The sequence below is a fragment of the Catenibacterium sp. co_0103 genome (assembly GCF_004168205.1).
Taxonomy (GTDB): Bacteria; Bacillota_I; Bacilli_A; order Erysipelotrichales; family Coprobacillaceae; genus Catenibacterium; species Catenibacterium mitsuoka_A.
Window position 1 is genome coordinate 1 of sequence record NZ_RCYB01000001.1, and the last position, 57,671, is coordinate 57,671.

Below are 57,671 nucleotides of genomic sequence, written 5' to 3' on the forward strand. Positions count from 1 at the left end.
TTTAGAAGCAGCACCGTTGCAGAGATGAGCCCTTTTGCGAATACTCTTACCAACTGGAAAAAAGAGATCATCAACAGCTTCATAATTGTGGATGACAAGGCAAACAGAAAGATGAACACTGCCATCGTTGAAAACAGAAACAAGTCCATCAAGCTCCTCAAGCATGCCTCAAACGGCTATCTGAACTGGGAGAGATTTCGCAATCGTATCCTTTATACATTAAATGAGGATACAACCTTCTATTACACAAGTATCAGAAAGGATGGTAAATAATATGAGTAAGGTGTTTAAGCTTATTGTTGATGAGAGTAATGAACCAGTAATACTTGAGGAAGATGAAGTTTTAGAGGATATTCTTATTCGTCTGGAGTCTATGTCTCACCGAATTGATGATATTCAGTATTCCCTAATAAAAAATAACGATGAAGACTCATCGTTAGATTTAGATATTTCTGAAATAGACTTCTAGACTATAAAGAAATAAGGGGTGAGATTCACCCCTTACTGCGTAATAATTAAAATTTAGGAAACCCCTAGTTATTTTAAATTACCAAAAAAAGAAGGTTATTTTTAACCTTCTTATCTTCTACCTGCTCCTGCATAGTGTGCAGAATAATATCCACTATTTAATGAAGAAACAACTACACCTGTCTTAGAGTTTGCAGCATGGATGAACTGTCCGCCACCAATATAGATACCTACATGAGAAATACCTGATTTATAAGTTCCAGCGAAGAATACTAAGTCACCAGCTGTTAAGCCATCCTTAGATACTCTTGAAGTTCCACTATACTGAGCTGCTGCAGTTCTAGGTAATGATTTACCATTCTGACTATATACCCAAGAAGTGAATCCTGAACAGTCAAATACTGTTGGTCCAGAAGCACCCATACGATATGCACAGCCGAGTCTTGAACGTGCTGTTCCAACGATACCACCTTGTGCAGCGCCTCCGCCAAGACCACCAAAGTTATAGCTTACGCCTTTGTTGCTCTTGTAGTTCTTGTTGTTAGTTTTTACTTGTACTACTGGTGCAGCAGATACATTGATCTTTGCACTTGTTTCAGATCTATTACCAGCATTATCAGTAACTCTGTAATAAACACGATAAGCGCCAGCTTTGTTTGTATTAACAGTTCCAGTAATTTCTACTTTACCTGTTACATCACCATCTAAGTTATCGATAGCTGATGCTAAGTTTGATTTAGGATCAAATGAAGTACCATACTTCACATCTACATTATCGCTTTTTAATGTAATTGCTGGTCCAGCCATATCTGCAACTTTTACTTCATAATCATTTGAAGTCTGGTTTCCAGAACTATCTGTTGCAGTTACCTTGATTGGCTGTGAATCAGTTAGATTTCTAGTATCTACATTACCTTCTACATTAACTGTAGGGTTCACATCATAGTTATCCTTAATATCAACATAATTGTGAATATCGAAACCATCACCATAGTTAACAGTGATATTACCATTCTTTAAATTCATTTCTGGCGCAATTGTATCACCAACATTGAATGTAAAGTCTTTTTCTGCTTTATTACCTGTGTTATCTTCAACAGTTGCATGGATTACCTGTTCACCTAAAACAGATGTATCTAAGCCACGATCGAAAGTAATGAAATCAGAAACATCACCATCTACATTATCAGTTGCTTTGATGTACTGTTTTAAATCATTGTTGCCATTTGCTTCAACATCGATTACATAACCATCATTATTTACTGATTCTAATGCAGGTGCTTCTGTATCAACAACTTTAACTTCAACTTCTTTAGTTGTTTCGTTGTTGAATGCATCCTTTACAGTAACATTAACTTTATAAGTTCCAATCTGATCCTTCTGATAAGAAGTATCATTAATTTCAGTTTTAATAACACTTACTGTATCTCTATTATCTGATACAGTGAAATCACTTGCTTTTAATTCTGTTCCGAATGGTACTTCAAGCTTATTTGAATGAACAATAGGTGCTGTTCTATCAGCTGCTGCATAACCTACTAATGCAAATGCTGAAATAGCGACTACTGGAATAAACATTGTCTTCTGAGTTTTAATACGATCTAGCATGAAATCTACAACTTCTTTAGTTTTCTTATCCATGTAATCCACTCCCTTTCTTTACGACAATGACTATTATATCACTCTGTACAAAAAAATAAAGAACTTTCTTAAGAAATTTTTAAGAAATATAAAAAATAGTTGAATATATCAACTCTTTTTTGATTAAGAATTATTTAATAATGTTGTAAGAATTATGGTATTAAGCACGTTTTTCTTTAAATGTTAAGGATAATGCTAAAGCGGTTACAATTAATACGGATAAAAACAAATAGAATGGTGTCATTGTAGAGAAGCTATCAATCAGTTTTCCACCAATTAACTGTACGACTGCAGCTCCAATTCCTCTACCTACTGTTGCCTGTAAGCCAAAAGCTGTAGAGACATACTTATCTTCTACAATTTCCATGATTAATCTTACTGTAATCATAGTAAAGAGAATAGTAGATAGGCCTTTGAATACAAATACTGCCACAATTAAATTTGGATTAGGTAATGTTGCATACCAAACAAAGTTGACTATAGACATGGCACATGCAAAGAGCATGATATGTTTATATGAGAACTTCTTAATAATAAAGTCAGTTGCAAGTATTGCAGGTACTTCAAATAATGTCGCAAATAACTGGTATGTACCTACCATGGATGCTGTTCCACCTACTGATTTAATAAATACTGAGATATAAGTGAAATTAGCTGTACAAGCGCCCCAGAAGAAGAAAGAGATTAATAGGAATATAATGTACTGCTTATTCTTAAAGAGGCTCTTATAGGCTTCTTTTGAGCTATATTCTACTTTTATTTCAGTCTGCACTTCTTCTGGATCATTGACTCTTAGAATACAGATAAGAACTGTTATTGTACCAAAGAGGAAAATAACAAAGATAGAAATAGGTGCAATCACATCATAAACTAAACCACATAACTGAGCACTAATGGCATAACCAACAGAACCCCATAATCTGATCTTACCAAAGTCATAAGGTGAAGAAACACCAATTCTGTCCGTTAATGGTGTCACTGCATTAAATAAGGCAAGAATAGTCGCACTAGTAATTAATAGAATAATTAGCTGATGTGAGAACATAAAGATAACATTCATTACTACTGTAATAAATAATGCTACTAAAGATACCTTTCTAGGTGAACGGAAGCGGTCTGCCAATGTTCCTAGATAAGGCTGAGCAAAGATTGAAAATAGTGGTGCTGATGAAGTAATGAGTGATATCTGTTGAGCATTAAAATGAATATCACTTAAATATAAAGCAAGCATTGCATTGTAACAGGCAAATGCAAAATAAAAGAAAAATGATGTACCAGCATGATACATATAGCTGTTCTTTTTCATGTTGTTCCCTCCAACGTTCCATTATAACTATATATTTAAAAAAATCTTCAATTTTTCATATAATGTAAGGGAATTGTAAAAAAGTCTAACTCAGTGAGTTAGGCTCGTTTATCAAAATCATGTCCTGGATCGAATGCTAACACATAGAATACACTGCCACAGTCCACTCCAAATAAGACAAACTTCTCTTTATTATATCACACTTAAGAGAACCATTATCTCCTGTCCAGAATGCGGCAGTAGAATGAATATTAAGGACTATAGAAAATGTAAAGTCATGCATAACATGATAAGAGGCAAGAACACTTTTCTAATACTTAAAAAGAGAAGATTAGTATGTCCTCAATGTAATAAGGTAGTGACAGAGGAAAACACTTCTACAGAGAAAAGTCATAGCAGATTATCTCAAACCTCAGAAATGAAAATCATGAATTAAAATCCGATCGGATTATTACAAAATCGTTCATGTTCTTTAGTGCTGGTATTGTGTTAAAGAGCAAGTTAATAATCTTACTTCTACTTTCATATTCAATCTTAAACACTTTATCTAAACGCTTCTTCAAATAATGACAAATAAAATTTTCAGCCGATAATTTAGGATAATGGTAACTGACTACTCCCACGGGCAAGCCCGTGGGGTTCTGATTGCCAAGTGTAGCTTGTAATCGTACATCATTTTCAGACTTTGGAGTTACAAGTGTAAATCTATTTGAATCAGAACTTTCACTACCAAGCAGTCCAGCGACCACATTAACGGTAAATTTCTACTTTCGCAAGGAAGTATAGTCAATCTCCCTGAATATGTTTTACGCTATCTTAATTCCGCTATTTAATACCTTGATCTCGTTAACCTTAATCCATTCGATTAGAGCTTTTTTTTGCTGTAACACTTATCAAATTCAGAAATACATTTGTTTTTATCTGTATCTTGGGTTCTGTAATCGTAACAGTATAATAGGAATGATGAATACCAGTCTCTTTGTGCCTCAGTACCATCTTGCAGCTTATACATTCGGTCAGATAGTCTCTTTTTAACACAGTCATCAACAGTATGGTCATATTGACTTGCTCTGTAATCATTAGATACTTCAATATATATATACCACCTGATATCTTGAATTTCTGTTCTACAGCAGCTTGAAACCCAGAAGGACATCTGTTCTTCATAGACCTGCCAAAACGTTTTTTCTTATTAAACTTACCCTTATGCTTAACTCAAGTAAAAATTATGTGGCTTTCATCCCATAGGCAAGCCTATGGGTTTTTCGCTACTAATTTATAACATCCTTTGTAATTTCCTCTTCTATTATTCTTTATATATACTAATCACATAACCGTCTCAATTTCTAGTTATATTTCCAATAATTGAACTATGTCTCTTCGAATATCCTTAACCTCTTAACAATCTCCTCCGGCTCTGGCAACATTGCTTTCATCGCTTCCGGTAACGTATTTCTTAACTGATATGTAGCCACACCTATCGGAGCATTAATATTCTTCAACGCATACTCTACATAAGTTTTATCCTTACTCTTGCAAATAATAATTCCGATTGACGGATTCTCATCTGGCAATTTGAGCTGCTCGTCCAACGTTGTCAAATACAACTGCATCTTTCCGGCATATTCTGCTTCAAATTCACCTATTTTCAACTCTATGGCTATCAGACTTCTCAACCTTCTATGAAAAAGTAATAAATCAATATACAAATCTCTGCTTCCTGCCATCAGATGATATTGATTTCCGATGAATGTATAATCTCCACCCATTTCTATCAAAAACGCTCTTATGTTATTTACCAATTGCATTTCTAATTCGTGTTCAGCGTATTCAGGTGACAATTCCGCAAAATCAAATATATATTCATCTTTTACCGCAAGCTTAGCCTGTACACTTTGCTCTACCGAAAGCGTTAAATCAAAATTCGTCTGATTCAACAAATATTTCTCATAGGTCTGTGCTTCGATAAAATTAGTTAAGATGCGTTTTGTCCATCCATATCTTTTCACCATCTGAATGTAAAATTCCCTTTGCAAAACATCCTTACACTTTTCCATAATAATGATGTTATTGCTCCAGCTAATTTCTCGCACCAATGGTGCGAGTTTTTCAGAATCACGGTAAGTTAAATAAAAATTACGCATTCGCCACAGATTGGCTGCTGAATATCCCTTTGCTCCGGGAAACTTTTTTTGCAATTCTGTTGAGAGTACTTGAACAATTGATTTTCCCCAATCATTTTCTTCCTGCTGTCTATAAATTTCTTCTCCAATTTCCCAATACAAATTTACAGTTTCTGAATTGATTGATTTCAGAACCTGATACTGCTTTTTATGGATCAAATCTTTTCAATCATCCATAAGTGGTTCATATCCCACAATTTCATTCTTTCCCATGCACTTCTCCATTTCTCGCACCATTGGTGCGAGTTTTATAATTCAACCAGCTTGATATCCTGTTTTTCTATTTCTTCACAAATCTCATGATTTCATACACCTCACTTTATACTCTACTTATTTATACTGCATAAAGCGGTTATTTTCTAATTCAATATATAAAAAAACTGGTACACGAGGTACCAGTTATGCCTTTCTTTTTGCAGCTTCTTGTCTATTCTTTTGTGCTTTAATAACTTTCTGTCTTGAGAATTCTTCTCTGTCCTTTTCATCCAAGGCTTCTGTAATCATCTTTACAGTCGCTTCAAAACGAGGGATAGAGATGTTCTGTAATGCGTTAGCACGCTTTTGTGTCTTACGAATATTATTCGCTAAACGATATACAGAGTTTTCTACTTCTGCAAGCTTTACTGTCATTTCTTTTACATGATAGAAACAGATATAAGCATAATCTACCTTAGAGTTCGCACGTTCAAAACCATAACCAACTCTTAATGGTGTTTTCTCATATTCAATCTTAGGTAATTCTACACCCATAACTGAACGATACTTGACACTAATACCTTCATCAATAGGTACACCTTCTACAACATCAGAAATAATACCTAAAGATTCATTTGCTTCACGTAATGCTGCATAAGCACGATCATAAGAATCAGTGATGTCATCACGGATTTCTTTTACATCATCAAGTAATGACATCATTTCTTTAATTAAGACATTTCTTTTCTTATCGAGCAGGTCATAACCAAGTCTAGCAAGTTCAAGAGACTTCTTGGTTGCCATCAAATTCCCTTTAGTAGGGACAACCTGATTAGCCATTAGTTACAGCGTCTTTCAATTCTTTGATGACTACATCTTCGTGTAAATTAAATTCTTTGACTGCTTTTTCATGATCATAGAATTTATCTACAACAGCATTATCAATACGGTCCAATGTATTCTTTGGAAGAACTGATAATAGTAACCATCCAAGGTCTAGGGTTTCTTCGATAGATCTATTTGTATCGAATCCCTGATTAAGGAAGTGCTGCTCGAAAAGACGACCAAATTCCATATATTTCTTATCAGCTTCTGATAATTCATCTTCACCGATAACTGATGTTAATGACTTAACATCCTGTACATGGGCATAACATGCAAATAACTGGTTGGCAACATCCTGGTGGTCAGCTCTTGTAAAGCCTTCACCGATACCATCCTTCATAAGTCTTGAAAGTGATGGAAGAACACCAACTGGTGGATAAATACCAGTCGCATTTAATTCAGGATCAAGAGTAATCTGTCCTTCTGTGATGTAACCAGTTAAGTCAGGAACTGGGTGTGTAATATCGTTGTTAGGCATTGTAAGGATTGGAATCTGTGTAACAGAACCCTTAGCGCCCTTTGCAATACCAGCTCTTTCATATAATGAAGCAAGGTCAGAATAAAGATAACCTGGATAACCTTTACGACCTGGGATTTCACCTTTACTTGAAGAGAATTCACGTAATGCTTCACAATAAGAAGTAACATCAGTATAGATTACAAGAACATGCATATCATGTTCAAATGCTAGATATTCAGCAGCAGTTAATGCACAACGAGGTGTTAAGATACGTTCGATGATTGGGTCATTAGATAAGTTCATGAACATAACTACTCTCTGCATAACCCCTGCTTCTTCAAATGATCTTCTGAAGTAGTTAGCTACGTCATTAGTAACACCCATTGCAGCAAAGACAACAGCGAAGCCTTGTCCTGCTTCATCGGCAATTTTAGCCTGTTTTACAATCTGTACAGCTAACTGGTTATGAGGTAAACCAGAACCTGAGAAGATTGGTAGCTTCTGACCTCTAATTAGAGTCATTAGACAGTCAATAGAAGAAATACCTGTGTTGATATAGTTTCTTGGATATACACGAGAAACTGGGTTAAGAGGCTGACCATTGATATCAGCACTCTTTTCAGCATAAATATCTCCAAGACCATCAATTGGTCTACCTGCACCAGAGAAGACACGGCCAAGCATTTCCATTGATAATGGTAATTCCATTGGATGACCTAATAGTCTTGTCTTAGTATTCGCAAGTGATAAAGCGTTAGTTCCTTCAAATACCTGAACAACAACTCTTTCACCTTCAATTTCTACAATACGACCAGAACGTGTTGAACCATCTTTTAACTGTAGTTCAACCATTTCATCATAAGATGCATCTTTAACGTGATCTAATACGACGAGTGGTCCATTAATTTCACTTAAACCTACATATTGAAGTGCCATGTTACCCCTCCTTAGTCAATAGATGCACAAATTGCATCAATCTTCTTATAATAGTAATCAAATTTACTTAAATCATTATTAGGTACATCATATTTCATCTTAACAACTTCATCGAAGATACCTGTTTCAATGATTGTACGAATAGGTTTACCCTGAGCAACAACCTGCTGACAACGGTTATTTAAGTAAAGGATTACTTCCATCATCTTAAGCTGTTTTTCAAGTGGTACATAAGTATCATCTTTATGGAAAGCGTTCTGCTGTAAGTAACCTACACGAACTACTCTGGCTACTTCAATAACAAGCTTCTGATCATCTGGTAAAACGTCAGAACCCATTAACTGTACGATTTCCATTAATTTAGTTTCTTCTGCAAGAATAGAAGCTAATTCCTGTCTATCTCTCATGAATTTAGGATCAACATTCTTTGAATACCATCTTTCAAGATCTGGAATATATTCTGAATAAGATAAGTTCCAGTTGATAGCGAAATAGTGTCTTGCATAAGCTAATGCTTTATCAAGAGCCCAGAATGTACGTACGAAACGTTTAGTATTCTGAGTAACTGGTTCTGAGAAGTCAGAACCCTGTGGAGATACGGCACCGATGATTGTAACTGAACCATTTGTGTTATTTAAGTTCTCCATATAACCAGCTCTTTCATAGAACTGAGATAATCTAGAAGGTAAGTAAGCTGGGAAACCTTCTTCTGCTGGCATTTCTTCAAGACGACCAGAGATTTCTCTTAAGGCTTCAGCCCAACGAGATGTTGAGTCAGCCATGATAGCAACATGGTAACCCATGTCACGATAATATTCAGCAAGTGTTACACCTGTATAAATAGATGCTTCACGGGCAGCAACTGGCATGTTAGATGTATTCGCAATGAGGACAGTTCTGTCTACTAATGGCTTACCACTCTTAGGGTCAACGAGTTCACGAAATTCTTCAAGAACCTGAGTCATTTCGTTACCACGTTCACCGCAACCTACATAGACGATAATATCGGCATCACACCATTTAGCAAGCTGATGCTGAGTCATTGTCTTACCAGTACCGAATCCTCCTGGGATTGCAGCTGTTCCACCTTTTGCGATAGGGAACAATGTATCGATAACACGCTGACCAGTAACTAGTGGCATACTGATAGGTAAACGTTTGTTGACTGGACGAGGTGTCTTGATTGGCCATTTCTGAGTTAATGTACATTCATGAGCTACACCTTCATCATCAGTGAAGACCATAACTACATCATTGATTGTATACTGACCATTTTCTTTTACTTCAGTAACTGTACCTGACATACCTGGCATAACCATACATCTATGTTCGATCATGTCTGTTTCAGGAATCTTGGCATATACAGTACCACCTTCAACATGGTCACCTACTTTAACAGTTAAAGTGACATCCCATAATTTCTTTGTATCTAGTGGTTCTACAGCACTACCTGTAGGAATGAAAGCACCACTTTCTTTTGCGATTTCTTCTAGTGGTCTTTCAATACCATCATAAATATTTCTTAAGATACCAGGACCAAGTGTTACAGAAATAGGCTGACCTGTTGGGAATACTGGTTCACCTGGTTTAAGACCTGTAGTTGTTTCATAAACCTGGATAGTAGTAAATTCTTTAGTAATAGAGATAACTTCACCCATTAATTTACTGTTACCTACATACACCATTTCAAGCATTGAAAAGGCATCTGTATCTTTTACTTTAACAACCGGGCCGTTGATTGAATAAATTAAATTTTCTTTCAACTTGTTTATCCCCCTTCTTTTATTTATTAATGATTAAACCAGAATGCTGGTTGAACCATTCTTTCTGATTCTTTAATGCGAATTCTAATGTTTCATCATGAACAATAGAACTTTCTGTGTTTTCAACAATTAAACCACCAATAGTGATATCTCCAGCTTTCACTTCAGCATCACCATAAGCAGCTTTTAAATCATCAGCAAGACCTAAGTCTTCTTCTTTTACATAAATAACTGAATGAGGCATATAATCACCTGCAAGTTTCTTAGCCTTGTTGACCATGAATTCTTTGTATTCAGGTGTTTTTGTAAATGCGACTAATTCTTCTCTCGCATTCTTGAAGATTGTAGCCACATACTCATCACGTTTATTAATAAGCTTTTTCTGTCTCTCAACATGGGATTCAGAAATTTCTGCAGCTGATTCTGACTGCATTTCATCTAATTCCTGTTTAAGTCTTAAATCTGCATCTTTCTTAGCTTCAGCACGCATAGAAGAATAAGCTTCTTCTTCCATCTTCTTTACTTCAGCCATGATTGCATCGACTTCTCTTTGAGACTGTTTTTCAATCTCATTCTTCATTGAGAGAAATACTTCTTGATTTTCTTCCATTGTATACTCTCCTATAGCTTAACGCCTATTGCCTCAGAGACATAACCATCGATGGCTTCACCAATCTTAGAGTGTCCATGACGGTCAGGAATCTCTGTAATAAGAGGCTTTGGCTGTTTTAATTTAATTTCTGAGATAATATCAGGACAAAGTTCAATTAACTTAGTAGTGACCAAGATAATTGCGACTTCAGGATCTCTCATCTTATTTTCAAGTAAGCTTAAGAAATCATGACGGGTATGAACAACTTTGCCTTCAATACCCACGAGTCTTAGACCAGTGAGGGTATCGATATTATCACTGATCAGAAAGAACTTCATAGTAATCTCCTATAGTGTGTTGATAATTAAGATTGAGATTAATAGACCATAGATGGCAACACCTTCACCTAAGGCAACGAAGATCAATGATTTACCGAAGTTTTCAGCATTTTCAGAGAATGCACCAATTGCAGCAGGAGCAGCAGCAGCTACGGCAATACCAGCACCAAGAGCAGATAAACCAGTTGCAAGAGCAGCACCAATGAAACCAAGACCCTGAGCGATAGAACCAGTCATCTTGTCAGCACCAGCAGCTAATACTGGGCTATTTGCATATGTAAGGAATAATACAAGTGCTACAGCACCAAAGAAACCACAGATATGAGTACCAAGACGCATTTTAGCGCTCTTAGCAGTAACTTTACCTTTGAATACATTTACTAGTGGTAAAGATAATAATACAACAATTAATGCAGGGATAATGAATGTTAAGATAGTAGTCATTTTTTCTTCCTCCGTTATTCTAGACTTTCTTTCATAGATACAAATGGTTTACCATTACCTTCATAGTAACGACTGAATAATTCATAGAATTCAAGACGTAATACCTGGATACCGACAATTAATCCTTCTAGACACATTACAAATGCGTTACCAATAATTAGAACGATAATATAACCGAATCCACCAACCATTTCAGCTAGTGTGTAAACAACAAGCATCATACCAGCGTGTGATAAGACGAAACCGCCGACACGTAGGAATGACATAGTGTTGGCAACAAATGTCAACAATACTTCGATCATTTCGAAGAATGATTCAGTAAAGAAGTTACCAAATCCATGTGGGAACATCTTCTTACCTTCAAGTTTGTAAGTAAGAGGTTCTTTTAAGAAGATCATTACAAGTGGGGCAATGATAAAGATTGCGACATAGATACCCATTGGGATATTTAAGCCAAGGTTTAATAACATATTCATTGCGAGTACTAATACTGCAACATAGAATATTAAACCAGCGACACCATTTTGAGAGAATAATAATTCTCCCCAATGTTTCTTCTTTAAATTTAAATAGATATTGAATAGGATTGAGATGATGATTAAACATACACCTACACCAATTGCAACACCTAATAGCGTCATAGTATTTTCAGATGCCATTGGTGCAAAGAATGGAACGAGGATTTCTTCTGATCCAAATACTGAACCAAAGATTACACCAAATATTGCAGATGAAATACCAATACGCATACCTACTTCACCAAGCTTCATGCCTTTTAATTTATAAGCAAGGAAACCAATGATTGAAAGCAGGATACCTTGACCAACATCGGCGAACATCATACCGAATAAGAATGTATATGTTACCGCAACGAAATTTGTTGGGTCAAAGTCTGTGTAAGATGGAACACCATACATCTCAACGAACATCTTGAATGGTCTTGAGAACCAGTTGTTCTTGAGTTTTGTAGGTGGATAAAGTCTTGAATCTCCCATTGCTGGTTTGATTTCAACATGCACCTTGTCCATCTGTTCAAGTTCTTCTTTTAAAGAGTGTGCATAATGTTTATCACAGAAACCATAGATAGCAGCATTGTTTCCAAATACCACGACATATCTCTGCGCTTCACTTGTCTTATTAAGTTCCTGACATGAAGCATAAATGATTGATAAATCTTTTTCTTTTTTACTGAATAAATCTCTTAATTTACCATCACATTTCTTGATAGAGGCTTCTGCAGTTGAATTCTCTTCTTCAATAATTTCTAATGATTCACTTGGAGTTCCATGAAGGAATTCAGGAATATGAATACGTTCAAAGAATAATGAAGAGAATATGTTATCTATTTCAGGAGCATTAGAAGGAGATGTTATATAGAAACAATAACATGTCTTTGCATCCTGATAGATTGATTTAAATAAGAATTCCTGTGAATCATAATAAGATAACTTATCAAGATTCATTGTAGGTAACTTACCAAATCTAACCTGAATATATTCGCTTGAGAAAAGGTCATCGAAGTCTATATCGAGATCCTTCATATATTTCAAGTACTTTTTGGCCTGATTGTTTTCATCAATCATAACCTGTAATTCATTTTTAACACGTGAGATTTTGTTTGCTTCATCAAGACATTCGCAGAAGTAATCATCTGCTTCTACAATATTGATGATCTGAGGCTTTTCTGATGTATTGATATGAATACCATACTTTTCAGTTGCTTCATCCATACGTCCTAATAAATCAGCATAAGGATTATCCTTATTCATGACCTTAAGACCTCTTACTGAATCCACAAACTTTGATGCTGGCTCTGGATGAAATTTTTCTGAATCAACAAGCTTAGATAATACTTCATCACTCATTGTTTCAGGGAATTCTATCTCAACGAGCTGCAGTTTTGAGATAGCCATAGTATCCTCCCTTCTATTGTTTCTTATCGAGCGCTTTCTTAATGAAGTTCAATACAATGCCTAATACAAGTACAACAACTAATGGTAAATAAGAGACATGCCAAGTTGTATCTACAGCAATTGCAACATAAGCAGCTACTGCAAGTCCCATGACGATGCCAACGACACCCTTGATAGAGAATACCTTATTAATCATTGATTGTTCGTTATAGATAGCTTTTACTTTACCAATGCAGAACTGTCCTACAATAAGTAAGAGAATCGCATTAATGAAGCGCTGATAACTAAATGCATCTGCAACAGGGATTACTGATGGATAAAGATGAATACTATAGAAAGCATCACCATAAATTAAACCTCCCACAAAAGATGCAATACCAAGAACATTAATCATCTTTCCTGAAGTTTTCTTTCTCATAAGTAATCCAAGTAATACAAGCACAACACCTAAACCAATATCACCTAGCATTAATGCAAATACTAAGATAAATAGTACTGCAGTTGCTAAAGTAGTATCCACATGATCACTCTGTTTAACTTTAGAGATCGCTTCAAATGGTTTAGCCCATGGATAGTTATTAGTAAGTGTTGGTGCAATAATCTGCTGATCACCATAAATATCTGCAGGCAAGTCCTGATATTCTACGTTGTACTTTTCAAAAGCCTTCTTAATATCTTTAGCGACTCTTACAGGTACAAATCCATAGATAGCATATTTAGATTGATAATCAACAACAAACACTTTGAATTCTTCAATTCTAGCAGCAAAAGTAAGATCAGCAAACATCTTTAATAATTCTTCTTCATGTGCATCTCTAATACCTTCTAAACGGCTGTCTGCTTTACGAATAGAAGCATTCATACTTTCAATTTCTTCTAGTAATTCCTTCTTTGCGTCTTCCATTCTACCATGAACGAAATCAGGAATTTCAATTTCTTCAAAGCCAACTGACTGGAAGATGTTATCTACCTTTAAGATAGCTGCCTTAGTTGTCATATAGAGACAATAAACACTTTTAGCATCTTCACCAAGATCTAAGAACATAATTGACTGTCCTCTATAGTAGTCAAGTTTGTCTTTGTTTCTTCTAGGAATACGGCCAAATCTTGCTTCCATATATTCGCATTCTTTAACCTCATCCATATTTAATTCTGTATTAGAAAGACCTTCTAGGATTTCATAAGCAGCCTGGTTCTGTCCACGTTCAGTCACAAATTCTTCTTTAATATCAAGATATTGCTTTACTTCTTTTGTCACATCATCGAGTGCCTTACGATAATCTTCTTTTGCGAAATGAATAGATCCTTCTTTTACACTTGATGTATCAAGCTTTACATGTTCAGCAAGCTCTTTTAATTCATCAAGCATGTTCTTATAATCCTCATCAGGTGTCATTGTAAATACATCTTTAACGTTATTTACAATCTTTGTAGCTGGCTGAGGATAAAAATACTTTGTTTCTTTTAACTGACATAAAACCTCTTTTAAGTATTTCTTATCAAAGGTCATGTCCAGCAATTCCATTTCTTCTATTGCCATGTTATTCCCCCTAGTAGATAAGCAGCTGGGCTATTTTTTCAGCCTCTTCACCATATCTTAAACCTTCAATGATATGTTTTAGATTTTCAACTTCATTTTCGAATACAATCAGATATGTCATGTAAACCATGGCAGCATCTGTAGTAAATCTCATATATCTCTTTGCAAGATTATATTTGATTTTATCTGTATAGTATTCAATATAAACGAATTCCTGATCATCCACATATAACTTGTAAGGTGATGAAGCAAGCTTTTTTAAGAACTCCTCTGCATCTTTTGTTTCAATCAATTCATTCATTACTGATTGTGGAATACGTGAGTAATCCAAGATCAACTGTTTCTTGATTTGTTCAGGCTTAGAATTAAAGAATCGTTTAAATCTATAGATCTTCGTAATATTTTCTAACTCAATCTGAGTATAGATCATAGTAAGTAGATCCTTCTGTTTTTTACCTTTAAATGTAGATTTCACTGTTTCAACGAATAACTTATAGTAAGCACGTTTGAAATCAAGTTCCATCATGTTTGTATCGATCTTCTCATCATCTACAGGCATATATTTCTGTAATATATGGTAATAACGTGTTTTCTCCATATATCTTAATAATGATGGATAATCCTCAATACTTAACAAGCCATAAAGATCAAACGTTGAATAACGAGGTAGGTATGAAGGTATATCTAATTCAGAATTCAATGTTTCATCACTATTGAATAAACGTACTTTACTCAATAGTACAGCTATTTCACGTCTAATAATACCTAGCTGATAAAACTTCTGGTCACCCTTAGGTGCATAATGAATCAATCTTATAGCACGTAAGAATTCCTCTTCATCAAGAAGTGATTCCAACTGTCCTCTATGAATGTTTGTTTCTTTCAAACCTTCAAGAATAGGACCATATGCTGTTTCACTCTTTAAGTAACTGACAACATCGTTGACAGTTCTTTTCTTTAAAAGTTCATCATAGCTTTCAGGAGTGAGATGTTTACCATACATAGATCTTGCTTTAGCAAGAACTGCATTAGATGAAAAACTCATAATCTCACCTCTAAACTTCTTTACATCTGTCTACGATAGATGCAACCCACTCCTCCTTGTGGGCTTCATAAAGGCTGGTGATCTTCTCAACAGAAGAATTGTAATCCTCTTCATTCTTCTTCTTTGTTGCGTCAATTCTTTCCTGTAACTCTTTCTTCTTTGCATCAAGTGTAACCTGATACTCTTTAACGAAAGAATCGTAGATTTCCTTCTTCTTACTGTTCATATCTGCAGTTGTATCCTGTCTCTTCTTTTTGGCATCTTTTACAGCCTGAGCACATCTGTGGTCTACAGCTATGATATCAAGAATCATTTTATCCAATCCACATACCTCCTTCTTTTTGATTCTCTAGGATAATACTCCTAAAAATTTTAAAATTCAACCAAAAACAATTCATCGTGATAAAAAAGCGTCATCTATATCAAACAGACATATTCAGACATATCAAATGTATATGTATCATGGTTGATGAATCCATTATACTCTTAATTTTGTAAAGCGTTAACATGTTTTTTTGTGAAATAACGAACATAATGGATATCTTTTTTAGGAAATAGGCAATATGACCATAAGTCATTTATTTCATACCTATTTTCTGCATTAGTTATACACCTATCGTATGAATGCAACAATAAACAAATATCCACCTTTGTTTAATGTAAGCGTTTTATGTCACTTTACTATGGCTTTTTTTATCTATTTTCCTTATTCTTATATATATATATATAGGAGAGAAAAAGATGAAAATTTTGGCGAGTGATTTTGATAATACATTATTTTTTAGTGATGGTGTACACAAGGAAGATGTAGAAGCGATTCGTACATTCCAGAAACAGGGAAATCTATTTGGATTATGTACAGGAAGACAGTTAGAAGGAATTAAATATCCTTTTGGTGGGGATAGAGAGCATCCATTAACTGAGATAGACTTTGATTTCTATATTACTTTAAGTGGTGGTGTGATCTTTAATAAGAAAGAAGAAATCATTTTTGAGAAATCAATTCCTATGAATATAGTAAGAGAAATCTCAGAAGCGATTCCTGCACATATGTCTATTGTATATAAGGATGAGATTTATATGTATCGTCCAGAAGATGAAAGCTGGGGAATTACTATTGATTCTTTGGATGAACTTACATTTAATGATTCAGACGCATTCTCATTTCATTTTCCTGAAGGGGATTTAGAGGATGCGAAAAAGGCCATGGATTATATTAATGAATATTATAGTGATACATGTGCGGCATTCCAGAATAAAAATCATGTGGATGTATGTGGTGTAGGATGTTCTAAGGGAACAGGAGTTAATCATGTTGTAGATTATTTTAATATTAATGAGAGTAATGTATATGGTATAGGAGATTCATGGAATGATCTTCCTTTATTAGATAGTGTCAAACATGGTTATACATTTACTTATGCCCTAAATGAACTTAAAGATAAAGCTGAAAAGGTTGTAGAAAGCTTAAGTGAAGCTATTCAGGATATTTTAAAAGAGGATTAATTCCTCTTTTTTTGTTTAATTTCTAAATATTCTAATATTTATCGCATATTATACAAATTTTAACTCATGGATAATTGACAGCATTATATGAATATGGTAAATTTTATACAATTCTAATACTATTGGGGAGGAATTTTAAATGATTATTGGTGTTATTGGTCTAGGAACTGTTGGTTTCGGAACTGTAGATATTCTTACAAAAGAAAAAGAAAGACTCGAAAAAACAATTGGGGAAGAAGTAGTCGTTAAGTACGGTTGTGCACTTGAGGATGTAGACCTTCCTGATGGTATTATTTATACACAGGATTATCATGAAGTCATCAATGATGAAGATGTGGATGTTGTAGTAGAACTTATTGGTGGTACTACTATCGCAAAGAAGATCATCTTAGATGCATTAAATAAGAAGAAGCATGTAGTAACTGCAAATAAAGCTCTTATTGCCCATGATGCGAAAGAACTCTTTACTGTTGCCAGAGAAAATGGTGTCAACCTTTATTATGAAGCAAGTGTTGGTGGAGGTATTCCAGTTGTTGTACCTGCTAAGGAAGATCTAGTAGCAAACAATATTAATAAGGTTGAAGGTATCTTAAATGGTACAACCAACTTCATTCTCACTTTAATGGAAAGAGATAATCTTGATTTTGAGGAAGCATTGAAGATTGCTCAGAATCTTGGTTATGTAGAAGCCAATGCTGCACTAGATTTAGATGGTTATGATGCAGCACATAAAATTTATATTCTTACTATGAATGCTTTTGGTACATTCTTTGATTTTGATAAGATCAAATGTACTGGTATTCGTAATGTCACTAAGAAAGATATGGATTATGCAAAGAAGCTTGGTTATAGAATTAAGTTGATTGCGATGAGTAAAAAACTAGAAAATGGTTTAGGTATTGATGTATCTCCTACTCTCGTTCCAATGAGTGAAATTGTAGGTAATGTCATGGATGCTTATAATGTAGTAGAAATTACATGTGATTATCTAGAAAACGTATTATTCTATGGTAAGGGTGCAGGACGTTATGTCACTGCAAGTGCTGTAGTGGCTGATATTATTAAGACAGCTAAGAAAGATGTATGGACACATGATTATGATTATACTGAAAACGTCTATCCTATTACATCTTCTAAGTATTATGTAAGAAGTGAACAGCCACTCAATTTAAATTATGATGAATACTATTCATTTGGTGAAGATCATATTTATATTACTGATAAAGTAGAACTTAAAGATTTAGAAGACGCTTTAAAGGATACTTCAGCAACATATTTCAAAGTAAGAAGCTAAAAGGTGGGATTTAACCCACCTTTTTTAGTATGTTGATATTCTCTTTTGCATATAGATAGAATGATAGAAGAATAAGAAGTGTAGAGATAATTGTAAGAACAATAGAAAAAGTATAGGAAATCTTATAGAAGACAATATGCACAATAATCATAAAATCTAACATGCATGTAGCAACTTTACCATGCCACACTGCCCCATTTACTTCTCCTGTTTTTTTAATAACAACCATACCAATACAACTCATAAACAGTTCTTTAATAAGAATGCATATGAAAGGAATAACAAGCCATCTAAAGCGTGTCATAAGACATAGAAGTACTACTGCTTGGGTTGCTTTATCCGCTACAGGATCAAGTATTTTACCTAGATCACTCATCATATTAAATGTGCGAGCTATATATCCATCTAACAAATCAGACAGGCCTGATATAACCAATAATATTCCTGTTAAGACATAATCCTTTTGGTTTATATACATATATACAATTACCGGCAACAGCAACAATCTGAACATAGATAATATATTAGGTATTGTGAATATATTCTTATTTCTCATTCTATCACTTCCTTATTATTAATACTAAAGTGTATAGCATGAATTATCAATATAAAAGAGGCAGTTGCCTGCCTCTTTGTATGTTATTTAAGTGTTACATATTTGAATACGTATGGAGTACTTACTGTATTATGAACTAATCCCTTAACGTTCTTAGCCTGTAATGCAGCTGTACCAGTTTGAACAACTGGAATATTTGGCATATCGTCCATCATTACTTTTTCAGCTTCAAGCAATTCATTCCAACGTTTATTTACGTCAGTTTCATTTTGAGCCTGTTTTAATAATGAGTTGTACTGCGCATTTTCCCATTTACCATAGTTGTTTGAGTTACTGCTTGCAAGAACGTTTAAGAAAGTAGTTGGATCAGCATAGTCTGGAGCCCAACGAGTGCAGGCAATCTGGAAGTTACCACTTGCTTCTCTGTTATAGATTCTGTCTTTCTTAACAGTAGCTACCATGTTAACTTTTAAGCCCTTTAACTTAGTAAATGAACCCTGTAAGTATTCTGCGAAAGTATCCATTGGAGATTCATCAGTACCATATAATAAATCAACTGTGATTGTATCAGTACCTAATTCTTTCTTAGCAGCATCTAAGTATTCCTGTGCTTTCTTTACATCATAGTCTGTATATTTACCAGATTCTTCACGGAAATCCTTACCTGAAGGGCTCTTACATAACTGAGCTGGTACAAAACCAGTAGCTGGCTGTGAACCATCTTTTAAGATGTTATCACATAAATCTTTTCTATTGATTGCATAAGATAATGCATGTCTTAAGTTTTTGTTTGCGGTAGTATCTGCTTTGAAGTTACAGATTAAGTAAGCAAGATATCCTTCTCTGATAGCCTTGAAAGTATCTTTACCTTTATACTTATCTACTAATGTAGAATTGATTGTAGCATAATCAACTTTACCATTATCGAAGTTCTGAGCAGCAGTCTTAGGATCCTGTACTAAGTACATTTCTAAGTTCTTAGTCTTAACAGACTTTGCATCATAGTACTTATCATTCTTAGTGAATGTAGCCTTGTTACCCTTGATCCACTTAGTCATCTTATAAGCACCATTACCTAAAATATATTCAGGCTTAGTTGCATAGTTCTTACCACATTTTTCAACGAACTTCTGGTTCTGTGGGAAATAACATGGGAATGACATTAAACCTACAAAATATGGAACATTCTTTTCAAGATCAACGACAACAGTCTTGTCATCTGTTGCTTTAATACCAAGTGTGTTTAACTGTTCATCAGTTGCAGTAGTACCTAAATCAATTAAAGAATCAGCATTCTTAATTGAAGCACCTTCGCTACCTAACATATAAGCGTAGTTACCTGCATTCTTGATGATTCTGTGCCATGAGTATACGAAGTCCTGCGCAGTAACATCATCACCATTAGCCCATTTAGCATCTCTTAAATGGAAAGTATAAGTTAATCCATTGTTGCTTACATCCCAGCTCTTAGCGATACCAGGGATTGTGTTGCCCTTCACATCAACAGTTGTTAAACCGTCTGTGATGGCAGTGATTGCATTGAAAGACATTGCATCATCAACGACTGTGCTATCCATACCAACGATATCTGTATCATTCGCAAATCTGAATGTATCAGTATCTGTCTTAGAACCACAGCCAGCAAGCATACCTGCAGCAGTAGTTAATGCAAGCAATACCTTTACTGTTTTACCTGTTTTCATTAATTTTCCCTCCAAAATTTATTATTAATGTTAACAATTGTGTAGTTTACGCTTTACGTCAGATATAGTCAATCGTTTTGTACATTTTATTTGTAAATATATTAAAATTTCATTGCATTTTAGTAATATCAGAAATATCGTAAATGTTTAATCAAAACACAAAAAAAAGGAGACAGCATTTCTGCTATCTCCTAGGCCACTCTGTTTTGACACAAAGCAGAGGTTATTTTAATTTAACATATTTGAAAGTATATGGAGTTCCTACTGGTACCACTACCAATCCTTTTACGTTCTTAGCCTTTAATGCTGCAGCACCCTTTTCGAACACTGGGATATAAGCCATATCTTCCATCATAACTTTTTCAGCCTGGATCATTAAATCCCAACGCTTAGTTAAATCTGATTCTTTCTGGATCTGTTCCATTAATGCATCAAACTTAGCATTAGCATATTTACCATAGTTGTTTGAGTTATCAGTTAAAGCTAAGTTTAAGTAAGTTGTAGGATCTGCGTAGTCTGGTCCCCAACGAGTACATACAACCTGGAAGTTACCATTTGCTTCTCTGTTATAGATTCTATCTTTCTTAACAGTTGCAACCATGTTTACCTTTAAGCCTTTTAACTTAGAGAATGAACCCTGTAAGTATTCAGCCATAGTATCCATTGGTGATTCATCAGTACCATATAATAAATCAATAGTGATTGTATCTGTACCTAATTCTTTCTTAGCTGCATCTAAATATTCCTGAGCTTTCTTCTGATCATAGCTTACATATTTATCTGCATCATCACGGAAGTCTTTACCAGCTGGGCTAGTAGATAACTGAGATGGAATGAAACCAGTCGCTCCTTTAGAACCATCTTTTAATACGTTTTCACATAAATCTTTTCTATTGATTGCATAAGCTAAAGCTTCTCTTACGTTCTTATTAGCAACAGTGTCGTTCTTGAAGTTTAACTGTAAGTAGAATAAGTAACCTTCATTGAAAGTAGTGAATGTATCTTTACCTTTATACTTATCTACTAATGTAGAGTTGATTGTAGCATAATCAACTTTACCATTATCGAAGTTCTGAGCAGCAGTCTTAGGATCCTGTACTAAGTACATTTCAAGATTCTTAGTTGCTACTGTTTTCGCATCATAGTACTTATCGTTCTTAGTGAATGTTGCTTTGTTTCCCTTAACCCACTTAGTCATCTTATAAGCACCATTAGATAATGTGTATTCTGGCTTAGTACCATAGTTCTTACCACATTTTTCAACGAACTTTTCGTTCTGTGGGAAGTAGCATGGGAATGCCATTAAGTCTGTGAAATATGGAACTTTGTTTTCAAGTTCTACTACTAAAGTCTGATCATCTTTAGCTGTAACACCAAGAGTAGCCATCTGTTCATCAGTTGCATTAGCACCTAATTCCATAAGTGCATCTGCGTTCTTAACTGAAGCACCTCCGCTGCCTAACATATAGGCATAGTTACCAGCATTTTTGATGATCTTACGCCAAGAATAAACGAAGTCATTTGCAGTAACCTTATCACCATTTGACCACTTTGCATTTCTTAAGTGGAATGTATAAGTCTTACCATCATCACTTACATCCCAGCTCTTAGCAATAGCAGGTGCAGTCTTACCTTTTTCGTTAACGGCTGTTAAACCATCTGTAATAGCGTGAACTGCGTTGAATGACATACCATCATCAACAACTGTAGAATCCATACCCTGGATATCTAATTCACTTGCAAATCTGAATGTATCAGTATCTGTCTTAGAACCACAGCCAGCTAACATTCCTGCAGCAGTTGCAGCGGTAAGCAATACTTTTACTGTTTTACCTGTTTTCATATATTCTCCTCCTGTAGTATTTGTTTTCTACTATGGTGATTAGTTTAGTCTAAAAATTGTATACTGTCAACATAATTTCACACAAATTTTTGTATTTTAGTGACAATTCTCATTTTTATTACTGTATTTACTAAATTCTAAACATGTGTGTCTATTTTTTAGTAACTTTTTATCACTTTGATAATAGATTGTACTAAATTCTGTACAATATTTTAAATTGTAAAGGACGTATATACAAAAAATGAACAATACAATCCTGTATTGTTCATTTTTTGTGTTTTCTATTTTTTTAACTTATTTTGATAGTCTTGCAGGGCATCTGTAGCATAAGATCTTGCATTAGATTCGTTGATCTGATTGTAGTATTTTGCCTTATTTGTAACTTTGGTAGAGAATTCTTTCTTATAAGTGTCAATGATACGATAGTCAAACAACTTACTATAATCACTGCTCATTGTGTCATAAGATTCTACAAGGGCATATTCATAAGCATGATATGAACTATGAAGCAATGCCTCTAGTAGAGTTGTAGAAGATGCATGATCTAATTGACTGATATCAAAAGTAATTTCTTTTGATTTATTATTATACTGACAACAGGCATGTGTTAAGTGACTTCCAGCCCCTACTTTGATTCTTGCAGATATACCGAGATAGTCTCTTTTGTTATTACATATAGTCTGCAATGTATTGAGCTTCTCTTTACGTGTGAGTTTAGACCAGTTATGTAAGTTTTTAAGTGATTTTTCATCATATTTTCTCATATAGACATCTATATTATTTGTAATCTTTGTAGGTGATTGAATGATAGAAGAACCAAACAAAGTAAAACTTAATACAATGACAAGTGATAAGAGAGAAGCTAAACCAATCACAAGCTGTAATTTTTCAAAGAGTGAGTTATAGTTTCTTCTTTTTACTTTATAGAAATAAAATCCTACATAAACTAAATCAAGACCAATAAGTAATACCCATACTATTCCTAGCGGTATAGGAAGAAGTAACATATAGGCAAGTGTTGTATAGATACCAAAAGGTATGAGTACGTTTGTCGCAATGCTTAAGTAGTTTCTTCTATCATCCTTTTCAAAGTAGATGAGTCCAAAGCTAAGTACTGTAAGCAAGAATAATACAAGCTTAGATTGTAGTAACGAACAGCCCGGAATCACTTTAAAGATAAATAAACAGAATATAATGAGAGTAACACAATATGCAATGACTGCCCTAATAATGAAATTTTTAAGTGTAAATGTATTATGTTGTTTCACACTTTCCCCTCCTAATATTAATTATATTGTAAATACAAGTGAAAAAGAAGCCCAAAAGAAAAGCCAGAGAACCGGCTTAGACATTCGTGAGTTTTTTCTTTTTTACAACTAAATAGGCAATCACAATGGATGCAGAAGTCACTGCCCAGCTGATTGGGTAGACAACTAACACTGACTGGAATGTATGGATTCTTGCGAAGGCAATAAAGATCCAGGCAAGTCTTAATGCACATGTGAAGATGATACAGAGTACTGTAGAGATCATTGGATTTCCTAGTCCTCTGAGTGCACCTGACATGATTTCTATAGTCATATTGAGTACTTCAAATGTGACTACAATAGAAATACGGATACAGGCTATTTTCACAATGGTAGGATCTGATGTAAAGATTCCTGCTAGGACTGGTGAGAATGATACGAAGAGTGCACTGATAGCACCTGTAAAAAGTGCACCAAGTAACATACACCATCTAATAGACTGGATACATCTTTATTCCTTGTATTGCAGCAGGAATACCTATAATAAGTATTTCTTTTGTATAGACCCATTCCATCTTCATATTGTCTAATCTAACCTGCAAAGCGCCTTCTTCTTTATACAGAATTCTAAAGAGTAATAAAGAACTAGTTGCATCAGCAATCGTAGTAGCCAAGGCTACACCTGCGACATCTAGCTTAAATAAAATGACAAATACTAGATTCAATACAACATTAATAGTACCTGAAACAATTAAACAGTAGAGTGATCTTTTGGTATCTCCACCCGCTCTTAGTATGGCAGATTCAAAGTTATAGATAGTTAAGAAGAACATTCCTATAAAACATACTCTTAAGTAGAGTACTGCAAGAGGTAGTACTTCTGTTGGTGTAGACATGAGTTCTAATAATGGACGAGCAATGATTTCTCCAATAATAGATACAATAAAACCAGTAATAATAGATAATACAAGTGCTGTATGTATGGCCTGATTGGCTCTATCTTCTCTTTGTGCTCCTAAGAAACGTGAAATAATCACATTAGCTCCTACTGAGAAACCTACAAAGATTGTGATAAATAGATTAGTGATTGGGGCCGTACTCCCTACTGCCGCTAGTGAATGACTTCCTGAAAACTGTCCTACAGTCGCTACATCACAGGAATTGAATAACTGCTGAATAATACTTGTAGCTGCTAAAGGTAATGCGAATGCAAGGATCTTATCCCATAATGATCCTTCTAATGGATTAATTCTTTTAGCCATAATTCCCCCCCTTCTTGCCTATTCTATCTTTAAAGCACGCTTTAAGCTCAATACTATACTTATTTATTTTTTATGATGCATTATTTCACAATTAGAAATCATTTTCCTATATAATTAATATGAAAGGAGGTATCACTATGAAGAAACTATTTAAATTATTATTATCGTGTATGGTAGTGTTTGGTTTAAGTGCATGTGCCAACAATAATAAGGATACAGGACAGAGTAATCCTACTAAACAAACTGATACACCAACACAAACAGAACAATCAATTGATGAAACATTCTATAAGGATTTTAAAACAGCATTAGAAGAAAGATGGAAAATAGAAGAAAATGATGCAGAACTCACTACAGAAATCTATACTCGTTATGTAGATACTGAACTTAAATATCTAAGCAAGTATGAACGTAAAGAAGATTCATTTAATAATCATGAAATTGGTGAAGCAGCTGAAGATTATGTAGAAGCCTTAGTTGAAGGTAAACAGATGGCTTATCTTATCGATAAGGATAATGCTAAATGGCAACACGAGTATGAGGATGAAGTATTCGAAGAAAGTACTGAAGCTATTTATAAGTTGAACGCTATAAAGAAGATTACTTTTGAAAATGAAGAGAACCAGAAGAAGTTTGATCGTCTTGTGAAATATGGTGAAGAATATAGTAAGAGGGATGACTAATGGATAATATTGTCGTATTGAATGATAATGATGGAAATGAATTAGAGTTTGAATATCTTGATTTAATTGAACATAATGAAGAAACATATGTTGTTTTATTGCCAGTAGATGAAGAATCAGATGAGGTAGTGATCTTGAAATGTGAAGAATCAGAGGATGATTCTGATGAAGAAAACTATCGTTCAGTAGATGATGAAGCACTACTTAATGAACTATTTGAAATCTTTAAAGAAAAAAATGCAGATAAGTTTGATTTTGATTAAGAACGAGGGGCACCTGATGGTGCCCCTTTATTGTGCTTCTAATTTTAATAACGCTTCTTTTCTATCAATACCACCTGCATAACCTGTTAAGCTTCCATTACTTCCTAATACTCTATGACAAGGCACTATGATACTTATTCTATTATGTCCTACTGCTCCTCCTACTGCCTGTGCAGAGAATCTTTTAACACCTCTTCTTTGTGCTAATATATTTGCTATTTCTCCATAAGTCATTGTATGGCCATAAGGAACATCACATAAAATTTCCCATACTTCTTTTTGGAAATCTGTACCTATGAAGTGAAGAGGAAAATCAATGGATGGCTGTTCTTTCTTAAAATAGAGATCAAGCCATTTTTTTACTTTTAGAATAAGTTCTGTATCTTTTTCTTCATAAGGTTCTTTTAATCCTGATGCATAATACTTCTGATTCTCAAACCATAAGCCATATACACCTATTTCATCTGTCGCAATAAGTATATCTCCTAGAGGAGATTGATAGTGTCCGATATAAGTCATATGAAATCCTCCATATGTCTATCATACTAAAAAGAATTCCTTAGTTGAATTGTTTATGCTTATTTTCAATAAAGTCATGGTACCACTTAAAACTATCCTTCTTATATCTCTTATAAGTACCCTGACCTAGATTATTGGCGTCCACATAAACAACGCCATAACGTTTCTCCATTTCACAGCTTCCTGCAGAAACGATATCAATCACACCCCACATGATATAGCCAATAACGTCTACACCATCATCAATCGCTTCATCAATTTGTTTAAAGTGCTGTTCAAGATAATCTATTCTATATGGATCATGAATCAAACCATCTTCCATAATATCATGTGCGCCAAGTCCATTTTCACATATAAAGACAGGTTTCTGTGTTCTATCATACATCTTGTTCAACATGATTCTTAGTCCTACAGGATCAATCTGCCATCCCCAGTCACTTGCCTTAAGATGAGGGTTCTTTGTAGATACAACGAGATTACCCGCAGTCTGTTGACCATCTTCCTTACATGTTGCGATAGAACTTGAATAATATGAGAAGCTGACAAAGTCACATGTATATTTTTTAAGTAATTCTGAATCTTCTTCTGTAACAGTTAGATGAATATCATTTTCTCTAAAGAAACGATCCATATAGCTTGGATAATGACCATTCGCTAGTATATCTATCGCAAACCACTGATGGATTTCTTCATCTCTGACTGCTTTTAAGTTATCTTCTGGAGTAGATGTAAGTGGATAATAACAGAAACATGCCACCATACAGCCTGATTGACTCTTTGGAGAGAGTTTTTTCGCAATCTTAATTGTCTTAGCACTTGCTACAAATTGATGATGTAATGACTGGAATACGAGTGTCTGATTATAAGGCTGATCCTTTTCTTTTACTAATCCTACACCATTATAAGGACTAAAGTATCCAGCATTTATTTCATTAAATGGGAGGAAGTAATCAATATATTCTCCCCAGTTTTCAAATACAACTGTCGCAAATCTTTCATAGAATTCAATCAGTTTTCTATTTGTCCATCCACCATAATGTTCTACTAGGTATAATGGAACAGCATAATGATTCATTGTGAGAAAGATCTTCATACCCGCTTTATGTACTTCTTTGAAGATATGATCATAGAACTTAATTCCCTCTTCATTAGGTGTTTCTTCATCTCCATGAGGATAAAGTCTTGCCCAGCTGATTGAGAAACGATAGATATCAATACCTAATTCTTTAAGTAAGGCAATATCTTCATCAATATGATGGTAACCATCACTACCCTGTCTAAATGGGTAGTGTCCTATTCCTTCACATTTCTTTGCTTCATCAATAATATCTTGTGTAAGTAATCTTGTAGATGTTGTCGCATCAGATGTTCTTTTTAGATAGGGTCTACAATCTTGTGTATCTAAGCCTTTACCGCCTTCTTTATAGCCACCTTCATACTGGCTGCTGGCAGTGGCTCCACCCCATAATATATCTTTTGTCTTTTTCATAGTTTCCTCCTTTATTAAAAAAACTAAGGTTTTCACCCTAGTTTCTTCGCAAGCTTGTAAGCACCATATTCCGGTGTATGGATAGGTGAAATAAGATAATCTATTGTTTCATTCAAAACAGGTAGAATATAGTGAGAAGCATGATCAAATACACCTCCAATATAAGAAATACGAGGTGTTGAATCATGTTGTTTTAAAAGTGTTTGTATAAGTGAACGAATTTCTAATGCTGTCTGTTTATATATTTCTATCGCATAAGGATCTCCCTGATTGGCAGCTAATCCATTGATATAAGCATAGGATGCAGTAGATGTACGATTTAGATGATTCATAAATGTGATAATATCATAATCAATATCTAGATGACATTCTTCCATAACAAGATCATAAAGAGCTGTCTTTTCTAGTCTGCCATCTATTTCTTTACAGAATGTATTAAACATCTTCTTCGCAATCCAATAAGCACTGCCTTCATCTCCTAATTGATAACCCCAGCCTCCACAACGTGTGAGCTTATTATTCTTAAGTGATAAGGCAATACTGCCTGTTCCTGCAATGACCACAATGCCATCATGCCCATCTAACGCACCTTCTATCGCAATTCTTACATCACTTTCTACGACAAAAGGTCGATTTCCAAATGCTTCTTTACATATATATTCTATTTTGTCTCTTAGTTCTTTCTGTTGGCCATATCCTGCAAGTCCTGCACCAATAATGGCAGTATGATCAGGATCTAGCTGATTGACACCATCTCTTAATATTTCAATAGATTGATCTTGTGGCTGAGTTAAAACATGTACTGTAGGAAGTATTAGTTCTTTTAAACGTATTCCGTTCTCATCAAAAAGAACCATCTTTGTTTTTGTACCTCCGCCATCTATACCTATATACAACATTTCTGTTACCTCTTAATTTTCAGATGCTTCGTTTGCCTTTTCTTCTTCTAATAATTTATTATCATACATCTTAAAGAATGGATAATACATAATAACTGAAAGTATAATTAGTACAATACTTAATACTGCCGCTCTCCAGTCACCACCACATGCAAGATATGCACCAATTGGGCCAGGAAGTGTCCAAGGGGCAATAGTGACTGCACAGTTTACTAAATGCATAGCTGTTGCAATCCAAGCAATAGTTGCAAGAACTAATGGGACTAAGATAAATGGAATTAACAACATTGGATTTAATACGATTGGTGCACCAAAGATCATTGGTTCATTGATATTGAACAGTGAAGGAAGGATAGTTGTTCTACCGAGTGTTTTACCATATTTACTCTTAGCTGCAAAACAGAATAGAATCGCAAGTCCTAAAGTAGCACCAGAACCACCAATATGGACAAACCACTGTAAGAACGGTTCTACACCAATATGAGTGGCAGTCTTACCTGCTGCAACTGCTGCAGTATTCTGATCTAATAGAATTAACCAGATTGGTCTAGCAAGTGAGCTGACAATAGAGTCACCATGAATACCAAATGACCAGAAGAACATGATTAAGAAAATAATGAGTAATGTAGAAGGTAATGTATCAGTCGCATTGACTAAAGGTTTAATAAGGTCACCTACAATGCTGTGAACATCTACACCTAACCACATAGTGAGTGTAGAAATACCTAAGATAATGATAATAGTAGGTGTCAATGATTCAAATGATCTTGCGACTGCAGGTGGAACAGCTGCAGGCATAGTGATCTTTAATCCTTTTACCTGTGTAAAACGATATACTTCTACACCAATAAAGGCAGAAATAATACCAATAAACATACCTGCTGAACCTAAGTGTTCTGCAGGAATAACATAACCAGATGGGAGCTGCTGTAAAAATGCATTTAATTCAGCATTCTTAGTGGCAAGAGCTGCGATTGAATCTGTGACATCTGGAATAGATGCTGGTACAACTGTAAGCAGGAATGTAAGTTCTGCCATAATTGCACCACTTAAACCATCTAAATCATATGATTTAGCTAAAGAGTAACCAATACCAAATACAGCATAGAGTGTCATGATATACATTGACATTCTATAAGGTAAAAGAATTGCGACTGCATTTGCTTTAATGAATTTTGCGAGTGCCCAGTCTGCAGGCATCTGGTTGTAAGAAAAAGCAACAACCATTAATAATGAGCTAACAATGATAATCGGTAATGTCGCAATAATACCATCACGGATCGCGCGTAAATGTCTTTGATTAGAGAGTTTTTCTAATGGACCCGCTAGTTTACCCTCAATGACATTTGTAATTGCATCGAACATAATTTAATCTCCTATTATTTAATCATTAATATTAATACAAAGGCCATCAAAGAGAAGAGACCTGTTACAAGCCAAAAGTTTTTACATAATCCTTCTTTTCTTTCAATGAAATACTGGGAATAAGCAACACTGAGTCCACATGCAAGACCACTAATTAGTGCATTAGGGAGTCTGAAGTCGATGTGGAGATAAGTGAATCCATTGACACAGATGAGAAGGGACAACATTGTAGAAACAAGAATAAGTAATGCACTCTTGAAACCAAACATAGGGATATCATAATCCGTTATACCAAAGACATTCTTGTTTTGTTTATTGTTTTGATTTTTTACAATGTACTTATTCATCTCATATCCTCCTATAGATTACTTTTTACAGTTTTACTTATATTTCCATTATTTTTAAGAAGAGCTTCTTCACATTCTTTTTCATCTCTACCTGTTAAACCAGATAGAATCGCAATCTTTACATTGTAGTGACATTTAGTTAATAATGCGATTGATTCTTCTTCAGAACAATCCAAAGATTGTGAGACAATGTTAACAGCTCTGATCTTAAGTTTTTCATTGGTAGGCTGTACATCAACCATAAGGTTTTTATAGACCTTTCCTCTTTTGATCATTACAGATGTAGAAAGCATATTTAAGATAAGTTTTTGTGCGGTACCTGCCTTCATTCTTGTAGAGCCAGTCACGACTTCTGCACCTGTAATTACTTCTATTGGATAGTGGGAGTATTTTGATATTTCCCCATTGTGAACACAACAGATAGAAACTGTCTGGCATCCTAGTGTGCGCGCATATTGAAGTCCGCCAATGACATAAGGTGTTCTGCCTGATGCTGCAATACCACATACAACATCTTTGTCTGTTAAGTGGATGTTCTTTAAGTCCTCTACAGCAAGTTCCTGAGAATCTTCTGCACCTTCTATTGCAGTTGTGAGTGCGATGTTCCCACCAGCGATTAATCCTTGTACAAGTTGAGGATCAACACCATAGGTAGGAGGACATTCTGATGCATCTAGTACACCTAATCTCCCTGATGTACCAGCACCAATATAAATCAATCTGCCACCTTGACTCATCTGTTGATAGATACAGTCAACAGCATCTGCAATTTGCGGTAAGACGTCTCTTACAGCTAAAGCCACCTTCTGATCTTCATTATTAATAGTAGTAAGAATATCTATCGTAGACATTTCATCTATATGTAATGAATCAGGATTTGACTGTTCTGTATCTAAGTTATTTAAGTTCATTCTTGTTCCCTCCTTCCAATATCATTATAGACTCGTTGAAATATTATTTCAAGCATATTTCATTATAAATGAAATGTTATTTCTATAATAAAAGACTCATAGTGAAATATGAGTCTACTTTTTGAGTATAGAGACATTGTCTTTAGAATCTATGAGATTCTTTTTATGTTCTTCAAAGTTCTTCTTAAATACACCATAGTACAATAAGTCAGTTATCACAAATGAAGAGATACGAGAAGAGACTGCACCAATACGCAAGGCTTTTTCTTCACTTGGTACTTTAAGTGAGTAGGTACTTAGTTTAGAAATTGGATTAGAGTTGATCTGTGTAATAGAGATAAATGGTATTTGTTTTTCATGTAACACTCTAGCAACATCTACTAAACCAGTTGTAGAACCTGAGTAACTGATAATAAGTGCTGCATCATTTTGATCCATGCTTTGGGCAAAGGTCATCTGTACATGTAAATCAGCGTTATAGATCACCTTCTTGCCTATACGCATGAGTTTTTGGTAGATATCTAAACCAATGACTGATGAACCACCTACACCAAAGAGATAGATAGTAGAAGCATTATTGAGTAAGTCTATTGATGCTTCTAGTGTATCTATGTTTATTAACTGGTATGTTTTTAAGACTGTGTTCATATTTAATCTACAGCCTTTTTCTACTAATGTACTGATATTATCTTCTGGTTCAAAGATGAGATCTACTTCTTGTTGTTTTTCTTCTTTAGTAGATTGAGCTAAGTTCATCTTTAAATCACTGAAGCCTTTAAAACCTATTTTCTTTGAGAAACGGATAATAGCAGCTGCAGAGGTATTTGTCTTTTCACCTAGTGCCTGTGCAGAATCCTGTAAAATATCATTTTCTAGTATGTATTCAGCTATAAGCTTTTCTGTTGCAGTATAGCTATCATTGTATTCTTTAATTCTTAAATATGCGTTCATGAGATCACCTCCGATTAACCTTATTATAGCATATAGAAAGAGTTGTTTTGTATATAAAAATATCCCCTAGAGGGGGGATTGGAAATCATGAGGTTTCCGTACTTGCCATTTTATACTGTCAAAAATTCAGTTTTCAACTTTTTATAGAAAACATCATAATTAAGTTGTTCACATCATTTTAATCAGTGCTTAAAAAGATTACCAAGATTCAACCTATTTCATTGTCCTTCTTATGATTTTTTGTTTATTATTCTTATCAAATTATATTTTCCCTTCAAGAATTAAATATATCACTTTACCATAGAATATAATTCTTTTTACCTTTATGTTTTTTAACTTTTTTCCTCTATTCTTACCCTTTAACATTTTATCCCAATATTCATCTATTTCTTTATTAGTTAAACTATCATTAAATACCTTTGAATACTTTTGGAATTGTTCTTTGAGATCGTTATTAGTCACATTATCGGAATTATTTAGAATAGCAACAGCCATTTTATTCCCAAACATGTTTTTACGTTGTATCCATATCCCTAATTTCTCGTTTGATATATCAACTATACTAGGCGAATCTTTTCCTTCAAGTTTTTTCATACTTACCATATCACTAGTAATATCTGGATCATTAATTTCGTTATATTTATTCAAAAAAGAATTAATACTTGTATCTTTTTTATAAATCAACTTTTCTTTTACCTTTTTCTTAACTCCAAAGAAACTATTTTCTAATATGTCTTTAGTTGTACTTTTTGATTTATTTGTTGTACCGCAGCTTACTAATACCAAACAAAGAAGCAGTATGATTATTTTTTTCACGTTAACACCATCTTTCATTTCACATTGAACTAAGCGTCGCTATCTATACAGTCCATATTTTGCTTTCACGTTTAATCCATAACCTATTATTGCACCAACTATATGTGCTATATTTGAAATATTGTTCTGAGCTGCAATACCTTCATATGCCTGCTGCCCAATATGCAACCAATATAAATGTGATTAGAATTTCTCCTTCTCTAAAAATAGCAAATGAAGCAAGCATAATAAAGGCGAATACTACTCCACTCTACTTCTTGTTGTTTTTCTTCTTTAGTAGGTTGAGAAACGGATATTAGCTGTTGCAGAATCTTGTAAGATATAGTCAGCTATTAGATTTTCTGTAAAGGTATAGCTATCTATTCTTAAGTATGCATTCATAGGATTAACACCATTATAGCATATGAAAAGAGTTGTTTTGAATATGAAAATACCATAAGACAAAGGGACCTGGAAATCATTCCAAGTCCCTTATATTAAAAGTCTACTTCATAATACAATATGCTTTTCTCTTCATTTTGTACTTCACTTAATACAGTTGTATTCCCAGCCATCTTCAAACTTTTCAATATCATATCAAGCTTTGCAGCATCATTTTCTTTTAAACCTGATGTACTGCTTAATTTGATACTTAGTGTCTGATGATTTATAGGTCCATTAGTATCCATACGCATATCTATTAAGTTTTGAACATTCTGATCATACTTCAGATATCTTACATGAGGTTCAGCTGGATCATGTCCTGGGAAACTATTTTCAGCTTCAATCTCTACTTTATCGTATTGTTTTGATAGTTTATCAACATCAACTGACACTGTACCATCTCCATCTTTAGCTTTTCCGTCTGCTTTTCCATTCCACTTCTTCTTAATAAGTGAAAATTTTTCTCTCATATATGTAACTCTGAATTTTTTTGCACCTAAATCTTGTGCAATCTTCTGTAATTCATTCACACGAGCCTGCTTCAAACGATCAAAATATTCATCTAGCACAATATAGTTATCTTTATCAGTAGGATCTACATAATAGAAATTAACCTCTTCGTAAGGATAGAAATTCAACCCAAACTTATTCACTGAATCTTTAAAGATATTCACCCATCTCTCACCCTTACAGGTAGCCCAATATCCAATTGATCCTCTACATACTTCTATATCAAACTTCTTATCTCTTTCTACAATTCTCACAAGTCGTGAATATTGCATACCATTTAAATCTTCAGAGAAGATTGGTTTCAGTCTTTTCAAATCCCATTGACGTTTCATTTCATCCATCTTTACTGCAACATCATGGGCTTTTTCTGATGCAGTATCTCCTAGTTCTTTTGCTTTGCCTGCTGCAACATCTCCTAGTTCCTTAGCGCGCCTATCTAACTCTGCATCATCAACTGCTTTAACTACTTTCACTCTTGCTTCATCAATACCATCTTTGACATCATCAATCATTTTACTAATTTTCATAAGTTCTTCCCTCCTACATACCTTGTTCTTGTCTTATTTGTTTAATTTGATCTTTATAAGTCTTATTATTCTCTTCACTCTTTGCTGGAATAGAATATCTCTGTATAAATTCTATTACTTTCTTTTGTTCCTCTAATACTCTTATCGTATTATTGATTTTATTTACTTTCTCTTCTATTACAGTTTCCTGCTTCATTCCTTCTAGAATCAGTTTGATTCCTTTTAAATCAAATCCCATTTCTTTATACCATAATATTTCCCATAGTCTTTCTATAGTCTCATCATCATAGAGTCTATAATTATTCTTAGAGCGTTTCACAGGTAATATACCTTCATCATCATAATATTGTAATGTACGCTTACTGACTCCTGATAACTTACTCACTTCATCAATCTTTTTAAACACTTTTTACATCCTCGTAACTTGAGGATACGTTATCACGTAAACGTGATAGCAATACCCACCCTACGAATCTCCTTTCTATTAGAGTGGATGTAAAAATCGCGTAAAAAAAGATGAGCATTTTTGCCCATCTTGAGTCTTATGCGTGTTTATTTCTATTTTTACGTCTTTCTTTTCTATTCTTAGGTACAGGTGCTTCTTCGTCTATACCTACTACTGTTGTTTTCGCAATATAGTCATGAATAGCTCTTCTAGAGCCTGTATTATAGACCATTACACCTGAGATAATAGTCAATACAGCACCTATTGCAGTTAAGTAATATTCAAAATAGATCCCTGTCGCAAGAGTTAACATCTGTCTTAAATAACGACTCACAATCATAGATACACTTTCAATAAGTAATAAGCCAACAATGTTTCTTAATACAAGTGTTTTGATATCTAGTGGCTGCCAGTCTAGTCTGACAATCTTAAGCTTCATAATCTTCTTACCAAGTGTCTGACCAGGATACACTTTATATGGGATATATACAAAATAGATTACTGCCACTACTAAGCATAATAATCCTGCAACATAACCCCACCATTTAGGAAATCCTAAAGCAGCAAATACATATAAATCACTAAACATATCATCACGTTTAGTGACCATGCTGTAGATTGCAACGGCAGGTAATCCACAAAGGATACCTCCAATTACCCAGTCTAAAACATAGGCAAATACTCTAGAGGCAAAAGGGACTTTAGATGGCTTTCTATCTAGCCAGAATGTTAGTTTGTTCCATAAAATACGCATAAGACAATCTCCTTCTATTTATTATATAAGTAATCCATTGCTTTCTTGAATCGTTTTAATCCTTCTTCAATCTTAGAGCGAGGACAGCCTAAGTTCATTCTTAAATACTTTGCACCATTTTCACCATAGATTTCACCTTTCATAATGGCGACTCCTCCCACATTCACAAGTGCATCCTGAATCTCATCAGAAGTGAATGGGACATCTCTTGCATCAATCCAGGCAAGATATGTGGCTTCTGGTCTTTGGAACTTGAAGTCTTTTAATTCATCTCTTATAAAGTTTTCTACAAGTTCCATATTTCCACGAATATATTCATTTAACTGATTAATATAATCATCACATTCAGTATAGCCAATCATAGTGGCATACATACCAAATATACTTGCCGAATTAAGAAAATCTCTTCTTCTTGTTACACCTAAGAATTCATCTCTGATCTTTTCATCAGGAATAATGACATAAGAACCTATGAGACCTGGTGTATTTAATGTTTTACTTGAAGAACTTGCTGTAAAGATTTCTTTATATTCATCATAGTATTTCATTAATGGATGATGTTTCGCATCTTTAATTCTAATATCCATATGAATTTCATCTGAAATGATCTTTACCTGATATTTCTTACAAATTTGAATCATACGATGCATTTCCTCATCACTCCATATTCTACCTGTTGGATTATGAGGTGAACAAAGAAGTAATAGAGCACTTTCCTGAGCCTGCTTTTCAAATACATCAAAATCAATCTTGAATGTACCCTCTTCCTTTATCAGATGATGTGAAAGAAGTTCTCTATCATTTTCTTTAATCACATTAATAAAAGCATCATACATAGGGTTCATAGTGAGTACCTTGTCATGAGGTTGACTTAATAAACGAATGAGTAATGATACAGAATACATCACAGATGGGCTATAAAGAATCCAGTCTTCTTCCATATCTGTATCAAATCTTCTTTTGAAATAAGTAGTAATAGAAGATTTGAAATCATGATGATTCCATCTTGTATAACCATAAATCTGATGATCTGCTACTTCATGAATCTTTTTTGTGATTGGTTTAGGAATAATAAAATCTGTATCAGAAATAGAGAATGGTATTAAATCCTTCTTATTAAAACGGTCTTCAATATAATCCCATTGTGTACAATAAGTACCTAAACGATTATGTACTTCATCAAAATCATAATGCATACTATTTTTCCTCCAGTATTATATAGTCCTTAGTGGTTTTATTAAGTGGAACACCTACACCATTTTCAATAAGGACATCATCTTCTATTCTAATGCCACCTACTCCAGGTATATAAATACCAGGTTCACATGACATCATCATACCTTCTTTTAAAACTGTCTGACTCTTACTATTTAAAATAGGTCCTTCATTACTATCAGTCACACCTATTCCATGTCCAAGTCCATGATCAAAATACTCACCATAACCTGCATCAACAATCACTTGTCTCGCAGCCAGGTCACAAACACAAGCAAGAGCGCCTTCTTTAATAGCCTTTAAACCAGCAAGCTGTGCTTCTAATACAACATCATAGATTTTCTTGTAACGTTCCTCTGGTTCACCAATAAAGCATACACGTGTCATATCTGATTGATAATTATCATACTGAATACCAAAATCAATCATAATAGGTTCATGTGCCTTCACTCTTCTACCAGTTGGTCTACCATGAGGTAAAGCTGTTCTTTCACCACTTGATACAATCGTATCAAATGACATCTGCTGTGCACCTGATGCAGTAGAATAATATTGAACTAAAGCACTGATTTCATACTCAGTCATACCTACTTTAATATGTTGAATCACCTTTGAATAGATATCATCTGTAATCGCAATCGTTTTTCTCATTGCGGCTATTTCTTCAGAGTCTTTCACAATTCTTAAATTCATAATATCTTCATCTAATAAACAAATATCAACACCCAATTGTTTCATTTGTTCATATTCATTAACTAGTACTTCATCCGCTTCTACACCTAAATTCTTACAGTTCTCTTCCTTAAGTAGTCTTTCTACTGCAGCTAAATAGTTACGGCCTGTTGTGTGAGGATTATGAAGAACGATTTCTAAATCAAATTCTGTTTCTTTTGCTTCTGTAAGATATCTACCATCTAGAATCAAATAACCCTTAGATTGTGTAATCAGAATCTTACATCCACTTCCTGTCATTGTAGACATCCACTTCTTCATTGTTTTGCTTTTGAGTAATAAAGCATCTATGTTCTTCTCTTTTAAATAGTTCTGAACTATATCTATTCTTTTAGCCATATGTATATACCTCTTATAAAAATATAAGGGGGGCAAGCGAATGCCTGCCCCTTTGATATTAAAAATCTAAGTCTAAATCGTCTAAAATTGCAGCATCTTCGTCTAAAATAACATTATTAGTATCTTTCTTTTTAACATCTTGTCCATAACGTTTTTCATAAATCTTGAAGAATGGATACCACACAACAATTGATGCAATCATCTGAGCCGCATTGACTACAATAGACATCATGTCGAAGTTAGTTAAGTAACCTTCTAAGAATACACCAACGTATGGAGGTGTAAAGATAGATTTTTCCATAATTCCAAAGTACATAGCGAAACCACCAAAGCTTCCAATAATTCCACCAAAGATTACGTAAGGAATAAAGAATATAGGGTTTAATACGATTGGAGCACCAAATAGGATTGGTTCATTGATACCAAATAATGCTGGAATAAGGGCAACACGTCCTACCTGTTTTAAAGCCTTGTTCTTAGATAATAAGCACCAGAATACTAATCCGATTGTAACACCAGTACCAGTGAAGTTACCGAATGCTGATTCAGGACCTGGGCAGTAGAAATGAGGTAATGGCTGTTTAGCTAAGCTTGCAGCGATATTGTCAGCTAAGAACTGAGTTGAGATTGGGCTTGTAATAGGGCTTAATACTGATGGATGAATACCAAAGAAGAATAATAAGCACTGAAGCATTCTTAAGAATAAATAAGCAATTGGGTTATCCATTGAACCTACTAAAGGTGCAAATAACTTAGTAAAGATTAAAGGTGGCATTGTATTGAATACATTGATACATACAATACGTACGATTAAGAAGAAACCAATGACGATCACTGATAATGGAATCATTTCAAATGATCTAGATACGAAATCAGGAACTGATTCTGGCATCTTGATAGTGAATTTCTTCTTTTTACACCAGCGGAATAATTCAACCGCAATGATAGATGCGAACATAGCCGCAAACAGACCCTTAGGACCAAAGAAAGTAGTATCTAATCCTCCACCTTCTTTTGTCTGGTAAGTCATGATAAAGAAAGAGATTAATGCCATGCTGACGGCACCAGGAATGTCCTGTTTATAACTGTTAGCTAAATGATATGCAATAATGATTGATACATATACTGACATTAAAGCCATACCTACATTGTATGGAATGTAGATTAAATCAAGATTCTTTAAGATCCAAACTGATACGGGATGTTTTGCACCAATCATGTTTGGGATAGCTTCTGGAATCAAACAGAAACTACCAATGATTAGTAATGGTGTTAAGGCAACCATTGATTTTTTAATAGCACTTAAATGAACCTGTTTATCCATCTTGTTTGCAAGTGGAGTCAAGTACTTGTTCATAAAGGCTTCGAATTTATCAAACATTTTAGTCCCTCCAAATTATTTTTTCATTTTGCCATGTCTGCTTTTCTACGTGCGATTAATACCTGTTTCATAACAGTTGCACCATCCATTTTTCCATATACTTCTTGATCAACGATTACATATGGAATATGGTATGGTTCAATAATTGGCTTGATGTAGTCCAATTTATGCGCAATCTGTGGTCCAATAACTAATACATCGCAGTCTTCTACTTCACTCTGTAAGATATCTACTGGAATCGCAACAAAGCTGAAGTCATCTTCATTTAGCTTTGCACTTTTTTTAACGACAGCTTTCATGCTGTCCATCAACATAGTTGTTGAGAAACCACCTGCACAACATAATACGATTTTCATTTTACTTTCCCTCCTTTGCTTCAAAGATTGTTATTAACTCTTCAATTAGATCCCTTGCTAATTGAGATGTCATGTAATGGTCCTGGGCATGAACCATTAATAACCCAACTACTGGCTTTTCTTCAGTGTCTGACATTTCAGCCTGAATAAGCTTAGTCTGAATAGAATGTGCTTCGATGTCTATTTTTCTTGCTTCATCTAATAGTCTTCTCGCTTCATCATACTCTCCTGTTTTTACTTTCTTCAATGCTTCAAAAGCCATAGATTTGCTTTGTCCTGATGAAGAAATGATTCCGATAATTTGTCTTTCCATTTCAGTCATGTTCTTAACCCTCCGTAATAAATGTTGTCATTGCCTGATATTGTGAATTATCTATTTGTATTAATTTACAAATCAATTGAATCAAATGCTGTAAGTCATTGCTATGAACCATTGAATAAGATCCATGACAATAACGTAGTGGAATACCTAATACAAGTGCTAAGCATCCTCCCGCTTCTAAATGTGCATTACCTGCATCTGTTCCTCCACCCTTAAACATATCGCACTGATAAGGAATGTTATTCTTATCAGCCACTTCTTTAACATAGGCCAATAGTTTTCTATTAGGAGCCATTGTTTTATCATAATGAACAATCATTGGACCATGTCCAATCAATCGGGTATTTGTATAGTTCTTTACAAGTTCTGGATTATTTGCGACATCAATCGCATATACGATATCTGGATTAATAAGATGTGTAGCTGTTTTTGCACCACGTACACCGACTTCTTCACTACTTGTTGCAACGAAATATAAGTCATGTTCATTGAACTTCACCTGCTTTAAGGCTTCTGCAAGTACATAACATCCTGAACGGTCATCCATTGCTTTACCCATATAAACATGAGGCTGAATTTGACGCATACTTGATGCAAAGCAGACCATATCACCAATAGAAATACCAAGGTCTTTCACTTCCTGGGCTGTTTCACAGCCAATATCCACATACATATCTTTAACCTGGCCATTACTATCCTTAGTCACATTCAATAAGCCTTCATACTTACGTCCATCAGATGTTGTCACACGTACAATCTGCATTTCCTTACTCTTATCTAACACACCACCTAATGGCATTAAATAGAGGAAACCAATATCTGAGATATATCTCACTTCAAATCCGACTTCATCCATATGTGCACAAAACATGATTTTTAAAGGATTTAAACTACATCCCTTTTTATGAAAAATCACACTGCCTAAAGAGTCACAATAGACTTCGTCACAATACTCTTTTAATTCATGATAGAGAATATTTCTTACTTCATCTTCACATGATGCAATACTATCTGCATCACTGAGTCTTTTAAGTAATTCATCATTCATGTTGAACACCTCCTAATTCATCTAACACTGCCATCATTTCTTCAAATGACTGGACTTCTAAAATTCTTTCTATATATTTTGGTTCATGCATAAGCGCATAGAGCTTCTTTGTAAGAACCTTATACATTTCTATCTGATCCTTTCTTAAACAAATCATGAATACGAGTTTGACTGTTTTCTCGTGAGATTCAAATGGGTTCTTTAAGATTCTTACAGATATCATGTTTTTTAATGCATCTGTTTCTAATGGGTGAGGAATACAGATTCCATTCATATAAATCGTACTGACATAGGATTCACGTTCTAATACAAGATCCGCAAATCCCTTCTTCCCATAGCCTTGTTCTTCTAATTCAATCGCCATACGATAAATCAAATTCTCATAATCATCATCTTCATCTATCTTAAAGAAATCTTTAGAGAAGAATGACTGATACATTGGTTTATCATTGACCAACGTATAAGGATCATAGTCATCTGTCTGTAAGATCTGCTTAATACGCTGTAAATCCTTATCATCCAGTAATTCCTTGATATAGATAATAGGTGCCTGGATATCAAAAGAAAGCGGCATAATTGTAAATACAAGGTCAGGACAATAATCTAGTAAAGCATCCTGTTGTAAGAATGAGAATGTCTTGACTGTTGCTTTTGGAAAAAGTGATTCTATCTGCAGTTTGATCATATAAGCACTGCCTCCTCCAGAGGAACAGACCACCCCAATACGATCATAAAGCTGTAGTTTTTGTTGTTTTTCCTTTTCCATATGTCCTGCAAAATGCATAGCGACAAATCCGACTTCATCAAAGGTTGGCTTGACATCATAGAGTTCATGAAGCATATCACAGAACTGTATGGCGATATTAAATACGACTGAATTGGTAATACTTAATTCATTGGCTAATTCATTCTTATAGGAAATCTTGTCATGAAGACGATCTATAAGTAATGTGACATGGATGAATAACATCTTCTTAAAGTCTTCATCTTGTAAGAATGTTGTTTCATACATTTCATCTGTTTTCTTTAAGAAGTCATTGATGACTTCTTCGAGGTTGGTACATTTAAAACCAATATTTTCTAAACGTTTTCTAAGATTCTTATTTAAGACTGTAATGAGTCCATCCACGCTTTCATTAGAGAACTCAACATGATAGAGACCTTTCATCATATCAATCACTTTTTTAGCTAAGCGATGGATTGTGATATCTTGATATGTATAGTCTTCATCCTGTTCACTATGAATAGAAGCACTATAAACCATGATTTTTAAATAGGCTGTAATATTAAGTAACTCATTGTAGTTTACATTCACATTTTCCTGCGTAAGTAAACCTATAAAAGATTGTTCAACAAACTTAAAATCTCTTGTGACATCATTGACTGTTGTCTGAATAAAGAAACTGCCGTTGATGTATTCTTCTGTAAGGTACATCTTAAAATCTTGATCCAAGCCATTGATTTTAATTCCATAGTGTTGTTTTCTTTCGATTTCAAAATGATACACCTTTGCAATTCTTTCTACGATATGCATATCATTCTTGATTACTGTCTTAGATACCTGGAAGATATCCGCAATCTTATTCATTGAGATATAATCTTCTTGAATGGCAAGATATGATAATATATGCGCAGGTCTTTCATTAGTAGAAACATAGAATGTTTCATTCAATGTTTCTAAGAAATCATTGAACAATGTTTCATTGGTGATTTCTAATAAGTATCCCTGTTCTCTTTTCATATGAAGCAAGAATCCTTTACGTGGAGAAATGCGCATGAGATAAGAAATATCAGTTTGAATTGTTCTTTTGGAAACATTGAATTTTGTCACAAAGTAATTCGTTGGCAGATATTTAGAATTGTCTCTGAGTTCTTTAAGTATTGAATATAATCGCACGTTTCTCCCTCCCTACAATCACATTATACAAAGTAAGCCCTTCCAACAAAAGGTAACCTTCTTCATATATACGTGCAATAAAATGTCCTTTAGTGATATTTTACCATACAGTTTTTTTAAAGTAACTTTCATAATGATTTGGGGAGATGTATGATTAATGAAGAGGTGATGCCAATGAAACATATTCATAATAAGTTAGTCAGAGATCGTATTCCTGAAATCATAGAGAATGATCATAAGACTTGTGCAAAAAGAATACTCAAAGACGATGAATATCTTAAAGTAAATTATTAGAAGAGTGTCATGAGGTAAGGAGGTAACGAAATTATGAAACAGTTTTTATATCTTGATACTGATATCGTAAATTCAATTGTAGCTCAAAGTCAAAAAGGTCTAGTAACCCAAACTACTGTAGAAAAAGAAGATAACACAACTAAAAATTCTAGAAACACCGAAAATATTTCTGCTACAGGTTCTGGCAATATAGGTGGTTTTTGGAAATTTGTTGAATTAAATTCTAGTTTATCTGGTTCTGCAGAATTGTCTCATTCATCCGAAGTACAATCAGTATCTAAAGATGTTATCAACAAAATATTACATGAACCAGCTTTTGATATTGCATATAAGTGCATTTCACCTAAAGTTATATTTCAAAATAAAAAAATATGATGAATAAGGAAATTATGTAGAAATCAAACGATATTATGATTTTATAGATTTAGATTACTTAGAAGGACTATTTACACAAGGAGGACTCATTGACTTCATAAAAAAAACAAACAAAGAAAGCTTTGAAAAAAAACTTAACCAAGCCAAAGAAGGTCTTAATCGTGAATAAATACGACAATATAGTAATAATTAAAAAAAAGAAGTAAATAAATTCATAGAAAAGAACAATAAACAATACGATGATATTGTGGCTATCATTAAAGCTATTAGAAGTTTTATGCCATACAACAGATTGTTAATATCTAAAGATGGTTACCTAATTCCTTTAGATGGACAATATTTTAGAGTTGACCCTAAAAACCTTGGTTTTCGATACGGTGGAGAAATCACCTGTGTGGGAATAATTACTAATATCTTCGGAGAAGATGCGAACCCCAATGATAGCCAAAATGTTTTTGCCACTCTACAATATGCTGCAAACTCAGCACTAAAAGAATTACTACCAACAACCGAAAAAAACATCTGTATTGTTCATCCAATTGCAGTCTATTATGGGGAATAGAAAATAAAGAACATTTCTGTATTCACTATACCGATATTTAAAGTATTCTAATAAAATGATTCGCCATAAATTGATGTGTAATATATTTCATGAAATAAAAAACACGATTTATCTCCCATATATACCAAAATCATAAAATCAGTTTGAAAATATATAAAATAATAAAACAATATAACCATATAAACCGATTGATTTCTATACAGGAAAAGAATTGCAGCCTGATGATATCAGTGTAGATCATGTGATTCCTTGGTCATTCATGTATAGTGATGATATCTGGAATCTTGTTTTGACTTCTAAGAGTCATAATTCTTCTAAGTCCAATCATATTCCTAGTAAAGAAGTGATTGAACAGTTGAATCAAAGAAATAAAGAACTTGTAGAAACAATCAACAATAGTAAATACAAAGAAGAACTGAATATTGCGATTGCGCATAGTTATGTGGATCAATTCTATCTCTCTATGAAACTATAATTTTTTCTAGTTTTTTGAATTTTATTGAAATTAAGTATAGAGTTTTCTACAATAATCATAGAGGAACTTAAGTAATCTTAAGTCATTCCTTAAATAAAAAAGCCTATTGAGATGCTCATCTCGCCAGGCTTTTTTATTCGTATAACATAATATTTATAAGGGGTTTCAATTAAAGTTTTTTATTTGTTTTTTTGTATTCATTTGCATTGATATCAGGAATTTATTAGTATACTTATAGAATGTTTTTTTCATAATATATTTTCCTTTTTGTCTGGCCTGTCTATTATTAGACAGGCTCTTTTTCTTGTATACATTCAAGTAAATCTACAGCTTCAATCTTATATAATCTTGATAAAGCTATTAGATTGGTGGTATTGGGTTCACTTGTTCCATTCTCCCATTTAGAGACAGCTTGTCTACTTACTCCTAATGTTTCTGCGACAAATTCCTGAGTCATATTACAACGCAAACGATTTTCTTTAAGAGCTTCTCTTAAAGATTCCGCATTGATTTTCTTCTCTTCTCTTATATCTTTAGAGTTAATATATTTCTTTAGAGCTTTCACTATTAATATGAAGAGATAGATGGATGAACAAAAGAAGAAAATCATAAATGCAATGCAAAGAATGGCAATAATATAACTAATCACTTCATAATACATATCTCTTTTCCTTTCTATGTTGTTCCATAGCACTTTATTTGATTTAAAGCACGTTGAGGAACTTCTGATTTTGATACAATCCTTTGGTCAGTAACTACGTTCTTTTTTGTTTTTAACTTAATGTAAGTTCCTGGACAGTAGGTGTTAATAAATGTGACAAGCTTTCTTTCTCCTAATGCATTAAAAGATACAAGAACATATTCTTTTCCAATAGGTTGTTTATGACCATAATCATCGATGAGCCATGATTCTCTATTCACATTACTACAAGGAATCTGTGTATAGTAGCAGTCAGATACAGTGTGGTCAGTACTTAAGTATCTCACTGCTGTAATTGTAACTATACTGATTAAAACGATAAATACAACCAATATGCCTTTCTTTTTCATAAAACCCCTCCAATCATTTTTTATTGAATAATAGAAAGAAAATAAGACTTCCGATGAGCAGGAAGTCTTATATGAGACAGGATTATAGGTATTAAGCAGGATGTGACAGAAGAACATGTTGACTACATATTGAAAGCTTTATTACATTATCCGGTTTTTATCTTCTGTATTCTAGGAAATTGAGAGTATCCGTATTTTTCATTTAATCCTATTATGAGTGGAAAGAAGTCGAGAAATGTCTGATTCCTTGGATTGAATAGCATAAAAAAAGAATAAGTAAAATAACCTATAACCCCAATATCTCATATTGGCATAACTATTCATTCTATGCAGTGCGTGACAAGTGGTTGATATAATAACTAGAGAGCATATCTCATAAAAGATATTTATTGGTACATTAGGTAGGAGAATAGCTGATGTCCATTTTGTGCAGGATCGTGTGAGAAGTCACGATATCATTAGGGCATGTCAACTTTCTTAATATCTTTCATCAGATTGTAAAGGTTCTAAGATACTTGTCTAATTTATAGGGTAAAAGTTGTTCCCCTCTACTATGCCATATATATCTCCTTGTTCAGATGTCGGTTCATAAAGGAAGGGGGATATATGGCATAGTACAATTCTTTTCTATGAATAGTGCCTCTACAAGTGTAGTCCTAAAAATCAGTTACCTCCACCAACTATCATGTAAACTTGAGTTGACATATGTTCTTTTCCCAGGAAATAAAAAAGCCCCAGAATAGGGGCTATACATCAATTTTCTAATAATGATGTAGAAGATGACATCGCAAAGACAAATGTTGAACCATTATGAATAAGTGATGTTGTACTTGCTGGTAAGATACCAAACATACCTAATAGAATCAATCCTGTGTTCAATGTAACTATTTTTCTATAGTTACTTTTTATACGTTTCATTAATAATGCTGATAATTGTTTAAATACCACAATTTCTTCTAGTGAAGAAGATGTTAATGTAACATCTGCAAGTTCTCTCGCAATATCTGAACTATCCTGTAAAGAGATAGAGACATCTGCACAAGATAAGGCTGGGGTATCATTGACACCATCACCTACCATAACAACTTTATGTCCTTCATCTCTTAATTTTTTGACATGGTTTGCTTTATCTTCAGGTAATACGCCTGCTAAGTAACCATCAATATTAAGTTCTTCCGCAATATGCTTAGCTGCATTCTCACTATCGCCTGTCAACATAATAATATTCTTAAAACCACTGCGTCTAATATTCATAATAGTTTCTTTTGCTTCTGGTTTAAGTGGATCATAAATAGAAATAATACCTGCGAGTTCTCCTCCTATTGCGAGGAATATCAAAGAACTGGCACCTTCACTTTGTAAGTTATTGATGAGTGTTTCTATTTCTTCTGTTTTAGTAATATGTTCATCTTCAAATACAAAATGATCACTACCGATAATAGCACGCTGATCACGATAAATAGTCGCAATACCATGCGCAATAATATACTTCACTTCAGCATGTTCTTCTTCATGATGCAACTGTTCAGATGATGCCTGTTTTACTATCGCATTAGCCACACTATGTGGGAAATGTTCCTCTAAACAAGCTGCAATACGTAATACTTCATCACGTGTATAGTTTCCTATTGGTGTCACTTTCTGTACAAATGGCTGCGCATTTGTAAGGGTACCTGTTTTATCAAAGACAATTGTATCTGCCTGATCCATTGCTTCTAGGTATTTACCACCCTTAACCATAACAGAATGGCGTCCTGCTTCCTGCATTGCACTAATAATAGAAATAGATGTAGAAAGCTTAATTGCACATGAATAATCTACAAGTAATACAGAAGAAGCACGTGTAAGATTTCTTGTCGCCAGAAGTAATCCAAAGAAAGCTACAAAACTATAAGGTACAATCGCATCAGCTAAATGTTCAGCACCTGATTGGATACCTGCTTTCAATGATTCGTTTGTATCAATCATATCTACAATCTTATTAATACGGCTTTCTAATTGTAGATTTCTTACCTTGATATAAATCCTTCCTTCTTCTACAACAGTACCTGCAAAGACAGAACTTCCTTGTTTAACCATCTTACTTAATGGTTCACCGGTAAAGCTTGATTCATTAATCATGGCTTCACCATTTACTACTTCACCATCTACTGGAACCATAGAACCTGTCTGTACGACTACAATATCTTCTTTCTGCAAGTGAGAAGTAGGAATCTGTTTTTCTTTCCTTCTTCTAATACCCATACTTTATCAATATTGACAGACAATGTTTCTTTAAGCTTTAATGATGTTGTTTTCTTTGTATAGTCTTCAAGTAATGAAGAGATATTCAATAAGAACATGATATTACATGCTGTACCCCATTGTCCTGATAATAAAGAAACAGAGATACGTGTGGCATCAAGTACTGGTACATCAATACGTTTATGTACAAGAGAATTAAGTCCTTCTTTTACATAACGAATTGTATGATAAATAGTTAATCCGTTTCTTACTGGTAATGGTAATGGTAAAAACCATTTAGAAGCATATCTTCTTGCGATGATTGCGGTGAATTTACCAATGTATTGATCATTGATATCACGGTAATCTATAAGATATTTGTTTTCTTTAATGAGTTTTTCATAGAGTGTGTCATCAAAGTGAGGGATATCTAAAGAGTTGATTTTGTCAATCAAAGCATCTCTTTGATCAACACTGTAAGTGAACAAAATAGAACCTGTTCTTTCATTGACATCAGCTGATTCAACCATATCCCATTTACATAATGCGAAATGTAGGGCTAATGCCTTATTTCTAGAAAAGCGATAACGTCCATAACGTATTCTCATACGTCCTGGTATGTCATGTACTATACGATACTCTAACATTCTCTTATCACCTAAAAAATAGGAAATGACTATTTCCTATTTTGCTTCTTTCTTGCTTTTAGCTTCAGCATAGATATCTTTTGCGTCTTCTACGATTGTATCATATGATGCAAGTGCCTGATCCTTTAACTGCATACCAGTCGCAACTGATTTTACTGCAGCTTTTCTTGCACAGTCACTCTTTGCGAACTTACTACCTGCCACTGTAGCGGCTACACCACCTACAAATGACCATAATAATTTGTTTTTAAATAAGTCTTTCATATTCTTTTCCTCCTATATTAGTCCTAACTAACAAAATTATAATGACACTATAGAGAAGGTTTGTGAACAAAAATGTTAGAGTTTGTTAGAGAAGCATAATCAAGGTGCCAAATACTATTAGTATTAATCCAAGTAATGATTTCTTAGAGAGTTTCTCATGGAAAATAAGATAAGAGAATAATACAGTAAATAGAATACTCAACTTATCTATAGGAGTAACTAGACTTGCTGGTCCACTTTGCAAGGCATGATAGAAGCATAACCAGGATCCTCCTGTAGCTAAGCCTGATAACATAATAAAGAGATATTCTTTCTTAGGAATACTCTTCATATTCATTTGACTATGCGTCACAAAAACCACAATCCAGCTCATAATAAGTACAACACTTGTACGAATAGCTGTTCCTAGGTTACTTTCAATATTTGTGATTCCTATCTTACCAAGTATAGTCGTCAAACTTGCAAAAATAACTGAAAGCACAGCATAAAGTAACCAGGCATTATTTGTCTGTTTATTATCTTCTTTCTTTTCTACCATTAAATATGTACCTGTTGTAAGAATGATCATGCCTATGATCTTATATACTGTGACACTTTCTTTGAAGAATATAAGAGAAAGAATAATCGTCAATACAACACTTGTCTTATCTACAGCTGTAACTTTATTGATATTTCCTTGCTGTAACGCCTTAAAGTAACATAACCAGCTCACTCCAGTAGATATTCCAGAAAGAATTAAGAATAGAAATGTCTTATGGGTGATTGTATGGATTGTATCAAATGAGCCAACTATTCCTACCATGATCCATGAAAAGATGAGTACGACAATAGTACGTAATGCAGTGGCTAGATGAGAGTTTGTATGTTCAATACCACATTTTGCAAGTACTGCAGTGAGACCTGCAAAACAGGCAGAACCAAATGCATAAAGTATCCACATAAAAAAAGCCTCCTTATAATACTATTATAGGAGGCTAAAATGAATTTGTTTAGAATTCTTTGATAGCTTTGATTACATCTTCTACAGTTAAATGGAATTCCTTGAATAAGTCTGCTGGCTTACCTGAAGCACCAAATGTATCCATAGTGACATATTTGCCCTTGAATCCTGCGAATTCACCCCAAGATAAACGGCTTCCTGCTTCTACAATAATTCTATTTTCTACACATGATGGTAAAATAGATTCTTTGTATTCTTCAGACTGTTCTCTAAATAATTCCTGACAAGGCATAGAAACGATTCTGATATTTAAGTCAGGGTCTTTTAATTGTTCTTTAGCTTTGACTGCTAAGTCTACTTCTGAACCTGATGCAATGATGATGATATCTGGCTTACTCATACAATCATCAATAATATAACCACCTCTTAAGGCACCTTTATTACTTCCTACCATCTTAGATAAGTCCTGTCTAGAAAGGATGAGTGATGTAGGTGTTTCTTTTGAACTCATTGCGACATACCAGCCTGCTTTTGTTTCAAATTCATCACATGGTCTAAATACATACATGTTAGGCATTGCACGAAGCATAGTCAACTGTTCTACTGGTTCATGTGTTGGTCCATCTTCCCCTACACCAATACTGTCATGAGTAAATACATAAGTAAGTGGAAGCTTCATTAATGAAGATAAACGAGCCATAGGTTTTACATAGTCACTAAATACAAAGAATGTAGCCACATATGCTTTTAATCCACCATACAACATTAAACCATTACCTACTGCAGCCATAGCCTGTTCTCTTACCCCAAAGTGAATATTACGTCCACCATAGTTGTCTGCACTGAATTCACCTTCGCCATTTAATACTGTCTTATTAGAAGGTCCTAAGTCAGCTGAACCACCAATGAAGTTAGGGGCAAAGTTCTTAATAAGGTTCATTGTTTCACCACTTGCAGCTCGTGTTGCAATATTGTGATGTTTATTAGCCCAGAATAATGGGTTATCCTTGAAGATTCTTGCAAAGTCAGGGTTAAAATACTGTTCCCATACAATCTTCATTTCTGGATATTCTTCAAAGTATTTATCCTGCATAGAAGTCCATGCATCATATAAATCATCTACACGTTTTTGTGTAGAAGCTAGATAATCATATACTTCTTCTGGTACATAGAATTCTTCCTGTGGAAGACCAAGTTTTTCTTTAAGTGCTTTGATGTTGTCTACACCAAGTGGTGCACCATGAGTGCTTTCTGAACCTTCATTTGGACTATCTTTACCGATTGTAGTCTTGATTTCAATGAACTTAGGTTTACCTTTAATAGTTTTTGCTTTTTCTAATGCAGCAAGTACTTCATCTAAGTTATCTCCATCTTCTACAGTTAATGTTTCAAAACCAAATGCCTTTACTCTGTCTGATACATTTTCTGTAAATGTGATGTTTGTATTACCTTCGATAGAAATGTTGTTTGAATCATATAAGATGATGAGCTTTTCTAACTTAAGTGTACCGGCAAGTGATAATGCTTCTGAAGAAATACCTTCCATCATACATCCATCACCAGCTAATGCATAAACATAATGATCAAATAGATCATAACCTGGTTTATTAAATACAGTGGCTAAATGAGCCTGACCCATTGCCATACCAACAGCCATGCCTAAGCCCTGTCCTAGTGGACCTGTAGTGGCATCTACACCTACTGTATGTCCATATTCTGGATGTCCTGGTGTAAGTGAACCTAACTGTCTAAACTGCTTTAAATCATCCATAGTTAAGCCATAACCATATAGATGTAATAAGCTATAAAGCATGCTTGATCCATGTCCTGCTGATAAAATAAAACGGTCTCTGTTAATCCATTCAGGATGCTTTGCACTATGGTTTAATACCTGTGACCATAATACATGAGTGAACCCAGCAGCCCCTAAAGGAAGTCCTGGATGTCCTGAATTTGCTTTCTGAATCATATCTGCACAAAGTGCTTTAATCGTATATACTGTTTTTTGATCAATCTTGTTCATTTTCGTTTATTTTCTCCCATTCATCATTGTTAAATATTATACCTGTTCTCTTTTTGTGAATGCAAGATATTTAGTACTTCACATTCCAATTCATTGCAGCATTATATAAGAAATACAGGCCATACATTAAGCAGCCTTCATCAAAAATAGTGGCTTTGTTATGAAGACCATAAATATAACCATCCTGTTTACATCCTGCAGCAAGAGTAACAAAGAGTGAAGGTACATTGGCAGTAATATGGCCAAAGTCTTCTGAGATAGTAAGAGGAAGTTCTAACTTCTTGATATAACCACCAAATACATCTTTTTCTACATCCATAATAGATTTAAGTAATGCAGGATCATTATAGACACTTGGTGCCTGCTGTAAAATTGTGATACCTGCCTGGGCATGATACATAGAAGCAATACTTTGAACTAACTCATTCACTCTACCCATAATATATTCCTGATCATCTGGACGATAACTTCTTAAAGAACATTTCATATAGGCTTTTTCTGGAATAATATTATGTGCTTTACCTGCATTCATAATACCAATTGTAAGTACATCATCATGACTCATGCTGATTTCTTTAGGAATGATTTCCTGTAATTGCTGGTATATATGAACAGCCACACGCAGTGCGTCAATACCTTTTTCTGGCATAGAACCATGTGAACTCTTACCTGTAATATTAATTTCAAAGATTGTAGACGCTGTTGTCATCGCTTTACGGATTGTACGTATAGTTCCTGTCTTATCTTCTGTTGCAGGCATAACATGTAACCCTACTGCAGCATCAACACGAGGATACTTTAATACCCCATCTTCAATCATCATCTTACAACCCACTAGTCCTTCTTCATGAGGCTGGAAAACAATCTTGATCTGCCCTTTTAGTTTCTTTTCATTCTGTTTTAATAGTTTGGCACACATCAACATCATAGATGCATGCATATCATGTCCACAGGCATGCATAGATCCATTAATAGATTTAAAAGGTAAGTTTGTATGTTCTACTAAAGGTAATGCATCCATATCACTTCTAAGTAAAAGAATCTTCTTATCATGAGGTCCTACAAGTATTTCAATACTTCCTCCTGGATTCACAATAATATTCTCATAACCATACATTTCAAGCAGTTTCACTATATATTCCTGTGTCTGAGGAAGAGGATGACCTACTTCTGGATGTTCATGAAAATGTCTTCTCAGTCGTATTAATTCCTGTTCGATATCCTTGTTGTTTGATATCCATTTTTCTATCTTTTCCATAACTTACACCTACTTTTCCATTTCTTGAATAATACGTCTTGTATTAATAATCTTTTGTGCATATTCCTCTTTATTACGTTTCACTAATCCATAGTAAAGAAGATCAACAGCAATAAGTGCAGCCATATCTTCTTCTGGATGTGATAAAAAACTTTTCCCTTTTTTATAATTACCCTTTAAAAAAGTATACCATGATTTTCTTTTTTATCGCATTTTTTATGCCATAATATAAAAATTATGCATGATTTAATAATTTTTTATCATTTTATAACATTTTTTTATTATCTTCCGATAATTCATTTTATCATGAATATATAGTCTGTTTTTTCGCTTATTCCGATAAACATACATGATAATTTAATGTTATGATGATAATTTCTTATTGACATGACTGTTTTCTATTCGTATAATGCAGTCATACCAGAAAGGTAAAAAGAAAACATAAACATGATAAAGGGGGAGTGCTTATGGCAAAGGTTTTAACTGAAGTTTTTGGTATATGGTATTTAATTGGTGCTGCGTTTGTATTCTTTATGCAGGCAGGCTTCGCAATGGTTGAGGCAGGGTTCACCCGTGCTAAGAACGCCGGAAATATCATCATGAAGAACTTGATGGATTTCTGCTTAGGAACTGTTGCTTTTCTTATTGTAGGTTATAGCTTCTTATGTGGAAGTGATGTAGCTAACGGATTTATTGGCTGGGTTGGTTTTGGAAATGGTCCATTAACTAACTTTGCATCAACCGATTGGTCAAGCTTCGTATTCAACTTAGTATTCTGTGCAACTGCAGCAACTATCGTATCTGGAGCAATGGCGGAAAGAACTAAGTTCTTAAGTTATTGTATTTATTCATTCGTTGTAAATTTGTGGCGAAAAAATCACACGCTTGCGTGTGGGATGAAAGCCACATTTTACTTGATAAATACTTAGAAAAATGATATATAATCTATGTATATTAAAGTATAGAAAGTAAACAGATCATTAGTAAAAGTAACTATGATATAAACACACATACAACAAAACAACCATCACTGTAATCAGAAAAATCCTAATAATACTGCACATATAGCGAACAATAATAACCATGCAGAACAGTGCAACTCTGATAATTCAACATATCATTCAAGTTGTGGAAAAAAGTAATGACAAGAACTAAAAGTGACAATGTACAAATAAATATTTCCATTCCTGCTGGATGGAAAACAGAACTTGAGAACCCTGCACGTATCTATTCTGTTGAGGAAGGTGAGAGTATCATATTTCTTGACTTGTTGCGTAGAGGAATTCAGAAAAAATATCAATTAGGTGAACAAGACAGTGAAGAACAATATCATAGTGCTTCGTATTGAAAATATCTGATACAGTATCACATCATCAGGTATTCTAAATTCATATTTCTGGTATTAAAAGGTAATGTAGAGGAAATATTGAAACAGATATTACAGAAAAATCTATTATCACATTAAGGCTCTTGAAGTGAAGCCTGACCATATACATGTCTTTGTAGATGTACCACAAACTGCTGCTCCCTGTGATGTTGTAGGAACTTTTAAAGATATAAGTGCTATTGAACTATTCAAGGCATTTCCGCAATTAATACAATTCTGCAGGATGTGGTATTTTATGGTCTAGAGGATATTTTGTATCTACAGTAATTAGGATAATATTAAGGAGCAGAAAAATGATAACTGATAAAGAACATAAAAGACATCTTAAACAATTTCATAAGCTTTCTGATAGACATATCTTAGCTGCTGAAACTGATATGTCTTCTTCTGATATACAAAAAGTTGTAAAGCTATCGAATAAAATCAGAAAAGCAGGCAATGAACTTGTAGGTCTTATGAGAAAGAATTATAACCAGCTTATGCGTACAAAGAGATACCGTAAATTACTGTTTCTTTATGGTGATTCTAAAGATAAGGATAAAAGAAGAACTTATGCTAAACAACTTAATGAAATGCAGAAAGCTTATAATATTACATGGGAATACTGCAGAACGTCCATGATTCCAATAGGCAAGAAATATGGTGTAGACGCTGTATTCGCTCTGACTAAAGCCGAAGATATATGGCGTGGTATTGAGAAATGCTTATATGGTAATGGTAATGCCATTCATTTCTCAAGATATGGAGAACTGCCTTGTATTCGTGCAAAGCAGATCAATCGTGGTATACCTATATCCGTCACAGATAATAAGCTACAGTTCAAACTTGGCAGGATGGTATTTGGAATACAAATAAATGATAGATTCCAGCAGGATGAAGTAGATGCGGTTTTATCATATCTTGCTGAATCTGAGATTCTGGATGACAGGGCTGTTAAAACTCTTATTAAAGATGGCTGTTGCATAGATACATACAGACCCTGCTATGCTACGCTTGTTCCCAGGATGATAAGAGGTAAATACAGAGTATATCTGCATCTTACTATCGAGGGTAAAGCAAAGCCAAAATATGATAAGCATGGCAGCCCAAGACATAAATATGGCAAAGGAATGATCGGCGCTGATATTGGTACACAGACTGTTGCTTATACATCTGATACTGAGGTGGGCTTGAAGAATCTTTCAGAGCGTGGCAGCAGTATTCAGACATCTGAGAGAAAAGAACGTCTGCTTCACCGTGCTATGGACAGGTCAAGACGTGCAACTAATCCTCAGAATTATAATGATGATGGTACTGTAAAAAAAGGCCGTAAAACCTGGAAATATTCTAATCATTATAAGAAATTAAAAGAAAAACACTCTGAACTATGTCGCATCAATGCCATAAACAGACAGCTTGCAATAAATGAAGACGCTAACCATTTAAGAAGTCTTGGAGATGTATTTATCACAGAACCTAAAAATGCAGGCAGGCTTATGAGACGAGCCAAAGAAACTACGGTCAATAGCAAAGGCAAGTTTAATAGGAAAAAGCGTTTTGGCAAATCCATAAAGAATAGATGTCCTTCTGGGTTTCAAACTGCTGTAGAACAGAAATTCAAGGTATCAGGTGGTATATATATTGAAGTATCTAATGATTATAGAGCCTCACAGTACGACCATACTATTGATGACTATATTAAAAAGAAACTATCTGAGCGAATGTATAAGCTGCAAGATGGTACTGAGGTACAACGAGACTGGTATTCATCATTCCTATTATACTGTTACGATTACAGAACCAAAGATATAGATAAAAACAAATGTATTTCTGAATTTGATAAGTGTTACAGCAAAGAAAAGGCTCTAATCGAATGGATTAGGGTTAACGAGATCAAGGTATTAAATAGCGGAATTAAGATAGCGTAAAACATATTCAGGGAGATTGACTATACTTCCTTACGAAAGTAGAAATTTACCGTTAATGTGGTCGTTGGACTGCTTGGTAATGAAAGTTCTGATTCAAATAGATTTACACTTGTAGCTCCAAAGTCTGAAAATGATGTACGATTACAAGCTACACTTGGCAATCAGAACCCCACGGGCTTGCCCGTGGGAGTAGTCAGTTCTTTAATTGTTTATCCTATTGAAGCTCATTGGGTTTGAGGACCCGATGGCTGGTTAACAGCAATGGGATTCCATAATTTTGCTGGTAGTGCAGTTATTCACTTCGTTGGTGGTTTAACTGCTTTAATTGGAGCTAAAATTCTTGGTCCTCGTGTTGGTAAGTTCAATAAAGATGGAAGCCCAAATGGTATTCCTGGTCATAGTTTAACTATTGGTGCTTTAGGTGTATTTATTCTTTGGTTTGGCTGGTATGGATTTAACGGTGCTGCTGCTAAAAATGGTACTCAGTTAGCAACTATCTTTGCAACTACTACTGTTGCACCAGCACTTGCAACATGTACTGTAATGATCTTTACTTGGTTATTAGATTATAAATTACATATTGATGATCCAGTTGGTGCTGTCGCTGTTCATTTTGGTAATGGTTTACTTGGTACTATCTGTGTTGGATTATTTGCCTGCGGTACTGATACAATGCCTAAGGCTCAAGGTCTATTCTATGGAGGAGGCTTTAAGTTATTAGGTACTCAGTTACTTGGCTTATTATGTATTGGTGTTTGGACTGCTGTATTAATGACTATTACATTCGTAGTTGTTAAACATACTGTTGGTCTTAGAGTTACTGAAGAAGAAATCACTGGTCTTGATAAGCTTGAACATGGTTTAGAGAGTGCTTATGCAGGCTTCGCATTAAAAACAGAAACTTATACTGGTGCTACCACTACAACTGTTTCTGCTCCTGAATTAAGTGTTACA

General features: G+C 34.3%; 58 protein-coding genes and 2 pseudogenes (1 of these 60 running past the window's edge). 15 read left to right on the plus strand and 45 right to left on the minus strand.

Annotated elements, in window-relative coordinates; all coding sequences use genetic code 11:
* On the plus strand, window positions 1–273 hold a 273-nt coding region (locus tag EAI80_RS00005; protein ID WP_161220242.1), incomplete at its 5' end, for a transposase.
* Window position 274: 1 nt separating this feature from the next.
* Complete coding sequence (locus EAI80_RS00010; protein WP_129980441.1) at window positions 275–469, plus strand: hypothetical protein; 195 nt, start codon at window positions 275–277, stop codon at window positions 467–469.
* Between the two features lie 110 nt (window positions 470–579).
* Here EAI80_RS00010 and EAI80_RS00015 read toward each other — a convergent pair whose 3' ends face one another.
* On the minus strand, window positions 580–2,109 hold the full coding sequence (locus EAI80_RS00015; protein WP_129980442.1) for an NlpC/P60 family protein: 1,530 nt from the start codon (window positions 2,107–2,109) through the stop codon (window positions 580–582).
* A gap of 160 nt (window positions 2,110–2,269) precedes the next feature.
* Window positions 2,270–3,415 carry an MFS transporter gene (locus EAI80_RS00020; RefSeq protein ID WP_129980443.1) on the minus strand — a complete coding sequence of 382 codons (1,146 nt, stop codon included), beginning with the start codon at window positions 3,413–3,415 and terminating at the stop codon, window positions 2,270–2,272.
* A gap of 133 nt (window positions 3,416–3,548) precedes the next feature.
* Between EAI80_RS00020 and EAI80_RS13920 the strand changes: the two genes are divergently transcribed.
* Complete coding sequence (locus EAI80_RS13920; RefSeq protein ID WP_129980444.1) at window positions 3,549–3,851, plus strand: transposase family protein; 303 nt, start codon at window positions 3,549–3,551, stop codon at window positions 3,849–3,851.
* A gap of 934 nt (window positions 3,852–4,785) precedes the next feature.
* Here EAI80_RS13920 and EAI80_RS00040 read toward each other — a convergent pair.
* The 11 genes from EAI80_RS00040 to EAI80_RS00090 form a co-directional block, all read right to left on the minus strand.
* Window positions 4,786–5,757 carry a PDDEXK nuclease domain-containing protein gene (locus tag EAI80_RS00040; protein ID WP_202976581.1) on the minus strand — a complete coding sequence of 324 codons (972 nt, stop codon included), beginning with the start codon at window positions 5,755–5,757 and terminating at the stop codon, window positions 4,786–4,788.
* Between the two features lie 240 nt (window positions 5,758–5,997).
* On the minus strand, window positions 5,998–6,633 hold the full coding sequence (locus tag EAI80_RS00045; protein ID WP_006506819.1) for a V-type ATP synthase subunit D: 636 nt from the start codon (window positions 6,631–6,633) through the stop codon (window positions 5,998–6,000).
* Complete coding sequence (locus EAI80_RS00050; RefSeq protein WP_022425827.1) at window positions 6,626–8,074, minus strand: V-type ATP synthase subunit B; 1,449 nt, start codon at window positions 8,072–8,074, stop codon at window positions 6,626–6,628. The genes EAI80_RS00045 and EAI80_RS00050 overlap by 8 nt, the downstream gene beginning before the upstream one ends.
* Before the next feature lie 11 nt (window positions 8,075–8,085).
* On the minus strand, window positions 8,086–9,837 hold the full coding sequence (locus EAI80_RS00055; RefSeq protein ID WP_022425826.1) for a V-type ATP synthase subunit A: 1,752 nt from the start codon (window positions 9,835–9,837) through the stop codon (window positions 8,086–8,088).
* Window positions 9,838–9,856: 19 nt separating this feature from the next.
* Complete coding sequence (locus EAI80_RS00060) at window positions 9,857–10,447, minus strand: V-type ATP synthase subunit E (protein ID WP_129980446.1); 591 nt, start codon at window positions 10,445–10,447, stop codon at window positions 9,857–9,859.
* An 11-nt stretch (window positions 10,448–10,458) separates the two neighbouring features.
* Complete coding sequence (locus EAI80_RS00065; RefSeq protein WP_129980447.1) at window positions 10,459–10,767, minus strand: V-type ATP synthase subunit F; 309 nt, start codon at window positions 10,765–10,767, stop codon at window positions 10,459–10,461.
* Between the two features lie 9 nt (window positions 10,768–10,776).
* Window positions 10,777–11,211 (minus strand): ATP synthase subunit C, encoded by a 435-nt coding sequence (locus EAI80_RS00070; RefSeq protein ID WP_006506824.1) that lies wholly within the window; start codon window positions 11,209–11,211, stop codon window positions 10,777–10,779.
* A gap of 14 nt (window positions 11,212–11,225) precedes the next feature.
* Window positions 11,226–13,124 carry a V-type ATPase 116kDa subunit family protein gene (locus EAI80_RS00075; RefSeq protein WP_129980448.1) on the minus strand — a complete coding sequence of 633 codons (1,899 nt, stop codon included), beginning with the start codon at window positions 13,122–13,124 and terminating at the stop codon, window positions 11,226–11,228.
* Window positions 13,125–13,137: 13 nt separating this feature from the next.
* The gene (locus EAI80_RS00080) at window positions 13,138–14,664 is read right to left on the minus strand and encodes a V-type ATPase 116kDa subunit family protein (protein WP_129980449.1); all 1,527 of its coding nucleotides are present in this window, start codon (window positions 14,662–14,664) and stop codon (window positions 13,138–13,140) included.
* 10 nt (window positions 14,665–14,674) lie between these two features.
* Window positions 14,675–15,709 (minus strand): V-type ATPase subunit, encoded by a 1,035-nt coding sequence (locus tag EAI80_RS00085; protein WP_006506827.1) that lies wholly within the window; start codon window positions 15,707–15,709, stop codon window positions 14,675–14,677.
* Window positions 15,710–15,719: 10 nt separating this feature from the next.
* The gene (locus EAI80_RS00090; RefSeq protein ID WP_187012230.1) at window positions 15,720–16,022 is read right to left on the minus strand and encodes a hypothetical protein; all 303 of its coding nucleotides are present in this window, start codon (window positions 16,020–16,022) and stop codon (window positions 15,720–15,722) included.
* Between the two features lie 428 nt (window positions 16,023–16,450).
* Between EAI80_RS00090 and EAI80_RS00095 the strand changes: the two genes are divergently transcribed.
* Together EAI80_RS00095 and EAI80_RS00100 are read left to right on the plus strand one after the other, a co-directional pair.
* Window positions 16,451–17,215 (plus strand): HAD-IIB family hydrolase, encoded by a 765-nt coding sequence (locus tag EAI80_RS00095; protein WP_129980451.1) that lies wholly within the window; start codon window positions 16,451–16,453, stop codon window positions 17,213–17,215.
* Window positions 17,216–17,354: 139 nt separating this feature from the next.
* On the plus strand, window positions 17,355–18,509 hold the full coding sequence (locus tag EAI80_RS00100; RefSeq protein ID WP_129980452.1) for a homoserine dehydrogenase: 1,155 nt from the start codon (window positions 17,355–17,357) through the stop codon (window positions 18,507–18,509).
* A 10-nt stretch (window positions 18,510–18,519) separates the two neighbouring features.
* On the opposite strand, the gene EAI80_RS00105 is transcribed toward EAI80_RS00100, so the two are convergent.
* The 6 genes from EAI80_RS00105 to EAI80_RS00125 all read right to left on the minus strand — a co-directional run bounded on the left by EAI80_RS00105 (window position 18,520) and on the right by EAI80_RS00125 (window position 25,120).
* The gene (locus EAI80_RS00105; protein ID WP_129980453.1) at window positions 18,520–19,065 is read right to left on the minus strand and encodes a CDP-alcohol phosphatidyltransferase family protein; all 546 of its coding nucleotides are present in this window, start codon (window positions 19,063–19,065) and stop codon (window positions 18,520–18,522) included.
* A gap of 83 nt (window positions 19,066–19,148) precedes the next feature.
* A complete protein-coding gene (locus EAI80_RS00110) occupies window positions 19,149–20,768 on the minus strand; it encodes a peptide ABC transporter substrate-binding protein (protein ID WP_129980454.1) in 1,620 nt (539 codons plus the stop codon).
* Between the two features lie 223 nt (window positions 20,769–20,991).
* Window positions 20,992–22,611 (minus strand): peptide ABC transporter substrate-binding protein, encoded by a 1,620-nt coding sequence (locus tag EAI80_RS00115; protein WP_129980455.1) that lies wholly within the window; start codon window positions 22,609–22,611, stop codon window positions 20,992–20,994.
* 281 nt (window positions 22,612–22,892) lie between these two features.
* Window positions 22,893–23,879, minus strand: coding sequence for a hypothetical protein (locus tag EAI80_RS00120; protein WP_129980456.1), 987 nt, complete (start codon window positions 23,877–23,879; stop codon window positions 22,893–22,895).
* A 76-nt stretch (window positions 23,880–23,955) separates the two neighbouring features.
* Window positions 23,956–24,342: an MATE family efflux transporter gene (locus tag EAI80_RS13680; RefSeq protein ID WP_238634302.1), complete on the minus strand. Its 387-nt coding sequence runs from the start codon at window positions 24,340–24,342 to the stop codon at window positions 23,956–23,958.
* A 7-nt stretch (window positions 24,343–24,349) separates the two neighbouring features.
* The gene (locus EAI80_RS00125; RefSeq protein ID WP_238634304.1) at window positions 24,350–25,120 is read right to left on the minus strand and encodes an MATE family efflux transporter; all 771 of its coding nucleotides are present in this window, start codon (window positions 25,118–25,120) and stop codon (window positions 24,350–24,352) included.
* A gap of 137 nt (window positions 25,121–25,257) precedes the next feature.
* On the opposite strand from EAI80_RS00125, the gene EAI80_RS00130 reads away from it, so the two are divergent.
* Both EAI80_RS00130 and EAI80_RS00135 read left to right on the plus strand, forming a co-directional pair.
* Window positions 25,258–25,803 carry a hypothetical protein gene (locus tag EAI80_RS00130; protein WP_129980457.1) on the plus strand — a complete coding sequence of 182 codons (546 nt, stop codon included), beginning with the start codon at window positions 25,258–25,260 and terminating at the stop codon, window positions 25,801–25,803.
* Window positions 25,803–26,066: a DUF1292 domain-containing protein gene (locus EAI80_RS00135; RefSeq protein WP_129980458.1), complete on the plus strand. Its 264-nt coding sequence runs from the start codon at window positions 25,803–25,805 to the stop codon at window positions 26,064–26,066. Before EAI80_RS00130 ends, EAI80_RS00135 begins: the two co-directional genes overlap by 1 nt.
* A gap of 27 nt (window positions 26,067–26,093) precedes the next feature.
* Here the strand turns inward: EAI80_RS00135 and EAI80_RS00140 are convergent, their stop codons facing one another.
* From EAI80_RS00140 to EAI80_RS00230, 18 genes are all read right to left on the minus strand, one after another.
* On the minus strand, window positions 26,094–26,585 hold the full coding sequence (locus EAI80_RS00140; protein ID WP_129980459.1) for a methylated-DNA--[protein]-cysteine S-methyltransferase: 492 nt from the start codon (window positions 26,583–26,585) through the stop codon (window positions 26,094–26,096).
* 40 nt (window positions 26,586–26,625) lie between these two features.
* A complete protein-coding gene (locus EAI80_RS00145; protein WP_129980460.1) occupies window positions 26,626–28,074 on the minus strand; it encodes a family 1 glycosylhydrolase in 1,449 nt (482 codons plus the stop codon).
* A 32-nt stretch (window positions 28,075–28,106) separates the two neighbouring features.
* On the minus strand, window positions 28,107–28,973 hold the full coding sequence (locus EAI80_RS00150; RefSeq protein WP_129980461.1) for a BadF/BadG/BcrA/BcrD ATPase family protein: 867 nt from the start codon (window positions 28,971–28,973) through the stop codon (window positions 28,107–28,109).
* Window positions 28,974–28,985: 12 nt separating this feature from the next.
* Window positions 28,986–30,338, minus strand: a complete 1,353-nt coding sequence (locus EAI80_RS00155) for a PTS sugar transporter subunit IIC (protein WP_129980462.1) — start codon at window positions 30,336–30,338, stop codon at window positions 28,986–28,988.
* Window positions 30,339–30,352: 14 nt separating this feature from the next.
* Complete coding sequence (locus EAI80_RS00160) at window positions 30,353–30,685, minus strand: hypothetical protein (protein WP_129980463.1); 333 nt, start codon at window positions 30,683–30,685, stop codon at window positions 30,353–30,355.
* An 11-nt stretch (window positions 30,686–30,696) separates the two neighbouring features.
* Window positions 30,697–31,596, minus strand: coding sequence for an N-acetylmuramic acid 6-phosphate etherase (murQ, locus tag EAI80_RS00165; RefSeq protein ID WP_129980464.1), 900 nt, complete (start codon window positions 31,594–31,596; stop codon window positions 30,697–30,699).
* Between the two features lie 114 nt (window positions 31,597–31,710).
* On the minus strand, window positions 31,711–32,547 hold the full coding sequence (locus EAI80_RS00170; protein WP_129980465.1) for a MurR/RpiR family transcriptional regulator: 837 nt from the start codon (window positions 32,545–32,547) through the stop codon (window positions 31,711–31,713).
* Between the two features lie 261 nt (window positions 32,548–32,808).
* Window positions 32,809–33,363 carry a hypothetical protein gene (locus tag EAI80_RS00175; RefSeq protein WP_129980466.1) on the minus strand — a complete coding sequence of 185 codons (555 nt, stop codon included), beginning with the start codon at window positions 33,361–33,363 and terminating at the stop codon, window positions 32,809–32,811.
* 476 nt (window positions 33,364–33,839) lie between these two features.
* The gene (locus EAI80_RS00185; protein WP_129980467.1) at window positions 33,840–34,823 is read right to left on the minus strand and encodes a hypothetical protein; all 984 of its coding nucleotides are present in this window, start codon (window positions 34,821–34,823) and stop codon (window positions 33,840–33,842) included.
* 13 nt (window positions 34,824–34,836) lie between these two features.
* Window positions 34,837–35,229, minus strand: a complete 393-nt coding sequence (locus EAI80_RS00190) for a MerR family transcriptional regulator (RefSeq protein WP_129980468.1) — start codon at window positions 35,227–35,229, stop codon at window positions 34,837–34,839.
* Window positions 35,230–35,365: 136 nt separating this feature from the next.
* Window positions 35,366–36,022 carry an RDD family protein gene (locus EAI80_RS00195; RefSeq protein WP_129980469.1) on the minus strand — a complete coding sequence of 219 codons (657 nt, stop codon included), beginning with the start codon at window positions 36,020–36,022 and terminating at the stop codon, window positions 35,366–35,368.
* 14 nt (window positions 36,023–36,036) lie between these two features.
* Window positions 36,037–37,218 (minus strand): PatB family C-S lyase, encoded by a 1,182-nt coding sequence (locus EAI80_RS00200; protein ID WP_129980470.1) that lies wholly within the window; start codon window positions 37,216–37,218, stop codon window positions 36,037–36,039.
* 1 nt (window position 37,219) lies between these two features.
* A complete protein-coding gene (locus tag EAI80_RS00205; RefSeq protein WP_129980471.1) occupies window positions 37,220–38,308 on the minus strand; it encodes a Xaa-Pro peptidase family protein in 1,089 nt (362 codons plus the stop codon).
* A gap of 58 nt (window positions 38,309–38,366) precedes the next feature.
* Window positions 38,367–39,689 (minus strand): PTS transporter subunit EIIC, encoded by a 1,323-nt coding sequence (locus EAI80_RS00210; RefSeq protein WP_129980472.1) that lies wholly within the window; start codon window positions 39,687–39,689, stop codon window positions 38,367–38,369.
* A gap of 23 nt (window positions 39,690–39,712) precedes the next feature.
* The gene (locus EAI80_RS00215) at window positions 39,713–40,045 is read right to left on the minus strand and encodes a PTS sugar transporter subunit IIB (RefSeq protein ID WP_006506879.1); all 333 of its coding nucleotides are present in this window, start codon (window positions 40,043–40,045) and stop codon (window positions 39,713–39,715) included.
* A gap of 1 nt (window position 40,046) precedes the next feature.
* Entirely contained in the window at window positions 40,047–40,367 is a 321-nt protein-coding gene (locus EAI80_RS00220; RefSeq protein ID WP_129980473.1) for a PTS lactose/cellobiose transporter subunit IIA, read from the minus strand.
* 4 nt (window positions 40,368–40,371) lie between these two features.
* A complete protein-coding gene (gene ypdE, locus EAI80_RS00225) occupies window positions 40,372–41,415 on the minus strand; it encodes an aminopeptidase (protein ID WP_129980474.1) in 1,044 nt (347 codons plus the stop codon).
* Window positions 41,408–43,312, minus strand: coding sequence for a PTS sugar transporter subunit IIA (locus EAI80_RS00230; RefSeq protein WP_129980475.1), 1,905 nt, complete (start codon window positions 43,310–43,312; stop codon window positions 41,408–41,410). The genes ypdE and EAI80_RS00230 overlap by 8 nt, the downstream gene beginning before the upstream one ends.
* Before the next feature lie 150 nt (window positions 43,313–43,462).
* Between EAI80_RS00230 and EAI80_RS00235 the strand changes: the two genes are divergently transcribed.
* From EAI80_RS00235 to EAI80_RS00250, 4 genes are all read left to right on the plus strand, one after another.
* Entirely contained in the window at window positions 43,463–43,606 is a 144-nt protein-coding gene (locus EAI80_RS00235) for a hypothetical protein (protein WP_192923979.1), read from the plus strand.
* A gap of 33 nt (window positions 43,607–43,639) precedes the next feature.
* Window positions 43,640–43,981, plus strand: coding sequence for a hypothetical protein (locus EAI80_RS00240; RefSeq protein ID WP_129980476.1), 342 nt, complete (start codon window positions 43,640–43,642; stop codon window positions 43,979–43,981).
* Window positions 43,982–44,228: 247 nt separating this feature from the next.
* A complete protein-coding gene (locus tag EAI80_RS00245) occupies window positions 44,229–44,543 on the plus strand; it encodes a hypothetical protein (protein WP_202976582.1) in 315 nt (104 codons plus the stop codon).
* A 187-nt stretch (window positions 44,544–44,730) separates the two neighbouring features.
* Entirely contained in the window at window positions 44,731–45,018 is a 288-nt protein-coding gene (locus tag EAI80_RS00250) for an HNH endonuclease domain-containing protein (RefSeq protein WP_275055282.1), read from the plus strand.
* Between the two features lie 286 nt (window positions 45,019–45,304).
* Here EAI80_RS00250 and EAI80_RS00255 read toward each other — a convergent pair whose 3' ends face one another.
* The 8 genes from EAI80_RS00255 to EAI80_RS00285 all read right to left on the minus strand — a co-directional run bounded on the left by EAI80_RS00255 (window position 45,305) and on the right by EAI80_RS00285 (window position 53,423).
* Complete coding sequence (locus EAI80_RS00255; protein ID WP_129980477.1) at window positions 45,305–45,679, minus strand: helix-turn-helix transcriptional regulator; 375 nt, start codon at window positions 45,677–45,679, stop codon at window positions 45,305–45,307.
* Window positions 45,680–45,693: 14 nt separating this feature from the next.
* Window positions 45,694–46,068 (minus strand): YxeA family protein, encoded by a 375-nt coding sequence (locus tag EAI80_RS00260; RefSeq protein ID WP_161220243.1) that lies wholly within the window; start codon window positions 46,066–46,068, stop codon window positions 45,694–45,696.
* Window positions 46,069–46,821: 753 nt separating this feature from the next.
* Window positions 46,822–48,312 carry a heavy metal translocating P-type ATPase gene (locus tag EAI80_RS00265; RefSeq protein ID WP_238634309.1) on the minus strand — a complete coding sequence of 497 codons (1,491 nt, stop codon included), beginning with the start codon at window positions 48,310–48,312 and terminating at the stop codon, window positions 46,822–46,824.
* The gene (locus EAI80_RS13685) at window positions 48,246–48,938 is read right to left on the minus strand and encodes a hypothetical protein (protein WP_238634311.1); all 693 of its coding nucleotides are present in this window, start codon (window positions 48,936–48,938) and stop codon (window positions 48,246–48,248) included. Before EAI80_RS13685 ends, EAI80_RS00265 begins: the two co-directional genes overlap by 67 nt.
* Before the next feature lie 36 nt (window positions 48,939–48,974).
* The gene (locus EAI80_RS00270) at window positions 48,975–49,202 is read right to left on the minus strand and encodes a DUF6110 family protein (protein ID WP_022425998.1); all 228 of its coding nucleotides are present in this window, start codon (window positions 49,200–49,202) and stop codon (window positions 48,975–48,977) included.
* An 85-nt stretch (window positions 49,203–49,287) separates the two neighbouring features.
* Window positions 49,288–50,142: an EamA family transporter gene (locus EAI80_RS00275; protein ID WP_129980479.1), complete on the minus strand. Its 855-nt coding sequence runs from the start codon at window positions 50,140–50,142 to the stop codon at window positions 49,288–49,290.
* 49 nt (window positions 50,143–50,191) lie between these two features.
* Complete coding sequence (gene tkt, locus EAI80_RS00280) at window positions 50,192–52,165, minus strand: transketolase (RefSeq protein ID WP_129980480.1); 1,974 nt, start codon at window positions 52,163–52,165, stop codon at window positions 50,192–50,194.
* Between the two features lie 70 nt (window positions 52,166–52,235).
* Window positions 52,236–53,423: a M20 family metallopeptidase gene (locus EAI80_RS00285; protein ID WP_022424536.1), complete on the minus strand. Its 1,188-nt coding sequence runs from the start codon at window positions 53,421–53,423 to the stop codon at window positions 52,236–52,238.
* Between the two features lie 467 nt (window positions 53,424–53,890).
* Between EAI80_RS00285 and EAI80_RS00295 the strand changes: the two are divergent.
* The 4 genes and pseudogenes from EAI80_RS00295 to EAI80_RS00320 form a co-directional block, all read left to right on the plus strand.
* A pseudogene (locus tag EAI80_RS00295) lies at window positions 53,891–54,289 on the plus strand (adenylate cyclase); the annotation flags it as partial.
* Between the two features lie 275 nt (window positions 54,290–54,564).
* On the plus strand, window positions 54,565–54,771 hold the full coding sequence (locus EAI80_RS00300; RefSeq protein WP_129980481.1) for a hypothetical protein: 207 nt from the start codon (window positions 54,565–54,567) through the stop codon (window positions 54,769–54,771).
* Between the two features lie 332 nt (window positions 54,772–55,103).
* Window positions 55,104–56,717, plus strand: coding sequence for a hypothetical protein (locus EAI80_RS00310; RefSeq protein ID WP_192923980.1), 1,614 nt, complete (start codon window positions 55,104–55,106; stop codon window positions 56,715–56,717).
* 198 nt (window positions 56,718–56,915) lie between these two features.
* A pseudogene (locus tag EAI80_RS00320) lies at window positions 56,916–57,671 on the plus strand (adenylate cyclase); its annotated part runs 120 nt beyond the window's last position; the annotation flags it as partial.

What these genes read in the sequence shown, in the direction of transcription:
- EAI80_RS00285 (WP_022424536.1), bottom strand. Translation starts at nt 53,423, where the DNA reads ATGGAAAAGATAGAAAAATGGATATCAAACAACAAGGATATCGAACAG.
- EAI80_RS00270 (WP_022425998.1), bottom strand. Translation starts at nt 49,202, where the DNA reads ATGAAAGACTTATTTAAAAACAAATTATTATGGTCATTTGTAGGTGGT.
- EAI80_RS00310 (WP_192923980.1), top strand. Translation starts at nt 55,104, where the DNA reads ATGATAACTGATAAAGAACATAAAAGACATCTTAAACAATTTCATAAG.
- EAI80_RS00135 (WP_129980458.1), top strand. Translation starts at nt 25,803, where the DNA reads ATGGATAATATTGTCGTATTGAATGATAATGATGGAAATGAATTAGAG.
- EAI80_RS00065 (WP_129980447.1), bottom strand. Translation starts at nt 10,767, where the DNA reads ATGAAGTTCTTTCTGATCAGTGATAATATCGATACCCTCACTGGTCTA.
- EAI80_RS00220 (WP_129980473.1), bottom strand. Translation starts at nt 40,367, where the DNA reads ATGACTGAAATGGAAAGACAAATTATCGGAATCATTTCTTCATCAGGA.
- EAI80_RS00185 (WP_129980467.1), bottom strand. Translation starts at nt 34,823, where the DNA reads ATGAAAATTAGTAAAATGATTGATGATGTCAAAGATGGTATTGATGAA.
- EAI80_RS00300 (WP_129980481.1), top strand. Translation starts at nt 54,565, where the DNA reads ATGACAAGAACTAAAAGTGACAATGTACAAATAAATATTTCCATTCCT.
- EAI80_RS13680 (WP_238634302.1), bottom strand. Translation starts at nt 24,342, where the DNA reads ATGTTACTTGGTGCACTTTTTACAGGTGCTATCAGTGCACTCTTCGTA.
- EAI80_RS00085 (WP_006506827.1), bottom strand. Translation starts at nt 15,709, where the DNA reads ATGAGTTTTTCATCTAATGCAGTTCTTGCTAAAGCAAGATCTATGTAT.
- ypdE (WP_129980474.1), bottom strand. Translation starts at nt 41,415, where the DNA reads ATGAATGATGAATTACTTAAAAGACTCAGTGATGCAGATAGTATTGCA.
- EAI80_RS00260 (WP_161220243.1), bottom strand. Translation starts at nt 46,068, where the DNA reads ATGAAAAAGAAAGGCATATTGGTTGTATTTATCGTTTTAATCAGTATA.
- EAI80_RS00275 (WP_129980479.1), bottom strand. Translation starts at nt 50,142, where the DNA reads ATGTGGATACTTTATGCATTTGGTTCTGCCTGTTTTGCAGGTCTCACT.
- EAI80_RS00045 (WP_006506819.1), bottom strand. Translation starts at nt 6,633, where the DNA reads ATGGCTAATCAGGTTGTCCCTACTAAAGGGAATTTGATGGCAACCAAG.
- EAI80_RS00075 (WP_129980448.1), bottom strand. Translation starts at nt 13,124, where the DNA reads ATGGCTATCTCAAAACTGCAGCTCGTTGAGATAGAATTCCCTGAAACA.
- EAI80_RS00215 (WP_006506879.1), bottom strand. Translation starts at nt 40,045, where the DNA reads ATGAAAATCGTATTATGTTGTGCAGGTGGTTTCTCAACAACTATGTTG.
- EAI80_RS00100 (WP_129980452.1), top strand. Translation starts at nt 17,355, where the DNA reads ATGATTATTGGTGTTATTGGTCTAGGAACTGTTGGTTTCGGAACTGTA.
- EAI80_RS00265 (WP_238634309.1), bottom strand. Translation starts at nt 48,312, where the DNA reads ATGGGTATTAGAAGAAGGAAAGAAAAACAGATTCCTACTTCTCACTTG.
- EAI80_RS00205 (WP_129980471.1), bottom strand. Translation starts at nt 38,308, where the DNA reads ATGGCTAAAAGAATAGATATAGTTCAGAACTATTTAAAAGAGAAGAAC.
- EAI80_RS00125 (WP_238634304.1), bottom strand. Translation starts at nt 25,120, where the DNA reads ATGGCTAAAAGAATTAATCCATTAGAAGGATCATTATGGGATAAGATC.
- EAI80_RS00170 (WP_129980465.1), bottom strand. Translation starts at nt 32,547, where the DNA reads ATGAACGCATATTTAAGAATTAAAGAATACAATGATAGCTATACTGCA.
- EAI80_RS00145 (WP_129980460.1), bottom strand. Translation starts at nt 28,074, where the DNA reads ATGAAAAAGACAAAAGATATATTATGGGGTGGAGCCACTGCCAGCAGC.
- EAI80_RS00050 (WP_022425827.1), bottom strand. Translation starts at nt 8,074, where the DNA reads ATGGCACTTCAATATGTAGGTTTAAGTGAAATTAATGGACCACTCGTC.
- EAI80_RS00070 (WP_006506824.1), bottom strand. Translation starts at nt 11,211, where the DNA reads ATGACTACTATCTTAACATTCATTATCCCTGCATTAATTGTTGTATTA.
- EAI80_RS00115 (WP_129980455.1), bottom strand. Translation starts at nt 22,611, where the DNA reads ATGAAAACAGGTAAAACAGTAAAAGTATTGCTTACCGCTGCAACTGCT.
- EAI80_RS00155 (WP_129980462.1), bottom strand. Translation starts at nt 30,338, where the DNA reads ATGTTCGATGCAATTACAAATGTCATTGAGGGTAAACTAGCGGGTCCA.
- EAI80_RS00110 (WP_129980454.1), bottom strand. Translation starts at nt 20,768, where the DNA reads ATGAAAACAGGTAAAACAGTAAAGGTATTGCTTGCATTAACTACTGCT.
- EAI80_RS00105 (WP_129980453.1), bottom strand. Translation starts at nt 19,065, where the DNA reads ATGAGAAATAAGAATATATTCACAATACCTAATATATTATCTATGTTC.
- EAI80_RS00240 (WP_129980476.1), top strand. Translation starts at nt 43,640, where the DNA reads ATGAAACAGTTTTTATATCTTGATACTGATATCGTAAATTCAATTGTA.
- EAI80_RS00195 (WP_129980469.1), bottom strand. Translation starts at nt 36,022, where the DNA reads ATGCGTATTTTATGGAACAAACTAACATTCTGGCTAGATAGAAAGCCA.
- EAI80_RS00020 (WP_129980443.1), bottom strand. Translation starts at nt 3,415, where the DNA reads ATGAAAAAGAACAGCTATATGTATCATGCTGGTACATCATTTTTCTTT.
- EAI80_RS00130 (WP_129980457.1), top strand. Translation starts at nt 25,258, where the DNA reads ATGAAGAAACTATTTAAATTATTATTATCGTGTATGGTAGTGTTTGGT.
- EAI80_RS00095 (WP_129980451.1), top strand. Translation starts at nt 16,451, where the DNA reads ATGAAAATTTTGGCGAGTGATTTTGATAATACATTATTTTTTAGTGAT.
- EAI80_RS13920 (WP_129980444.1), top strand. Translation starts at nt 3,549, where the DNA reads ATGCTAACACATAGAATACACTGCCACAGTCCACTCCAAATAAGACAA.
- EAI80_RS00080 (WP_129980449.1), bottom strand. Translation starts at nt 14,664, where the DNA reads ATGGCAATAGAAGAAATGGAATTGCTGGACATGACCTTTGATAAGAAA.
- murQ (WP_129980464.1), bottom strand. Translation starts at nt 31,596, where the DNA reads ATGAACTTAAATAACTTAGATACAGAACAGTCAAATCCTGATTCATTA.
- EAI80_RS00010 (WP_129980441.1), top strand. Translation starts at nt 275, where the DNA reads ATGAGTAAGGTGTTTAAGCTTATTGTTGATGAGAGTAATGAACCAGTA.
- EAI80_RS00160 (WP_129980463.1), bottom strand. Translation starts at nt 30,685, where the DNA reads ATGAATAAGTACATTGTAAAAAATCAAAACAATAAACAAAACAAGAAT.
- EAI80_RS00150 (WP_129980461.1), bottom strand. Translation starts at nt 28,973, where the DNA reads ATGTTGTATATAGGTATAGATGGCGGAGGTACAAAAACAAAGATGGTT.
- EAI80_RS00235 (WP_192923979.1), top strand. Translation starts at nt 43,463, where the DNA reads ATGATTAATGAAGAGGTGATGCCAATGAAACATATTCATAATAAGTTA.
- EAI80_RS13685 (WP_238634311.1), bottom strand. Translation starts at nt 48,938, where the DNA reads ATGTTAGAGTATCGTATAGTACATGACATACCAGGACGTATGAGAATA.
- EAI80_RS00060 (WP_129980446.1), bottom strand. Translation starts at nt 10,447, where the DNA reads ATGGAAGAAAATCAAGAAGTATTTCTCTCAATGAAGAATGAGATTGAA.
- EAI80_RS00090 (WP_187012230.1), bottom strand. Translation starts at nt 16,022, where the DNA reads ATGATTCTTGATATCATAGCTGTAGACCACAGATGTGCTCAGGCTGTA.
- EAI80_RS00140 (WP_129980459.1), bottom strand. Translation starts at nt 26,585, where the DNA reads ATGACTTATATCGGACACTATCAATCTCCTCTAGGAGATATACTTATT.
- tkt (WP_129980480.1), bottom strand. Translation starts at nt 52,165, where the DNA reads ATGAACAAGATTGATCAAAAAACAGTATATACGATTAAAGCACTTTGT.
- EAI80_RS00255 (WP_129980477.1), bottom strand. Translation starts at nt 45,679, where the DNA reads ATGTATTATGAAGTGATTAGTTATATTATTGCCATTCTTTGCATTGCA.
- EAI80_RS00015 (WP_129980442.1), bottom strand. Translation starts at nt 2,109, where the DNA reads ATGGATAAGAAAACTAAAGAAGTTGTAGATTTCATGCTAGATCGTATT.
- EAI80_RS00200 (WP_129980470.1), bottom strand. Translation starts at nt 37,218, where the DNA reads ATGCATTATGATTTTGATGAAGTACATAATCGTTTAGGTACTTATTGT.
- EAI80_RS00210 (WP_129980472.1), bottom strand. Translation starts at nt 39,689, where the DNA reads ATGTTTGATAAATTCGAAGCCTTTATGAACAAGTACTTGACTCCACTT.